This window comes from Alcaligenes sp. Me129, from assembly GCF_050487245.1.
GTDB classification, from domain to species: Bacteria; Pseudomonadota; Gammaproteobacteria; order Burkholderiales; family Burkholderiaceae_B; genus Alcaligenes; species Alcaligenes phenolicus.
In genome coordinates, this window is sequence record NZ_JBKQGX010000009.1 from 52253 (window position 1) to 109923 (window position 57671).

Annotated in this window: 50 protein-coding genes and 3 tRNA genes (2 of these 53 running past the window's edge); 43 read left to right on the plus strand and 10 right to left on the minus strand. The window is 55.0% G+C overall.

Translation table 11 applies throughout. The annotated features are described in order from the left end of the window. The 8 genes from ACLPGZ_RS11350 to ACLPGZ_RS11385 form a co-directional block, all read left to right on the plus strand. Window positions 1-12: the end of a hypothetical protein gene (locus ACLPGZ_RS11350; protein ID WP_429641320.1), read on the plus strand. Its footprint begins 237 nt before the window's first position; the window shows 12 of its 249 coding nt (coding positions 238-249); its start codon lies beyond the left edge, outside the window; the stop codon is at window positions 10-12. A gap of 303 nt (window positions 13-315) precedes the next feature. After that, entirely contained in the window at window positions 316-1071 is a 756-nt protein-coding gene (locus ACLPGZ_RS11355) for a hypothetical protein (protein WP_429641322.1), read from the plus strand. Next, entirely contained in the window at window positions 1055-1564 is a 510-nt protein-coding gene (locus tag ACLPGZ_RS11360; protein ID WP_341669067.1) for a PIN domain-containing protein, read from the plus strand. Before ACLPGZ_RS11355 ends, ACLPGZ_RS11360 begins: the two co-directional genes overlap by 17 nt. A 559-nt stretch (window positions 1565-2123) precedes the next feature. After that, window positions 2124-3344, plus strand: coding sequence for a tyrosine-type recombinase/integrase (locus tag ACLPGZ_RS11365; protein ID WP_429641325.1), 1221 nt, complete (start codon window positions 2124-2126; stop codon window positions 3342-3344). Between the two features lie 307 nt (window positions 3345-3651). Then, window positions 3652-3885 carry a helix-turn-helix domain-containing protein gene (locus tag ACLPGZ_RS11370; RefSeq protein WP_429641327.1) on the plus strand — a complete coding sequence of 78 codons (234 nt, stop codon included), beginning with the start codon at window positions 3652-3654 and terminating at the stop codon, window positions 3883-3885. Next, a complete protein-coding gene (locus ACLPGZ_RS11375; protein ID WP_429641329.1) occupies window positions 3882-4454 on the plus strand; it encodes a hypothetical protein in 573 nt (190 codons plus the stop codon). Before ACLPGZ_RS11370 ends, ACLPGZ_RS11375 begins: the two co-directional genes overlap by 4 nt. Then, window positions 4441-6753: a phage/plasmid primase, P4 family gene (locus ACLPGZ_RS11380; RefSeq protein WP_429641331.1), complete on the plus strand. Its 2313-nt coding sequence runs from the start codon at window positions 4441-4443 to the stop codon at window positions 6751-6753. The genes ACLPGZ_RS11375 and ACLPGZ_RS11380 overlap by 14 nt, the downstream gene beginning before the upstream one ends. Before the next feature lie 666 nt (window positions 6754-7419). Beyond that, window positions 7420-7659 carry a hypothetical protein gene (locus ACLPGZ_RS11385; protein ID WP_429641333.1) on the plus strand — a complete coding sequence of 80 codons (240 nt, stop codon included), beginning with the start codon at window positions 7420-7422 and terminating at the stop codon, window positions 7657-7659. A 168-nt stretch (window positions 7660-7827) separates the two neighbouring features. Here ACLPGZ_RS11385 and ACLPGZ_RS11390 read toward each other — a convergent pair whose 3' ends face one another. Then, on the minus strand, window positions 7828-8619 hold the full coding sequence (locus ACLPGZ_RS11390) for a hypothetical protein (RefSeq protein ID WP_429641335.1): 792 nt from the start codon (window positions 8617-8619) through the stop codon (window positions 7828-7830). Window positions 8620-8855: 236 nt separating this feature from the next. Further along, complete coding sequence (locus tag ACLPGZ_RS11395; protein ID WP_429641337.1) at window positions 8856-9185, minus strand: hypothetical protein; 330 nt, start codon at window positions 9183-9185, stop codon at window positions 8856-8858. Between the two features lie 5 nt (window positions 9186-9190). On the opposite strand from ACLPGZ_RS11395, the gene ACLPGZ_RS11400 reads away from it, so the two are divergent. The 3 genes from ACLPGZ_RS11400 to yaaA all read left to right on the plus strand — a co-directional run bounded on the left by ACLPGZ_RS11400 (window position 9191) and on the right by yaaA (window position 11956). Then, window positions 9191-9655, plus strand: coding sequence for a helix-turn-helix domain-containing protein (locus ACLPGZ_RS11400; protein ID WP_429641339.1), 465 nt, complete (start codon window positions 9191-9193; stop codon window positions 9653-9655). 653 nt (window positions 9656-10308) lie between these two features. Beyond that, window positions 10309-11091: a 3-hydroxybutyrate dehydrogenase gene (locus ACLPGZ_RS11405; RefSeq protein WP_060186460.1), complete on the plus strand. Its 783-nt coding sequence runs from the start codon at window positions 10309-10311 to the stop codon at window positions 11089-11091. A 79-nt stretch (window positions 11092-11170) separates the two neighbouring features. Continuing rightward, window positions 11171-11956, plus strand: coding sequence for a peroxide stress protein YaaA (gene yaaA / locus ACLPGZ_RS11410; RefSeq protein WP_009456706.1), 786 nt, complete (start codon window positions 11171-11173; stop codon window positions 11954-11956). A 280-nt stretch (window positions 11957-12236) separates the two neighbouring features. Here yaaA and ACLPGZ_RS11415 read toward each other — a convergent pair whose 3' ends face one another. Next, entirely contained in the window at window positions 12237-14522 is a 2286-nt protein-coding gene (locus ACLPGZ_RS11415; RefSeq protein WP_239054514.1) for an FUSC family protein, read from the minus strand. A 440-nt stretch (window positions 14523-14962) separates the two neighbouring features. On the opposite strand from ACLPGZ_RS11415, the gene ilvB reads away from it, so the two are divergent. The 7 genes from ilvB to ACLPGZ_RS11450 all read left to right on the plus strand — a co-directional run bounded on the left by ilvB (window position 14963) and on the right by ACLPGZ_RS11450 (window position 24349). Continuing rightward, window positions 14963-16684, plus strand: a complete 1722-nt coding sequence (gene ilvB / locus ACLPGZ_RS11420) for a biosynthetic-type acetolactate synthase large subunit (RefSeq protein WP_035272452.1) — start codon at window positions 14963-14965, stop codon at window positions 16682-16684. A 10-nt stretch (window positions 16685-16694) separates the two neighbouring features. After that, the gene (gene ilvN / locus ACLPGZ_RS11425) at window positions 16695-17186 is read left to right on the plus strand and encodes an acetolactate synthase small subunit (protein ID WP_003801075.1); all 492 of its coding nucleotides are present in this window, start codon (window positions 16695-16697) and stop codon (window positions 17184-17186) included. Between the two features lie 215 nt (window positions 17187-17401). Further along, the gene (ilvC, locus tag ACLPGZ_RS11430) at window positions 17402-18418 is read left to right on the plus strand and encodes a ketol-acid reductoisomerase (RefSeq protein WP_009456705.1); all 1017 of its coding nucleotides are present in this window, start codon (window positions 17402-17404) and stop codon (window positions 18416-18418) included. A 406-nt stretch (window positions 18419-18824) separates the two neighbouring features. Then, window positions 18825-19592 carry a CDP-diacylglycerol--serine O-phosphatidyltransferase gene (gene pssA, locus ACLPGZ_RS11435; protein ID WP_035272453.1) on the plus strand — a complete coding sequence of 256 codons (768 nt, stop codon included), beginning with the start codon at window positions 18825-18827 and terminating at the stop codon, window positions 19590-19592. A gap of 166 nt (window positions 19593-19758) precedes the next feature. Further along, window positions 19759-20028: a 30S ribosomal protein S15 gene (gene rpsO / locus ACLPGZ_RS11440; protein ID WP_003801068.1), complete on the plus strand. Its 270-nt coding sequence runs from the start codon at window positions 19759-19761 to the stop codon at window positions 20026-20028. An 89-nt stretch (window positions 20029-20117) separates the two neighbouring features. Beyond that, window positions 20118-22256 carry a polyribonucleotide nucleotidyltransferase gene (pnp, locus tag ACLPGZ_RS11445; RefSeq protein WP_035272454.1) on the plus strand — a complete coding sequence of 713 codons (2139 nt, stop codon included), beginning with the start codon at window positions 20118-20120 and terminating at the stop codon, window positions 22254-22256. 377 nt (window positions 22257-22633) lie between these two features. After that, window positions 22634-24349 (plus strand): amidohydrolase, encoded by a 1716-nt coding sequence (locus tag ACLPGZ_RS11450; protein WP_239054513.1) that lies wholly within the window; start codon window positions 22634-22636, stop codon window positions 24347-24349. A gap of 226 nt (window positions 24350-24575) precedes the next feature. Here ACLPGZ_RS11450 and ACLPGZ_RS11455 read toward each other — a convergent pair. Together ACLPGZ_RS11455 and ACLPGZ_RS11460 are read right to left on the minus strand one after the other, a co-directional pair. Further along, a tRNA-Leu gene (locus ACLPGZ_RS11455) sits at window positions 24576-24661 on the minus strand. Between the two features lie 12 nt (window positions 24662-24673). Then, window positions 24674-24763, minus strand: a tRNA-Ser gene (locus ACLPGZ_RS11460). A 233-nt stretch (window positions 24764-24996) separates the two neighbouring features. On the opposite strand from ACLPGZ_RS11460, the gene ACLPGZ_RS11465 reads away from it, so the two are divergent. The 20 genes from ACLPGZ_RS11465 (at window position 24997) to ACLPGZ_RS11560 (ending at window position 45201) form a co-directional block, all read left to right on the plus strand. Further along, window positions 24997-25971 carry an NAD(P)H-quinone oxidoreductase gene (locus ACLPGZ_RS11465; RefSeq protein WP_035272457.1) on the plus strand — a complete coding sequence of 325 codons (975 nt, stop codon included), beginning with the start codon at window positions 24997-24999 and terminating at the stop codon, window positions 25969-25971. Between the two features lie 158 nt (window positions 25972-26129). After that, window positions 26130-26870: a triose-phosphate isomerase gene (tpiA, locus tag ACLPGZ_RS11470; RefSeq protein ID WP_060186464.1), complete on the plus strand. Its 741-nt coding sequence runs from the start codon at window positions 26130-26132 to the stop codon at window positions 26868-26870. Window positions 26871-26888: 18 nt separating this feature from the next. Next, window positions 26889-27296 (plus strand): preprotein translocase subunit SecG, encoded by a 408-nt coding sequence (gene secG, locus ACLPGZ_RS11475; protein ID WP_239054512.1) that lies wholly within the window; start codon window positions 26889-26891, stop codon window positions 27294-27296. Between the two features lie 225 nt (window positions 27297-27521). After that, window positions 27522-27606, plus strand: a tRNA-Leu gene (locus tag ACLPGZ_RS11480). 621 nt (window positions 27607-28227) lie between these two features. Continuing rightward, entirely contained in the window at window positions 28228-29460 is a 1233-nt protein-coding gene (locus ACLPGZ_RS11485; protein ID WP_239054511.1) for a porin, read from the plus strand. A gap of 521 nt (window positions 29461-29981) precedes the next feature. Next, window positions 29982-30341 (plus strand): NADH-quinone oxidoreductase subunit A, encoded by a 360-nt coding sequence (locus ACLPGZ_RS11490; RefSeq protein WP_003801061.1) that lies wholly within the window; start codon window positions 29982-29984, stop codon window positions 30339-30341. A 146-nt stretch (window positions 30342-30487) separates the two neighbouring features. After that, window positions 30488-30964: a NuoB/complex I 20 kDa subunit family protein gene (locus tag ACLPGZ_RS11495; protein ID WP_003801059.1), complete on the plus strand. Its 477-nt coding sequence runs from the start codon at window positions 30488-30490 to the stop codon at window positions 30962-30964. Window positions 30965-30990: 26 nt separating this feature from the next. Continuing rightward, entirely contained in the window at window positions 30991-31602 is a 612-nt protein-coding gene (locus ACLPGZ_RS11500; protein ID WP_042482529.1) for an NADH-quinone oxidoreductase subunit C, read from the plus strand. Between the two features lie 5 nt (window positions 31603-31607). Continuing rightward, the gene (locus tag ACLPGZ_RS11505; protein ID WP_003801056.1) at window positions 31608-32861 is read left to right on the plus strand and encodes an NADH-quinone oxidoreductase subunit D; all 1254 of its coding nucleotides are present in this window, start codon (window positions 31608-31610) and stop codon (window positions 32859-32861) included. Between the two features lie 29 nt (window positions 32862-32890). Further along, on the plus strand, window positions 32891-33385 hold the full coding sequence (nuoE, locus tag ACLPGZ_RS11510; RefSeq protein ID WP_026483139.1) for an NADH-quinone oxidoreductase subunit NuoE: 495 nt from the start codon (window positions 32891-32893) through the stop codon (window positions 33383-33385). After that, entirely contained in the window at window positions 33382-34749 is a 1368-nt protein-coding gene (nuoF, locus tag ACLPGZ_RS11515) for an NADH-quinone oxidoreductase subunit NuoF (protein WP_009456684.1), read from the plus strand. Before nuoE ends, nuoF begins: the two co-directional genes overlap by 4 nt. Before the next feature lie 14 nt (window positions 34750-34763). Continuing rightward, entirely contained in the window at window positions 34764-37094 is a 2331-nt protein-coding gene (nuoG, locus tag ACLPGZ_RS11520) for an NADH-quinone oxidoreductase subunit NuoG (protein ID WP_239054510.1), read from the plus strand. 1 nt (window position 37095) lies between these two features. After that, window positions 37096-38169, plus strand: a complete 1074-nt coding sequence (gene nuoH, locus ACLPGZ_RS11525) for an NADH-quinone oxidoreductase subunit NuoH (RefSeq protein WP_009456680.1) — start codon at window positions 37096-37098, stop codon at window positions 38167-38169. Window positions 38170-38186: 17 nt separating this feature from the next. Beyond that, the gene (gene nuoI / locus ACLPGZ_RS11530) at window positions 38187-38675 is read left to right on the plus strand and encodes an NADH-quinone oxidoreductase subunit NuoI (RefSeq protein ID WP_003801051.1); all 489 of its coding nucleotides are present in this window, start codon (window positions 38187-38189) and stop codon (window positions 38673-38675) included. A gap of 18 nt (window positions 38676-38693) precedes the next feature. Beyond that, entirely contained in the window at window positions 38694-39335 is a 642-nt protein-coding gene (locus ACLPGZ_RS11535) for an NADH-quinone oxidoreductase subunit J (RefSeq protein WP_009456678.1), read from the plus strand. A gap of 2 nt (window positions 39336-39337) precedes the next feature. Next, on the plus strand, window positions 39338-39646 hold the full coding sequence (gene nuoK, locus ACLPGZ_RS11540) for an NADH-quinone oxidoreductase subunit NuoK (protein WP_026483136.1): 309 nt from the start codon (window positions 39338-39340) through the stop codon (window positions 39644-39646). Window positions 39647-39661: 15 nt separating this feature from the next. Further along, window positions 39662-41665 (plus strand): NADH-quinone oxidoreductase subunit L, encoded by a 2004-nt coding sequence (gene nuoL, locus ACLPGZ_RS11545; protein WP_086061087.1) that lies wholly within the window; start codon window positions 39662-39664, stop codon window positions 41663-41665. A gap of 12 nt (window positions 41666-41677) precedes the next feature. After that, complete coding sequence (locus ACLPGZ_RS11550) at window positions 41678-43165, plus strand: NADH-quinone oxidoreductase subunit M (protein WP_026483134.1); 1488 nt, start codon at window positions 41678-41680, stop codon at window positions 43163-43165. Window positions 43166-43176: 11 nt separating this feature from the next. Then, a complete protein-coding gene (gene nuoN / locus ACLPGZ_RS11555) occupies window positions 43177-44655 on the plus strand; it encodes an NADH-quinone oxidoreductase subunit NuoN (protein WP_083053262.1) in 1479 nt (492 codons plus the stop codon). Between the two features lie 12 nt (window positions 44656-44667). After that, a complete protein-coding gene (locus ACLPGZ_RS11560) occupies window positions 44668-45201 on the plus strand; it encodes a DUF2818 family protein (protein ID WP_009456672.1) in 534 nt (177 codons plus the stop codon). A 132-nt stretch (window positions 45202-45333) separates the two neighbouring features. Here ACLPGZ_RS11560 and ACLPGZ_RS11565 read toward each other — a convergent pair whose 3' ends face one another. Continuing rightward, window positions 45334-46449: an NAD(P)H-dependent flavin oxidoreductase gene (locus tag ACLPGZ_RS11565; RefSeq protein WP_137431430.1), complete on the minus strand. Its 1116-nt coding sequence runs from the start codon at window positions 46447-46449 to the stop codon at window positions 45334-45336. A 171-nt stretch (window positions 46450-46620) separates the two neighbouring features. Between ACLPGZ_RS11565 and serB the strand changes: the two genes are divergently transcribed. After that, the gene (gene serB / locus ACLPGZ_RS11570) at window positions 46621-47472 is read left to right on the plus strand and encodes a phosphoserine phosphatase SerB (RefSeq protein WP_009456669.1); all 852 of its coding nucleotides are present in this window, start codon (window positions 46621-46623) and stop codon (window positions 47470-47472) included. 199 nt (window positions 47473-47671) lie between these two features. Here the strand turns inward: serB and mfd are convergent, their stop codons facing one another. Continuing rightward, entirely contained in the window at window positions 47672-51151 is a 3480-nt protein-coding gene (gene mfd / locus ACLPGZ_RS11575) for a transcription-repair coupling factor (protein ID WP_021446887.1), read from the minus strand. A gap of 29 nt (window positions 51152-51180) precedes the next feature. On the opposite strand from mfd, the gene ispD reads away from it, so the two are divergent. Both ispD and ispF read left to right on the plus strand, forming a co-directional pair. After that, window positions 51181-51882, plus strand: a complete 702-nt coding sequence (gene ispD / locus ACLPGZ_RS11580) for a 2-C-methyl-D-erythritol 4-phosphate cytidylyltransferase (RefSeq protein WP_239054508.1) — start codon at window positions 51181-51183, stop codon at window positions 51880-51882. Beyond that, the gene (gene ispF, locus ACLPGZ_RS11585) at window positions 51879-52364 is read left to right on the plus strand and encodes a 2-C-methyl-D-erythritol 2,4-cyclodiphosphate synthase (protein WP_021446886.1); all 486 of its coding nucleotides are present in this window, start codon (window positions 51879-51881) and stop codon (window positions 52362-52364) included. Before ispD ends, ispF begins: the two co-directional genes overlap by 4 nt. Window positions 52365-52426: 62 nt before the next feature. On the opposite strand, the gene ACLPGZ_RS11590 is transcribed toward ispF, so the two are convergent. Together ACLPGZ_RS11590 and ompR are read right to left on the minus strand one after the other, a co-directional pair. After that, window positions 52427-53752: a sensor histidine kinase gene (locus ACLPGZ_RS11590; RefSeq protein WP_088450541.1), complete on the minus strand. Its 1326-nt coding sequence runs from the start codon at window positions 53750-53752 to the stop codon at window positions 52427-52429. Window positions 53753-53871: 119 nt separating this feature from the next. Further along, window positions 53872-54606 carry an osmolarity response regulator transcription factor OmpR gene (ompR, locus tag ACLPGZ_RS11595; protein WP_003801024.1) on the minus strand — a complete coding sequence of 245 codons (735 nt, stop codon included), beginning with the start codon at window positions 54604-54606 and terminating at the stop codon, window positions 53872-53874. Window positions 54607-54883: 277 nt separating this feature from the next. On the opposite strand from ompR, the gene tsaB reads away from it, so the two are divergent. Together tsaB and ACLPGZ_RS11605 are read left to right on the plus strand one after the other, a co-directional pair. Next, complete coding sequence (gene tsaB, locus ACLPGZ_RS11600; protein WP_137431428.1) at window positions 54884-56116, plus strand: tRNA (adenosine(37)-N6)-threonylcarbamoyltransferase complex dimerization subunit type 1 TsaB; 1233 nt, start codon at window positions 54884-54886, stop codon at window positions 56114-56116. Then, the gene (locus ACLPGZ_RS11605) at window positions 56113-57036 is read left to right on the plus strand and encodes a uracil-DNA glycosylase (RefSeq protein WP_035272473.1); all 924 of its coding nucleotides are present in this window, start codon (window positions 56113-56115) and stop codon (window positions 57034-57036) included. The genes tsaB and ACLPGZ_RS11605 overlap by 4 nt, the downstream gene beginning before the upstream one ends. A 124-nt stretch (window positions 57037-57160) precedes the next feature. On the opposite strand, the gene lplT is transcribed toward ACLPGZ_RS11605, so the two are convergent. After that, a protein-coding gene (gene lplT, locus ACLPGZ_RS11610) for a lysophospholipid transporter LplT (protein WP_060186478.1) crosses the window boundary here: on the minus strand, window positions 57161-57671 show its 3' end. 800 nt of this gene lie beyond the right edge of the window; only the last 511 of its 1311 coding nucleotides appear in the window; the start codon falls outside the window, past its right edge — the gene reads right to left on this strand; the stop codon is at window positions 57161-57163.

Sequence of the window (57671 nt, forward strand, 5' to 3'; positions counted from 1 at the left end):
AACGGGCGGTAGCTACTGCGCCGCCGCTCAGAGGCCGTTCCAGTGGCGCTCTGATGCTGAGATAGATACTACGCCAGTCCGGGTGCTGCGCTATGTGGAAACGGAGGCTGAGACTTGGGAGCGACTGTGCCGCATGGAGCGCCCTACCCGGAAGGAGTTCAAGCAGGAGTACTTTGCTTCGCCAGATGGGCGCAGGCTGCGTGCCCCGGATCTGGGAAGGGCGGTGGGAGAGTACATACAACAGCCATCCCCAAAATTGTAGAAGTCGCATACACTGCACTTACTGCGTTTTCTAAATATTATTAAGCACTGACCATGGCCGCCCGACAAAACTGGGATTTCGCTTTGCATATCAAAGGGGTTTCTTTGAAAACCCTGGATATGTCTCGTCTCGCGGAATACATGAAAGAGTTTGCGGCCCTGATGGGAGAAGGGGCATCGCCAAAGTTCGCTGGAATTGTTCAGGGCAGCGTAGTTATGCGCGCCCGCGATTGCAATGAGCATATGGGATTAACTCGACAGCGATTGTTGTCAGCGGTTAATGACGAGGCCCCGGGTCATTCTGCCTACCAGAAGATCGAAAACCTCATGCGAAAGGATGGAGCAAGAGGCGACATTATTGATAGTCAAAAAAGCGTCATCCTTAGCTTTGATTCCAGGAAGGCTGCGAACGATGATGTACGTGAAATAATCATCCACGACAACGGTGAGATTGACGGAACAGTTGTTGGTATTGCTGGGGCCGATGACACAGCGCATGTAAGATTGCAAGTTTACGGTGGGAAGGTAGAGACCGTTACTGTCCGTGACATGGCATTAGCGAGAGAGCTTGCGACTCGGTTTCGGCTGGGGCCTGTTCGTGTTTATGTTCATGGGACTTGGAAACGCACAAAAGAAGGGGTATGGGAGCCCAATAGGATTTATGCCGATCGTATTGAGGATTTGGATTCTGATAGCGTTCATGATGTTTTTCGCGAGCTTGCAACCATTCCAGGTAACGGCTGGAGTGACGTCAAGGACGCCGATGAACTATGGAAAAAAATAAGAGGCTTGGATGATAGTAGCCCTTGATGCGAACTGCTTGGTTGCTTGGTCGTCTCGAAATAACCCAGATAATGTAGCCCGTCTCGACGAGCTGCTTAAAACGGTGTCGGATGCTCGCGGGAAGATCATTATCCCCGTTCCTTGTTTGGCCGAGTATTTAGTGCATCTTGGTGACGCAACAGAGGCTTGGTTTGCTGCGCTAGAAAGAAAGAGCAGCGTTGTGCTTGCCCCGTTTGACAAACGCGCTGCATATGAGTGCGCTCTCATCGATAGGAACGCGATATCGAACGGCAGCAAGAGGGCCGGTCGCTTAGATGCTTGGCAGAAAATTAAAATTGACCGGCAGGTTATTGCTATTGCAAAAAACCACTCGGCCAAAGAAATAATCTCCGAAGACAAAGAGGTTCGTGCTGAGGCCATCTCTATAGGACTGAGAGCCCGTGCGTTAGACGAATTAACTCTTCCCGATTCGGCTAGGCAGAATTTAATACCGCTCGAGCCTATGGGTGATCAGCCTTAACTTACGCAGAATCCCGGACAAGCCACCTACGATGTGGCTTTTTTCGGACAAAAGTCCGCATCCGTAAGTAGACCATGACAGGCATTATCCCCCCAGATTGTGCCTGCCATGACAGTTTCCTCAGAACAGTACCGTGTTTGGGCAGACCGAGTGAATGGACTCCAAGACTGGGCGAAGATGGTTCTGAATGCCAACCTAAGATAAGCTCCAGGCACAAAAAAGCCCGTACTATTGCGGGCTATATATATCGTGGTGTGACTTTTTTGTGACCATAAGAGGCACAAGACCAAGGTAATTCATATCAAAGAAAAATCGGATAGCGACGGAGGGTATTGATAAATAAGGGTTTTGTTTGCTTTGGTTTATATGCGGCAAGACTCGAAATCAGGCGTACGTGCAAGCGTACCGTGGGTTCGAATCCCACCCTGTCCGCCACCCCTCCCTTCTTTTCCGCCAAACTCACCTCACACGCCCCTATATATCCTAGACATTACGAGTCAGGAGCGGCACAATTTCCACCAATTTAACGCACTAAAGCGCATTTAGAGTGGTGGAAAAAATGGTGGAAAAACTCACAGCCCTGCAAGTGCAGTCTCTCGCTAAGCGCGGTGTGCCTGGTGCGTTCGCCGTGGGCGGTGCAACGGGGTTGTATTTGCGAGTGTCCACGACAGGCACTGCTTCTTGGACATTGCGCACGGTGATTGCAGGTAAGCGCGTGGAGCGCGGGCTGGGCGGCTATCCTGCTGTGACTCTGGCCCAGGCTCGCGAAAAGGCTATGGAACTGCGTAATGATGCTCGTCAAGGGGTTGATCCCAAGGCTCTCCGTGATGAAGCAATACGAGCTCGCAAACACGCTCTTGAAGCGCAGGCTCATGAACGCACGTTCAAGCAGGCAACCGAGGCTTGCATACGTGCTAATGAAAGCAGGTGGCGTAATTTAAAACACGCTAAGCAGTGGCGGGCGACACTCACGCAATATGCATATCCCCTTGTCGGCAATAGGCTGTGTAGTGTTATTGGACATGCAGACGTGGTGGCAGTTCTTGAGCCTATTTGGCAAATCAAGCAGGAAACAGCGATTCGTCTTAGAGGGCGTATCGCTGCTGTCCTAGATTACGCTGTGGCGCATGGCTGGCGCCCCGACACGTTACAGAATCCCGCGCGCCTGACCCCGAAGCTGAAAGCCGCGCTGCCTGCGTTGCCCAGGCGGCCTGGTATTGGGGGCCGTCGCGGACACCACGCCGCAATGCCGTGGCAGGATTTGCCCGCCTTTATGCTGGCCCTGTCTGAGCATAAGGGCATCACTGCCCAGGCCTTGGCTTTTACTATTCTGACGGCGGCAAGGTCGGGGGAAGTGCGGGGTATGCGTTGGTGCGAGATTGAGCAGCAGTTATGGACTGTGCCTGCCGATCGTATGAAGGCCGGCAGAACGCATCGTGTGCCATTGAGCCGTCAGGTCTGTGACATTCTTGATGTAGTGCGGCCTGTGGATTTCGACCCTGAAGCTTTGGTGTTTCCGTCGCCGCGTAAGGGGGGCGTGCTTTCGGACATGGCGTTCACGAAACTAACACCTGGCGTGACGGCGCATGGTTTTCGGTCATCTTTCCGCGATTGGTGTGCCGACACAGGACAGGACAGGGAACTGGCCGAGGCTGCCCTGGCGCACTCGGTGGGCGATGCTGTTGAGGCTGCATATCAACGCAGTGACATGCTTGAACGGCGTCGGGAGTTGATGCAGCAGTGGGGCGATTATGCTGCACCGTGGATGGGGCTCGCATGATTTGGCGATCGGCCGGGAAGCGTTATGAGGTGGCGGAACAGTTGGTTGACACTCTATGCGGCTTAGGATAGCCTAAAAAAAGCATAGTGCAATGCTATGCACTGAGAACCGCAAGGGGAGCGTAACCCCACTGCCCACGCTGTGGGTGCCTCCTGTAGAAAACTGTGGATTTTTCTCCCCCCGTCCATAGTGAAGAAAACAGACTAGGCGCAAGCAATCGCCGTCAAGCCGGTGAATCTGGGGGTAGTCTCGTGTTGCCCATACAACCTCAAAAGGGCAGTGCGATCCTACCGAGGACTTGCGCATTATGAATCCACAAATACTTACCGCCACTCTTGCTAGTAAAGTTGCCATTCTTGGTGATCGAACCCCATTGACGATATCCGAAGTGGCCAAGTTGCTTAACCGCAGCGAGGCTACCATTCACCGATTGATAGCAGCAGGCAAGCTCAAGAAAACAAAGATTAATCGATCAAGTTATGTGCAACTGTGCCATGTGAAGTCTCTGTTGTCTGGTGACACGACGGAGGTGCTGGCATGACACGCGCCTACCTTCGCAAAGCCCGTCTAGAGCGCGTTGGCTTTACCTCCCCCCTTGGGGGGGCGGTGGCAGCCGCCTATCGCGCCGTCGTACTGCGTCGGCTTGGCTACACCGTCGCTGACGTGCGCATCGCACGCCAGCTCTGCCGCAATTGGCATGCCATCTGCCATGTAGACCCAGATCAGGACCCGATCTGCCGTACTGATGACTTCTGCTCTGGTGAGGTGGAAGGGTGCGACGTCTTGGACGTGTACCAACGTGCCATCGAACTGGTGGGCTGCGGCATGGCCGAGCATCTTCGTTTCTACAGCGACGACGGTAGCGCACTGCGTATCGCGGACGGCCTTCAGTGCTTCGGCCTGTCTGGTGCGCCCTTTGTGTTCGAAGCGGCTGTGAAGATCGTAGAGCACATTGCCCACGAGTGTGAGGAAGAAATCCGCGTCGTGGCTGGCGCTGTGGTTAGCGGCGGCGACGCGCTGGGCGTGCTGCGCGAGACGGTACAGCCGCTCGACCCATTGGACCTGCTGGTTCAGGCCGTACAAAAGGGGATAGCTGATGACGATCGTTGAAATGGAAACGGCCACCGTGGGGGCGGTGGCCGCTGACTGCACTCCTTCGGGGGCGAACCCAAATTGTACCATCGCCTACAGCGTGGGTAGCGGCGTCAAGGATGTACAGCCAGTACAGCGGCAAGCCCCATCGTTCGCAACCTTCGCGGACGCCGTGCTGGCCCACGACGGGCGCGCTGCTGATCCAGTCACCGCCAGCGATAAAAGGACGCTGCCCTGGATCGCCTGCCCATTCAATGGCACCAGGAAAGCAGAGAACGCGCTGCCCTGGCCCGTTCTTGCGCTTGACGTGGATCAGTGCGCCAAGGATGCCGTTAAGCCCTTGGCGGCCTTCCTACGCGGTCTGGCGCCTATGTTTGGTTGGACCACGGCGTCACATGCACCGGAAGCCCCCAGATTCCGGGTCTGCCTGCACCTGTCTCGAGCCATCACGCCGGACGAGGGCAAGGCTGTCGCGGCGTGGATTGAGCGTCGATGGCAGGCCGACCATCCAGAATGGTCAGGGCAAGTACAGTTTGACCCGTCGCAGCAGCAGGCAGGACAGATTGCCTTCTTGCCCACTGAATCGGCGCAGCCGCTGCCGCTGAAGAACGCCGATGCTCCTCCGTTGGACGTGGACACAGTGCAGGCCGTCCCCGCATCTCCGGCCACGAGTGTGGGGGGGCAAGGGCTGGTGGATGGGGGTGTGGACCTAGCTGACTTCGTGGGCAGGCCAGAGACACCAGACGCCATCGCAGAGGTCAAGCGTGCGTTGTCGCGCATCGACCCTGACCTGCCTCGCAAGGATTGGCTACGGGTATTGATGGCCATCAAAGCCCACGTCTGGGTATGTGGCGAGGAACTGGCACGATCGTGGTCAGAACAGGGCAGCAAGTTCGATGCCTCGACGTGGGGGCGAGACTGGCATTCACTGCGAGTGGGGGGCGCTGTCACCCCTGCGACGCTGTACTGGTTGGCAGGCCATGACCCGGACGTGTGCGCCGAGGCTGGTACCGACATGGGCGCAGCGTGCCGCTTCGTGGCCTGGTTAGCAGGCCGCGTGCGCTACGAGGTCCCGGCCAAGACGTGGTTGACGTGGCGCGGCACGTACTGGCACCCTGGTCTTGCACCTGTCGAAGCCTTGCTGGCCGAGTTCACACAGCAGTGGATCGCCCAAGTAGCAGGGGCCAGGACTGACTTCGACCTCAAAGCCGCCCGTCGTTTGCTCAGACGCTCGGTGGCACGGGACGTCATCGATTCAACACGGGTCTTGTTGTACGACCTGTCCGCCGACGAGACGTGCATGGAAGCCGATCCCTGGGTTCTGGCCGTGCTAAACGGGCAGGTGAATCTGCGGACCGGCGCCCTCGAAGCAGGGAATCCGGGCGCAGGGCAGACACGGCGCGCGGGTGTGGCCTACCATCCCGGCGCGAAGGCCTACGAGTGGGAGCGATTCGTGCGGGATATCTTCACCGTGAGTGGCACTCCGCAGTCGCACCTTGAGCAGTACCTTCAGCGTTGGTGTGGCTACATCCTTACTGGATCGGTGCAGGAGGAAAAGATGCTGTGCGTGTTCGGCCCTGGCGCGAATGGCAAAAGCGTTCTGGCCAACGTGATTACCCACGTCATGGGATCGTACGCGCAGCAGGCCGACGTGTCACTGATCGCCCCGAAGGTGGCCAGCGTGACAAGCCCTGATCTGGCCGTCACTCGTGGCGCTCGGCTGGTCTCGGTGAATGAGTCGGACACGACGGCGACGCTGTCGGACCAGCGCGTGAAGGTCCTGGTCTCGACCGAGCGGATTAGCGCCCGTCCACTGAACGCACCGCCCTTCGAGTTTAACCCCACAGCGAAACTGTTCTTCCGCTCGAACCACCGCCCGAAAGTCCGCGACAACAGTCCGGGAATGTGGCGCCGCCTGGCGGTGCTTTCGCTGCTGCGAAGGTTTGACGATGAAGGGTTGGCAGACCATACACTGGAAAGCCGTCTCAAGCGCGAAGCGCCGGGCATCCTGGCATGGATGGTTCGTGGCTGCCTTGAGTGGCAGCGGCAGGGGCTGGCGGCGCCGGAGTCGGTTAAGGCAGAGAGCGATGCCTACCGCTCCGACCAGGACGTCATGCTTTCGTGGATGACTGACCGTATCGCCCGGTACGCGGGCGGTACGTCGAGGGCCGAAGTCTTCGCCAATTTCAAGGCCTACTCGGGGGATCGCTCTGTCACGCGCCAGGCATTCTACGAGGAGCTACGCGCTCGTGGTGTTCAGGAAACGCGCGGATCGAAGGGTGAGTGGCTGTTCAAAGTCACGTTGCACGGCTTCTGACCACCGGACACGCCCCCACCCACGAGTGGGGTGTGTCTTTTCAAACCGTATATTGGCTTATCAGAACAGCGTTTTTGAATCATCCCGGTGCGGGGGCGTCCGTAAACTGTCCTAAGGCCGTGCAGACGCTATGCAGGATGACGCAGATTTTAGGGGGTGTCTGACAAAACTGACAGAAAATTGCGTTTTTCTGAAAGGTTTCTCTATATATTATTTTTTTTATAAACCATAAAAGAGAAAGTTCTGTCAGTTTTGTCAGAAAGTATTTAAAATCAATAACCTATAGATTATTACAAAATCAGGGTTCTGTCAGTTTCTATCAGAGCAAAATGTATTAATTAATCGCCTCAATTTGTGCTAATCCATCAAATTGTACTTATGCAAAAACCACTCTTGAATTGGCTTTTGGAGGACGCCACCGCCCCTGGCCCATTTACGTCGTTGGATGGGGTTTATGACTGGCTCAAAGGCAAGTGCAGGAAGCGCCCCCCACTCGTGGCAGTGCGGGCCGCGCTGCGGACACGGTACGATGAAGTGCGGCGCTATGGGCAGGTCGGCTATCTGGCTTGCCTACGAGTGGATGCAGAGCCGTGGAGGCCTGTACGAAGCGCACCGCCACGGAGGCGGGGGCTTAATCCTGCGACGCTCGACCGGATCCGGTACAACGTGGAGTGGTGTACGCCGGAGCGTGTCGAGCAGTACCGCTGCCTACGACGCTGGCGGCGGGAACTGACGGGTGTTGCTCGGGCCGATCAGATCATGTACGGGGTGTACGACGCGCTGGGTCGAGGCATCGCCCTGGACGTCATTGACCGCAGCGTGCAGGCCTGCATCGCTCGGGACTATCCCCGAGTGATGAGTGATGTGCAGTTGGCGCGCAGGCTCGGCCGCCGTTATCGATGTTAGACATCAGGCGGTTATAGATGGAGATTTCGAGCTAGATGCGGGGAGTGATTGTGAGTTGGCAGGTAACGTGACTGAAATGACTTATTTTTCTTCTTGCTGTTCGGTCAGTCTCTGCATATGCTCTAGTTAGGGGGGGATGGATTTTCCTGGGGCTTAGCTCTTAATTTATTATTTTCCTTGAAAGTTGCATTTGTAACTATTTGATGCTTCTTTCTGGGTAAGGCGGGTTGTTGTTCCATCTGCCCAAAAAATGAATAATGAAGAGTTTTCAACTATTACCCCGCCACCCAGAAATATTTCTGAGCTTCCAGTGGGAAGAAAGATAACAAGATTCATTTTTGTTTTCTTTGGATCCATTGGGTGAGTGTAGTTTTTACTTGTGAGTACGATTTTTCCACTAGAGAGATTGATGCACAAGTTGGTGCTGTTGTTGGTGGACAGATAAGAAACGTTTGTTCTATTTGGTTCTGGATTGTTTTTTAGTGAAAAAACTAACATCATGGAAAAGTGGAGAATCGTACTGAATAATAAAATCCGTCCCCATTTTGATCCTGTTTTCTTTTTGGCTGCCAGTGTATATAAAGTATATATGGCCCAAACGACGAACAAGAGAATTAAGTAACCTCCGAGTCCTTCACTAAAAGTGGAAACAGAAATATGCTTAATTCTAATCCATGTAGAATTAATGCCATATCCATCATCAGCCAGAGCCAAGCCTATAAAACAATTTATTAATACCGTTGGAACTGTAATGAAGGTGGCCTCTTTGAAGGACAGGGTTTGTGTTTTTGACTTGAGAAAGATTTTGTATAGATAGCTAATAAGAAAAACACAAAGAAATATTAATAATATAAAACCACCCCCTTCCGTATCTTCTGTAAGCTCTCTTGTGCTCCATCGGGCTAATGCTTCTGTGGGGAAGATTAATATTAAGATTGGTATGATTTCTTTTGATTTCATAAATCTATTCGAGTCGCATAACCTAATGTATTGATATCGAGTTTCATTGCAGATGGAGGGATTACCGGTAGACTAACTTCCTTGCGATTTGTTGAGGTTGCGCAACCAGATAGGGTGATTACAACAAGCGTGGCGACTATGATTGCTGCAGAGCGTACTTTCAGAGAGCGGCACTACTTGCTTGTTAGACAGTGGGGCGCACTCTGCGTCTGTAATATTGGTATTCATTGATTGCTTTACCTCGTTGAGCAGACAAACCCACCGTAGCCATTAGGCTGACAATCGGTAGTACGGTTTTGGGGTATATGGATGCTTTGGTTTCGAATCTGCTGTTCAAGTAAATCATTCTGTCGTCGTTGCTGTTCCAGCAGTTGCCTTTGGTACTCCTGTTGCTCCCACCTTTGTTGCTCATACATTGCTGCATTTGGATCGTACTGACTTAGCCGATCCAAATAATTATCACGCTCAGCTTGTTGTCGCCCCCGCTGTAAAGCTCCGAAGTCAATCCCTTGCGCACTCGCTATTGTGGGTACGGTCAGAACCAAAGCTAAGATTAGGTGCTTCATATTGAGTGCTCCTGCTTCGTGAAGTGAATGTCACGATCAGTATACATGTCACGATTAGTGTGTGTACCGATTGGTTGACATTGATTGACACTCAACGGATGCATATCAGCCTCCGCAAACAATTTGGCGACCGAGTACGTGAACTACGCAAAGCCGCAGGCTTCACGCAAGAGGAGTTTGCTGACCTTTGTGGCTACGCACGTACCTACCTCAGTCGAATTGAGACTGGCGGTGCGAATGTGAGCCTTGATGCTATTGGGGTGCTCGCTGAGGCTTTGGGTATATTGCCTTCCGAATTACTATCGTCTACTCCAGTACAGGTGCAGGGGCAAGAAACCGTGCAGGCCAGGCAGCATCTTGTGCTTGCCAAGCCAGAAACGAATGCATTACGCCGTCGCATACTCGGTGAGCGTGCGCGGATTCGTTATGCAACGTTGCATGATCTCGAACCGGATCCAGACAAGTCGTAGCATTACTGATGTCGGACTGTCGTTTTACTTAGGGAACCTGTTTATGGGCAAGGGTACCGAGACAAAAAATTGATATTTGCCGGAATGTAGAATGGCGGGCCGAGTACTCCAGTAGGGGGGGTATTGTTGGGTGCGTTGGTCACGGTCGAGGTTAGCTGCCTATTCGTGGTCAGTGTTGCTTTTGTGAGATGAAGAAGACGCTTATCCATATGGTGGATAAATGGTTGAAAAGAATATATCGCTTGCTGGGAGCTAGCATGGGTGCTTGATTTATGGCAGACACCCTGTCCGCCACCTAGAATTTTGAAAGCCCTTGATTATTCAAGGGCTTTTTTATTTTCTGCTGGTTTGATCGTCCTGCTCCCTCAGCATGGTTTATTTGCTGTTTTGTCACATAAGAACGTTAAGGTAAAAGTGTCAGTCGCGGCCGATGTTCGGAAAACTCATCCGCAACATTGTGTATGGCCGACTTTTCCCCGCGCAGGCCGAAGTTCTAGGGGTAATGCGCTAGTACGTGGTCCGATGGTGTTTGGCCTTGTTTTGCAAGCCTTGATGATTGCGGACAAAACGAGCTCATTGCATTTCCCGGCAGTGCAGGCCGGCGAGTACACTTGGGGTTTCAGTTCCCTGTTGTCCATACTCACGAGGTATCTATGCTGAAAGGTAAAAAAGCGGTCGTAACAGGATCGACCAGTGGTATCGGTCTGGCCATGGCCACCGAGTTGGCGAAAGCCGGTGCAGATGTGGTGATCAATGGTTTTGGTCAGCCTGAAGATATCGAGCGCGAGCGCAGCACGCTGGAGTCCAAGTTTGGTGTCAAAGCCTATTATCTGAATGCTGATTTGAGCGACGCACAGGCCACGCGTGACTTTATTGCCAAGGCGGCAGAGGCCTTGGGCGGTTTGGATATTCTGGTCAATAACGCTGGTATTCAGTACACCGCGCCTATCGAAGAATTCCCGGTGGATAAATGGAACGCCATCATTGCCTTGAACCTGTCAGCCGTCTTCCACGGCACAGCGGCTGCCTTGCCCATCATGCAAAAGCAGGGTTGGGGGCGGATTATCAATATCGCCTCGGCACATGGTCTGGTGGCCTCGGTAAATAAATCGGCTTATGTGGCTGCCAAGCATGGTGTCGTGGGCCTGACCAAAGTGACCGCACTGGAAAATGCTGGCAAGGGTATTACCTGCAACGCAATCTGCCCGGGCTGGGTACGCACTCCCTTGGTGGAAAAGCAGATCGAAGCTATCAGCCAGCAAAAAGGGATTGATATTGAAGCTGCCGCACGCGAGCTGCTGGCTGAGAAACAACCTTCCCTGCAGTTTGTGACTCCTGAACAATTGGGCGGTGCTGCTGTGTTCCTGTCGTCTGCCGCCGCAGACCAAATGACGGGTACGACACTAAGTCTGGATGGTGGCTGGACGGCTCGCTAATTGCTGTCAAAGCGTGTTTTGTAGATGGCAGATAAAGGGCATGGCCCTTTATCTGTTTGGATAGAAAGGATATAGGCGCATGTTGTTATTGCTCTCGCCAGCGAAAAAGCTGGATTACGATTCCCCTGTACGCACGCAGCTGGAAACCCAGCCTCTGTTTGTGGAGCAGGCGCAAGGCTTGATTGATATTTTGCGCACTCAGTCCGAAGAGGATATTGCCGGCTTGATGAAGCTGAGCGACGACCTGGCGCGCTTGAATGTCCAGCGTTACCAGGAGTGGGAGCCCAAGTTTGACCGCTCCAATGCCCGTCAGGCCATTCTGGCTTTTAATGGTGATGTATATGAGGGCATGGCTGCAACGGATTTGTCGGACAAGGAGCTGAAGTGGGCGCAGGACCACATTGTGATTCTTAGCGGTTTGTACGGTGCTTTGCGTCCTTTGGATTTGATGCGTCCTTACCGTCTGGAAATGGGCACTCGCTTGAAGAATCCCGAAGGTGCCAATTTGTACGCTTACTGGGGCAGCCGGATTGCCAATTATTTGAACGAGCGTCAGGAAGGCGAAGCCAAGCCCGTTGTCTTGAACTTGGCCTCCGAAGAGTATTTCAAGGCGGTCGATCAAAAAGCCTTGCGTGCCCGTGTGGTTCAGTGCGTTTTCCAGGACGAGAAAAACGGTGTCTGGAAGATTATCAGTTTCTACGCCAAGAAAGCCCGTGGTTTGATGGCCCGCTTTGTCATCGACAAGCGTGTGCAAACAGTGGAAGGCTTGAAGGCGTTTGATCGCGAGGGGTATGTATTCCAGCCTGAGCTCTCCAGCGAGGACAAGCTGGTGTTCCGTCGCTCCGAGCAGGATGCCAAGGCTTGATAAGTAGTTAGCGTTGTTGCTTGCGCCGTAAGAACAGCTCTTTAGCTGATCTGCGGTCTTGCAGGTAAAAAAGGAAAGGCAAGGCCATGTATTTGCGCCTTGCCTTTTTATTTTTAGTCCTGCGAACTGAGGAGGGCTTGGCACCCTATGCTCTTTTGCTTTGTGCTTTGTGCTTTGTGCTTTGTGCTTTGTGCTTTGTGCTTTGTGCTTTGTGCTTTGAGTTCTTGTTTATTTGGTCCCGACAGCGTGCTCCACATGTATACGGGACATGGCATGGTCATCAGGCCCCTTGCTGTTTCAGTTCCTGCTTGCGCTCAGGCGGCAGTTGCGGGCCAGTGCTGTATTCCAGGCCTTTCATATCCTGACGTATCAGTTGGGCGGCCTTGACCATCTGACGGATAGGGTAGGCCAGCATGGCCAGCTCACCGTCGGTTTCGATGGAAGCAGGCGGGTCGGCATCCTGGTCGTTAATCAGCGCGCCAATGGCATCCAGGGAGTTCTGGATGCCTGGCGGAATCTGACTCAAATTAGCCAGAAGCGGGGCAGCGGCGCTGATCTGCGAGGCCAGCACGTGGTTCTGAATCAGCAGATTATTCAGCAGGGATACATTGGCTTGTCGGCTAACTGGTTCATCCATCATGCGATAAAAGGCCGAGGCAAAGTTGCTGAAGGCAATGTGTACGTTCTTGTTTGCCACTTGCCAGGCGGTGTCGGCTTCCATCAAGTCCAGATCCACCTGGTTTTTCTGGGCCTCTGTCATAGTGGGTTCGCCTTCCTGACCGCTTTTAAGGATCTGGTTATGCAGGCGGCTCAAGCGAGCGAATTCCAGCCCTGCACGCCAGAACTCTTTGTTGGCGGCCAAGGCTGCTCGGGCCAGGCCTGTCATGGCGCTGGATTCCCAGTTGGGGAGCAAGTAACTGGCGGCCATGGCAATACCGCAACCAATCAGCGTATCCACCAGACGTTCTCCAATAATGAAGGAGCCGCCCGTGGACAGGAATTGGAAGGACAAAATCACAAAGATTGTGTTGAACAGGGCCGATAGCAGGAAGTTCAGTTGAACCAGGCTGTTACCCAGCAGGTAGGCCAGCAACATGGCGATCAGATACAGCTCGCGGTTGTCCGTTAGCTTCAGGAGCAGGAAGGCCGCCCCGCAGCCCAGTACCGTGCCAAAAAGGCGCCAGCCATTGCGTTGGCGTGTGATGGCAAAGCCTGGCTTCATAATGACCAGAATCGTCAGGATGATCCAGTAACTGTGTGCTGTCAGGGCGCTGACCAGGCCCAGTTCGCTTTGGAAATGGGCGCTGAGTGCGCCAACTCCCAGGGCCACCATGGACGCAATGCTGACACGTGCCGCATAGCGGAAGTGCGAGGACTTCAGCTTCATATTGCTGCTGAGCATGCCCAAACGCAGTTCTTCACGCGAGAGCATGCGGCTTAGCGATTTATTCAGGTACTGATCGACTGGCAGGTTCTGGCTGGCACGATGCGACAGGCTTGCCATGCTGTCCACAATACGGTTCAGGTTACGCAGTCGGCGCAAGACCTGGACTAGCAGGGCGTAGGTTTCCGGGTCTGTTTGCGACATGCCCTGGCGTTTGTACTTCTCCAGCTCGTATTCCATGGCGCGGATTTCCGCTTTGACGCTGGAGCGACGGGTGGTGCGAGCGCTTCGTGAAACATTCATGGCAATGCGGCCAATATCCAACGAAAGCTTGTGCAAGCCATCACGCGCAAAAACCATGAAATCGCTGTCGGAAAGCTGACGGCGCAGGACGGTGTAGTCGGTATAGGTCGCGACCAGCGAGTCCAGAATGCTGACCATATTCAAGAAGATTGTCAGCAGTGCCTTGCGGTGGTGATCGCCTCGTCCATAACCGCGCGGCAATTCACGTAGCACCACATCGCGAGCGGCCTGGTGCTTTTCGGTCATATTGGATTGAAGATTGATCAGCCGTCTATAGCAGGCGTCCAGATCCGAGGTGGAGTCATAGAATTGCGAGCGCGCCTCCATGTATTCAGCCGTGGCAAACAGGGCGACGGCCAGCGTCTGACGCTCCTCCCGATACCAGAACAGCCGCCTGAACAAGGTGCTGAACAGGTAATAGGACAAGCCACCGGCAAAGGAATACAGCGTGTGCGCCAATACCTCGTGAGGCTGCATGGGAAAGCGCATCGTCAAGGTCATCAGCAGCAGGGCAGCAAAGCCGATCAGCCCGCCGCGACGACCAAAGACGGAGAACATGCTGTACAGAAAGCACAGAAACGGTACGCACAGGACCAGCAGCAGGGGAGAGCTGGAGGCCAGACCTGTCAGGCCAACGGTGACCGTGCCCAGCGCAATACCGCCCAGCATTTCATTGTTGCGATAGCGGCGTGGGCCGCCGGGTTGGTCAATGATGGCAACGCAGGTGGCACCCATGGACGCAATGACGCCAATGTCATAGTGACCAAAGAAGCGGCCCAAAATAATGACCGGCAACAGCACACCGATGGACTGGCGCAGTCCGCCGAAAAAATAGTGGCTATACAGGAATTGTTTTAATTGTGGGATGGGCGATGCCATAAAATACCCGGACAGCTCGTCATAGGTAGACAGTATATCGTTTTACGTATGCAAGCTTTAAGCCTGTTTTTTTGCACTTTACCAACAATCACAGTTGCTCGCTTTGTGCAGTCAAGGTAAAGTAACCAGGTGTTTTTGCTCCTTATCCGAGCAAATTGTAGCGAGGCACTGTTAACCGGGCCATCCGCCCGGTTTTTTGCGCCTAAAAACTTTGTTGCTGGCCGCGTCACAAGCGTGGGATGCCAGGACTTCCGTTTCAAGCTAACGCATACGTTTTTGTATGCACGCACTGGGTGTCGAAGAGTGCAGGCCGGACGGTAATGTGTCTGGGTGGTGTGGTCCTGTGGGCCATGAAGCGCCAGATCATGTTGCTGACATCGGTTCAAGCTCGGACCGTCGTGGTCAGTCGATATTGCAGAGCAAGACTGAAAGGAAAACTCATGTCTGAATTAAATGGCGCAGATATTGTTGTGCGCACGCTCGCGGACGAAGGCGTGGAACACGTTTTCGGTTATCCGGGTGGTGCCGTTCTCTATATCTACGACGCAATCTTCAAGCAGGACCGCTTCCAGCACATTCTTGTGCGTCATGAACAGGCTGCTGTTCATGCTGCGGATGCCTATTCCCGTTCGTCCCAAAAAGTTGGCGTGGCACTGGTAACCAGTGGCCCGGGCGTCACCAATGCCGTCACCGGTATTGCGACCGCTTACCTGGACTCCATTCCGATGGTCATCATCAGTGGGCAGGTCAGCACCCAGGCAATTGGTGAAGATGCTTTCCAGGAATGTGATGCCATCGGTATCACCCGTCCTTGCGTCAAGCACAACTTCCTGGTGCGCGATGTTCGTGATTTGGCCGATACCATTCGCAAGGCATTTTTTATTGCCACGACAGGCCGTCCTGGTCCTGTGCTGATTGATATCCCTAAAGATATTACGACCGCAACGTGCAAATACACGCCCAAGCGTGGCGAGGTCAAGATGCGTTCCTACGCACCTGTGACCAAAGGCCATCAAGGTCAGATCAAGAAAGCCGTCCAGATTCTCAATAGCGCCGAGCGCCCGCTGATTTATGTTGGTGGTGGTGTGGTGCTGGGTAATGCTGACAGTGAGCTCAATGAGCTGGTCAAGTTAAGCGGTGCTCCTTGCACGACTACCTTGATGGGTCTGGGTGCCTATCCAGGTACGGCGGATCAGTACATCGGCATGCCCGGCATGCACGGTACTTACGAAGCCAATATGACCATGCAGCATTGCGACGTTCTGATCGCAGTGGGTGCACGGTTTGATGATCGAGTGATTGGTAATACCCGCCACTTCGGTCAGAACCCACGCAAGATCATTCATATTGATATTGATCCTTCGGTAATTTCCAAGCGCGTGAAAGTTGATGTGCCTATCGTGGGCTGTGTCAAAGACGTGCTGACCGAGTTCAATGAGCTGTATGCGCAAAGCCGTCAGGAATCGCAGAACCAGCCCTCCCTGAATGATTGGTGGAAACAGATCAATGTCTGGCGTGGCAAGAACTCCTTGGCCTACGCCAAGTCGGACGAGCTGATCAAGCCGCAATACGTGGTGGAATCCCTGTGGGAAGTGACGGGCGGCAACGCTTTCGTGACGTCTGATGTGGGTCAGCACCAGATGTGGGCGGCTCAGTACTACAAATTCAATAAGCCTCGTCGCTGGATCAATTCCGGTGGCCTGGGCACGATGGGCGTGGGCTTGCCTTACGCAATGGGTGTGCAAATGGCCAACCCTGGCCAGGATGTTGCCGTCATCACTGGTGAGGGCTCCATTCAGATGAACATCCAGGAACTGTCTACGTGTAAACAGTACCGCTTGAGCCCCAAGGTTCTTTGCCTGAACAATCGTTATTTGGGCATGGTGCGCCAGTGGCAGCAAATCGACTACGGCTCGCGTTATTCCGAGTCTTACGTGGATGCACTGCCTGACTTTGTCAAACTGGTGGAAAGCTATGGTCACGTGGGTCTGGAGATCGACAAGCCAGCCGATGTGGTCCCCGCTATTCGCGAAGCCTTCACCACGCACAAAGACCGCCTGGTATTTCTGAACTTCATCACGGACCAAACCGAAAACGTGTTCCCGATGGTGAAAGCAGGCCGCGGCCTGACAGAAATGCTCTTGGGCCCGGACGATCTGTAAGGAGAGAATCATGAAACACGTCATTTCTATCCTTCTGGAAAACGAGCCCGGCGCACTGTCCCGTGTGGTCGGCCTGTTTTCGGCCCGTGGCTATAACATCGAGACCTTGACGGTTGCTCCAACCGAGGACGACACCCTGTCTCGCATGACTATCGTTACCCGAGGGGCGGACGACGTCATCGAGCAGATCACCAAGCACTTGAACCGTCTGGTTGACGTGGTCAAGGTGGTGGATCTGTCCGAAGGCCCTCACATCGAGCGTGAACTCATGCTGATCAAAGTGCGGGCGGTGGGCAAGGAACGTGAAGAGATGAAGCGCATGGCGGATATTTTCCGTGGTCGCATCATTGATGTTACGGACAAGACATACACCATCGAACTGACCGGTGTTCAAGACAAAATTGCTGCTTTCATCAATGCGCTGGATCGTACGGCCATTCTTGAAACAGTGCGCACCGGGGTCTCTGGTGTCAGCCGTGGCGAACGTGTCTTAAAGCTGTAAGCCAAGGCTTTTTCAGGACATAATTACCGCTTTTATTCAAGGAGCTGCTTTTCAAGGCGGCTCCTTATAAAGGGTAAACACGGCCTGACGCTGTGTAGACCGCGGTGGCCCTGTTCTGGAAGTAATGAGTCAAGGTCTTTTTTGTGCCGCTGCTGCATGAGCGGCCATTCTCGAATTGCTGTTTAAGCGAAATTATTAAATTTGGAGCACCTGAAATGAAAGTTTTCTACGACAAGGATTGTGATCTTTCCCTGATCAAAGGCAAGACTGTTGCCATCATCGGTTACGGCTCGCAAGGCCACGCCCACGCCCTGAACCTGCACGAGTCCGGCGTGAACGTGGTTGTTGGTCTGCGCAAAGGCGGCGCCTCCTGGAGCAAAGCCGAGAACGCTGGCCTGAAAGTTCAGGAAGTGGCTGAAGCCGTCAAGAGCGCTGATGTCGTCATGATCTTGTTGCCTGACGAAAACATTGCTGAGGTTTACCGCAACCAGGTTGCTGAAAACATCAAGCCCGGCGCCGCTCTGGCATTTGCTCACGGCTTTAACGTTCACTACGGCCAAGTTGTGCCACGTGACGATATCGACGTCATCATGATTGCTCCCAAGGCTCCTGGTCACACTGTGCGTGGCACCTACAGCCAAGGCGGCGGCGTTCCTCACCTGATCGCTGTTTACCAGGACAAGACCGGCGCTGCTCGCGACGTAGCTCTGTCTTACGCATCGGCTAACGGCGGTGGCCGTGCCGGTATCATCGAAACCAACTTCCGCGAAGAAACCGAAACCGACTTGTTCGGTGAACAGGCTGTTCTGTGCGGTGGTGCGGTTGAGCTGATCAAGGCTGGTTTCGACACGCTGGTTGAGGCTGGTTACGCTCCTGAAATGGCTTACTTCGAGTGCTTGCACGAACTGAAGTTGATCGTGGACCTGATCTACGAAGGCGGTATCGCCAACATGAACTACTCGATCTCCAACAACGCCGAATACGGCGAATACGAGACCGGTCCGAAGATTGTTACCGACGAAACCCGCAAAGCCATGCGTCAGTGCCTGGAAGACATCCAGACCGGCGTGTACGCCAAGAACTTCATCCTGGAAAACGCCGCCGGCGCTCCTACCCTGATCTCGCGTCGTCGTATCAACGCCGAATCGCAGATCGAGCAAGTGGGTAGCAAGCTGCGCTCCATGATGCCTTGGATCGCCGCTAACAAGCTGGTCGACAAGTCCAAGAACTAAGTTTGATATCGGGGCAACCTCATAAGCTGCCCTGGTCTTGAGCCTGAACCGGCTGACGTCTTGCGGCGTCAGCCGGTTTTTTATTGCTGCAAGAATTTGGCTTTCAGCGCCGCCTCTGCTTGGGCTGAGAAAAGGATGGAAGCGCCTTGTTCTCGTCTTATAGCCGTATCGGTGAGGGCGCGATAAAATGCAGTGCTTGGTTTGACCATCGTGCCCCTGTTGAGGTGGTGCGCAAGCGGGTTCGATAAAATCTACTGTTTATCCATGAACTCCCTGGCCGCAGGCCTCTTGGCCATTTCTGTTCGCTCTGGCTTATATATGCTGGAATTATTTGCACTCTGTAGCCTTGGGGACAATGCTACATTCGAGTGTTCAGTCCTTAGCAACAACTCTTAAAGCATAAATTATGCCCAATTTGCTCAATGATGAAACCCGTCGTCGGCGTAGCATCTATCTTCTGCCCAACGCATTTACGACCGCCAATCTGTTCGCGGGGTTTTATGCTGTTGTGCAGGCCATGAATGGCCGCTTTGAGGCGGCAGCCATCGCCATTTTCCTGGCGCTGGTGTTTGATGGTATGGACGGGCGGGTTGCTCGTTTGACCAATACTCAGTCCGCCTTTGGTGAGCAATACGACTCCATGGCAGACATGATTTCCTTTGGTGCGGCGCCCGCGCTGGTCATGTACGTCTGGGCCATGCAGGGCCTGGGACGCTGGGGCTGGTTGGCTTCCTTTATTTACGTAGCCGGTGGTGCGCTGCGCCTGGCCCGCTTCAATACCAATATTGAAGTGGTCGACAAGCGTTTTTTCCAGGGCTTGCCCAGCCCGGCGGCCGCTGCTCTGGTCGCTGGCTTTGTCTGGCTGGCGGTGGACAACAAGCTGTCCTTGCAAGTGAATGTGATTCCCTGGGTTGCCTTTGGTTTAACCATTTATGCCGGCCTGGCCATGGTCTCCAATGCGCCGTTCTACAGCGGTAAGTCCTTTGCGATCAGCCGTAGCGTGCCATTTTGGGTCATGCTGCTTTTTGTGCTGGTCTTCGTGTTTGTCTCTACAGATCCGCCAGTCTTCCTGTTTGGCCTGTTCTGCCTGTATGGCTTGTCGGGCTGGTTTGTGATGGCCTGGCGCTGGCGTCGAGCCCGTGCTTTGGCACGACTTCGGCGTGGAAACAACTAAAATCCCCGGCTTTGGCAGGCCAGCAGGCCGAAATGCTTAACGCCTTGTCCGGTTTTTCGTTATAATCGTTTGCTTGCACTTGGCCTGATGGGCCCGGTGCACTCAATCTCATTTTCAACACGTTAGGGCACCTCGGTCCTAACGCAAGTCTTAGAGGCTAAATAAAATGGCAGTTGCAGATATCAAAAAAGTCGATATCGTTTCCGAGTTTCAGCGTAAACAAGGCGATACAGGCTCCCCAGAAGTGCAAGTGGCTTTGCTGACCGCTCGCATCAACGAATTGACCGGCCACTTCAAGGCTCACAACAAAGATCACCACTCCCGTCGTGGTCTGTTGCGCATGGTTAGCCGTCGTCGCAAATTGCTGGATTACCTGAAAGGTCGTAATCCAGACGCTTACCGTGCTTTGATCGAAAAACTCGGTCTGCGTAAGTGATACCGGGGCTGGCTCCCCGCTAAACAACCGTGCATTCGGCGAACTGGTTTCGCTGTGTGCACGGTTTTTTTATTGTAAGGATTCTCCTAATGTTCAATAAAGTCACCAAGTCTTTCCAGTACGGCGAACATACCGTCGTTCTGGAAACCGGCGAAATCGCACGTCAGGCGTCAGGTGCCGTGCTGGTTTCGATTGAAGACACTGTTGTGTTGGCCACTGTTGTTGGCAAAAGCGAAGCGAAAGCAGGTCAGGATTTTTTCCCTCTGACCGTTGATTACGTCGAAAAAACCTACTCCGCTGGCAAGATTCCTGGTGGTTTCTTCAAGCGTGAAGGCCGCCAATCCGAGCGCGAGATCCTGATCTCCCGCCTGATCGACCGCCCACTGCGTCCCCTGTTCCCTGAAGGCTTCTACAACGAAGTTCAGGTCATCATTCACACGGTATCGGTCAACCCTGAAATTGATCCTGATATCGCTGCCATGATTGGCGCCTCGGCTGCCCTGGCTATTTCCGGCATTCCTTTCAACGGTCCTGTGGGTGCTGCCCGTGTGGGTTACGTTGATGGTCAGTACGTGCTGAACCCATCCGCTACTCAGCTGAAATCTTCGGCTCTGGATCTGGTTGTGGCTGGTACCGAGCAGGCTGTGCTGATGGTTGAGTCCGAAGCCAAGCAATTGTCCGAAGAAGTCATGCTGGGTGGTGTGGTGTTTGCTCACGAGCAAATGCAAGCAGCCATCAACTGCATTCACGAACTGGTTGAAGAAGCTGGCAAGCCCGAGTGGGATTGGCAGCCTGCTGCTGTTAACGAAAGCCTGTTGGCTGCGGTAACCGCTGCTGCTGAAGAAGGTCTGACACAGGCCTACCAGACTCGCGAAAAACAAGCTCGTACCGAGCAAGTGCGCGCTGTCTACGCTCAAGTTAAAGAAACGGTCAAGGCTCAAGCTGAAGCCGCCGGTCAGGATCAGCCTGATATGGTCGCCGTTGAAAACATGATGTTCGACCTGGAAAGCAAGATTGTGCGCTCGCGCATCTTGAGCGGCGAATCCCGTATTGACGGTCGCGATACCCGCACCGTTCGTCCTATCAGCATTCGTCTGGGTGTTCTGCCCCGTGCTCACGGTAGCGCCTTGTTCACACGTGGCGAAACTCAGGCCTTGGTGGTCACCACTCTGGGTACCAAGCAAGACGAGCAGATCATTGATTCGATTATGGGCGAGTACCGCGATCGCTTCATGATGCACTACAACATGCCTCCATTCGCCACTGGCGAAGCTGGCCGTTTCGGCGCTCCCAAGCGTCGTGAAATCGGTCACGGTCGTCTGGCCAAGCGTGCTTTGACTCCCTTGCTGCCAGCCGCTGAAGACTTCCAGTACTCCATCCGCGTGGTGTCCGAGATCACTGAATCCAACGGTTCCTCCTCCATGGCATCGGTGTGTGGTGGCTCCCTGTCCATGATGGACGCTGGCGTGCCTGTGCAAGATCACGTGGCCGGTGTGGCCATGGGTCTGATCAAGGAAGGCAACAAGTTTGCTGTGCTGACCGACATTCTGGGTGACGAAGATCACCTGGGCGATATGGACTTCAAGGTTGCCGGTACCGAGAAAGGTATTACTGCTTTGCAGATGGACATCAAGATCCAGGGCATCACCAAGGAAATCATGCAGGTTGCATTGGCTCAGGCTCACGAAGGCCGTATGCACATCCTGGGCAAGATGAAAGAGTCCATCGACGGTTCCCGTACCGAGATGTCCGAATTTGCGCCTCGCATGCTGACCGTGAAGATCAACCCCGAGAAGATTCGTGACGTGATTGGTAAGGGTGGTGCAACCATCCGCGCTCTGACCGAAGAAACCGGTACACAGATCGATATTTCGGATGACGGCACCATCACGATCGCCAGTGCTGATCTGGACAAGGCCCGCGAAGCCGAGCGTCGTATTAAGGAACTGACCGCTGAAGTGGAAGTGGGTCAGGAATACGAAGGCCCAGTGATGCGTTTGCTGGACTTTGGCGCGATTGTGCAAGTGCTGCCAGGCCGTGACGGCTTGCTGCATATCTCCGAGATTGCCAACTACCGTATCGCCAACATCAATGACGTGCTGAAAGTAGGTCAGGTTGTTAAGGTCAAGGTCATCGAAGCTGACGAGAAAGGTCGTCTGCGTCTGTCGATCAAGGCTATTGGCGGTATCGAAGCTCAAGGCGGCCCAGCTGCTCCTGCTGCTTCCTGATAGCGTTTGTAGTCTGCTTGAAGAAAAACCCGCTGCAAGGCGGGTTTTTTGCGTTTGGCATTGCCCGGGGTTGGAGGGGACTGGTTTGAATGCGCCTTGTTTAAACGTTGTACATTCTGGCTAAAGCCTTGGTCTTCGTGCTTTAGAGGGAATCTGTCGTGGGTTTTGGTAGCGCTTGTCTTGGGTTAGCAGGGCTTTATTAAGCGCTGTCTGGATGTCGAGATCATAAAATCCATAAACAGAGAGTGATGCGATGTCATGCTGATCCAAGTTTGAGTTGTCGCTTGGGTGGGTACTGGCCGAGCATGATCAAAAGCTGAGGCAGGAGACAGTCAATGATGGGGATAAACAGGCTATTCAGGTGCTTGTGTGCTGTGATGCTAGTTGGGTCTACGGGGAGCGTTGGCGCTAATGAAGTCGCTGATACGATCTTTCTGGACGCGAAGATCTATACCGCTAATGCCAATTCACCTGATGCCGAGGCGATGGCCGTGAGCCAGGGCCGAATTCTGGCCATAGGCAAGAGCGAACAGATCTTGCACTATCAGGGAGCGAAAACTCGCATGCTAAGCCTTGAGGGTCGACGCGTTATGCCTGGCCTGATTGATGCGCACTCCCACGCTATTTTTGCGGGCCTGGCTGCCTTGGCGCCAAATCTGGAGGATCAAGAGCTCAGTCCGCTTGAGCTCGCTCAGCAATTGCAAACCTGGCTGGTGGAAAAAGAGTCCGGACCGGATGTGCCTATGGTGGTGTTTGGGGTGAATCCTGCGGTGTGGTCTGCGCCCGAGTCATTGAGCGATTTGCTGGATGCTGGGGCTTGGCAGCACCAGGCTGTGTTGCTGATGGGGGCTGACTATCATACGGCCTGGGCGAATCAGGCAATGCGTGAAAAGGCGGGAATTGACGCTGCTTACGTGCAGTCATTGCCTGCGAAGTCTCAACACACCATCGGTGTGGCCAGTAATGGTCAGCCTGATGGGGTGTTGGTGGATGCTGGCCTGGATAAGGTAACGGTGATCTTGCCCAAACCAGCTGAAAAGCAGCTACTGGCAGCTGCAAAAATCGCTATTGAAACCAATAATCGCTATGGCATTACGGCCTGGATGGACCCGGCGGCCAACGCCGGGCCGGGGGAGGCTTTGTTTTCTCGACCTCTTGGCAGTGTTGGAGAGGGCATATTGCCGGCTTACCGGGTTTTATCAGAAGCGGGTTTATTAACTGCTCATGTTGCTGCCTTGCTGGTGGCCAGTCCGGAGAGTGATGCTGCGGATCTGGAGCAGCTTGATGGTGTCCGAAAGCGCTTTGCGCACATCCCTAACCTGAGTTTGCCGGGTATCAAGGTGTTTGCTGATGGGGTGTTGGAGTATCCGGCTCAAAGCGCAGCCTTGCTGGGCCGCTATGAAAACTCTGGCAAGCAGGGCGAGCTGTTGCTGGAGCAGCGCAAAATGACGCAGCTGGTTGATGCTATTGATCAGCGTGGCTGGCTGGTGCATATCCACGCTTTGGGCGACAGGGCTGTGCGTGTGTCTTTGGATGCTATTGAGTCGGCGCGCAAAAAGCGCAGCAGTGGTGTACCGCATTCAATTACGCATCTGCAGTTGGTAAGCTCGGCTGATTATCCCCGTTTTAAACAGCTTGATGTGATGGCTGTCATGCAGTTGCACTGGGCCGAGATTGATAACTATCTGCTTGATCTGGTCAAGCCTTATATTCCTGATTCGGAGTTTCAGGGTCAGTATCCAGCTCGGTCGCTGCAGCAGCATGGAGCGGTGATTGTGGGTGCCAGTGATTGGCCTATTTCTACGGCGAATCCGTGGGAAGCCATGCATCATGCAATGACACGCTCTGGGCCAGATGGCGGTTTGAATGCAGGCGAGCGTATGGATAAAGACAGTATGTTTAGGGCCTATACCATCAACGCGGCCAGGGCTATCCGAATGGAGAGGGAAATTGGCTCTCTGGAGGTGGGTAAGCAGGCAGACTTTATCGTGTTGGATCGCGATGTGCTGGAGGTAGATGTAGAGGCTTTGAAAGACACTCAGGTTCTGGCGACTTACTTTGCCGGTCGGCAGGTCTACGGCGCAGCTCCGTAGAAGGAGTCTGGCAGTGTTTTTCTGATTGACAGGGTTTGAACAGGCAGTGTGTATGCCGTATGCGGCTTATATAGCGGCAGATGGTTACTGCCCCATTCGATGGTTAGGTAAACAAAAAAGCCCACTATGCGTAGTGGGCTTTTTGTCGCCTGGTTTTTGCTGCAAAACCAACGCAGGTTTGGGCAAATTCAAGGCTTATGTATCAGCGCAGACCGCGTCAGGTCTATGGTGCATCCAGCCGGAATCGAACCGGCACGATCAAAGATCGAGGGATTTTAAGTCCCTTGCGTCTACCAATTCCGCCATGGATGCAGCGGGAGATGATGGCGGAAGCGGTGAGATTCGAACTCACGGATGGGTTACCCCATCGCCGGTTTTCAAGACCGGTCCATTCAACCGCTCTGGCACGCTTCCTGTCTGTTGGGCTTTTCTTCCTGACAAGTCACATGCGCAAAAAAGCACGGAGGCCAGGAAAGCCTTAAAGTGTAACGTATAAATTTGCCAGCGTCATCGAAATAATCTGTTTTCATGGCTGGAATAGGGCGTTGATGCCAGTGCCTGTGATAGATTGCATCAGGTAAGGCGGCTGCTTATGGTTTGTGCTTGCAGCCGCGCTGGAAAAATAGTCTAGATATCAGGGAGTAGGTATGCGAGCTGTTGAAATTACCGAGTTCGGAAAGCCGGAAGTGTTGCAAGTGGGCGAGCGCCCCATGCCACAAACAGGTCCTGGTGAAGTGCTGGTCAAGGTGCTGGCGGCGGGTGTGAACCGTCCGGACGTCTTGCAACGAGCAGGCGCTTACCCGCCGCCGGCTGGTGCGTCTGATATTCCCGGCCTGGAACTGGCCGGTGAAATCGTATCGGGCGATGTGCAGGGCAGTGAGTTCAAGATAGGGGATCAGGTCTGTGCGTTGGTCACTGGTGGTGGCTATGCCGAATATTGTGTGGTGCCAGTACAGCAGTGCCTGCCTATTCCTGCGGGTTTCAGCTTGCTGGAGGCGGCGGGGCTGCCAGAAACTTTCTTCACTGTCTGGAGCAATGTGTTCGACCGTGGTCAGTTGAGCAAGGGTGAAACCCTGCTGGTTCATGGTGGTGCAAGCGGAATTGGAACAACAGCTATCCAGTTGGCAGTGGCTCTGGGGCATACGGTATATGCCACGGCAGGCAGTGATGAGCGCGTGGAGGCCATTAATCGCTTGGGCGGGATCGGCATCAACTATAAAACCGAGGTTTACGAAGACGTCATCAAAAGCAAAACAGGCGGCCGTGGCGTTGATGTGATTCTGGATATGGTCTCTGGCGACTATATCAACCGGGATTTGACGTGTCTGGCTGATGACGGTCGTATCGTCATTATTGCTTTGCTGGGTGGGGTGAAGGCCACGATTAACTGTGGGGAGATCCTGCGTCGTCGCCTGACTATCACTGGCTCAACCTTGCGGTCCCGCTCTGTCGAGTTCAAGGCGCAACTGGCGCAGGCTCTGAAAGAGCGTGTCTGGCCTTTGCTGGAAGCAGGGCAGGTACGTCCCTTGATTCATGCCACTTTCCCCTTGGAAAAGGCGAGCGAAGCGCATGCCATGATGGAGGCGGGTGAGCAGGTGGGCAAGATCATTCTTGTTCCATAAAAGCAGCAAGGGTGGCGCAGCCACCCTTTTTCTTGCTGTTCTGAAACGAATTTTCTGTCAAATATGCGCGAAACGGATTAGCACGCGCTACAATAGCCGGTTAGCTGCGCCTTGATTGTGGGCGTTGGTGTAACTTTTTGACTGGCATCAAGGGAGCAATGAGCGTACATTCTTCGCGTAAACGACTGGTTGCGGGTAATTGGAAATTAAATGGCTCGCTTGATGGCAACAGCCGTCTGCTGCAAGAACTGCTCGTTCAGCCTGGTGCGCAGGCAGATTGTGATGTGCTTGTATGCGTTCCTTATGTGTATTTGCCTCAGGTGGCAGGTATCTTGAAAGATTCGACCATAGCGGTCGGCGCTCAAGATGTCAGTGTCCACGCCAAGGGTGCATACACGGGGGAAATCTCGGCGGCAATGCTGGCTGATATCGGCTGTCGCTGGGTGATTGTCGGGCATTCCGAGCGCCGTCAGTATCACCAGGAAAGTAGCGCTCAGGTTGCCGCCAAAGTTGTTGCGGCACTGGATGCGGGCTTGACGCCCATTGTCTGTATTGGCGAGCAGTTGGCCGATCGTGAGGCGGGGCAGGAAACCTGTGTGGTGCAAGATCAGCTTGAACCCATCAAAGCTCTTGGGGCTGAAGTGGTATCCAAACTGGTCCTGGCGTATGAGCCGGTTTGGGCTATTGGTACGGGCCTGACTGCAACGCCGGAGCAAGCGCAGCAAATGCATCAACAGATTCGCGCCTATATGGAGTCGGATCAGTTGCGTATTTTGTACGGTGGCAGCGTGAAGGCAGATAATGCCGCCGAGCTGTTTGCCATGCCGGATATTGATGGTGCCTTGGTGGGTGGTGCATCTTTGGATGCGCAAGAATTTTTACGTATTGTGGCCGCTTAAAGGGTCTGGAGTCTTTAAATGCAAGATTGGATGTCTTCCGTTCTGATGGCGGTGCAGGTTATCTCCTCGCTGTTGATTATTGGTCTGGTTCTGCTGCAGCAAGGCAAGGGCGCTGATATGGGCTCGGCCTTTGGTGGTGGTTCGGCAGGTAGTGTGTTTGGTGCGGCGGGCGCGGCGAACTTTTTGTCGCGCATGACCAAATGGGCGGCAATCGTCTTTTTTGTGTCTACCGGTGGTTTGGCCTGGGTTGCTCACCATCCTGCGCAGAAAGTGGATACAGGCGTGATGCAAGGTTACGAGTCTTCCGTTCCTGGTGCAGCCACATCGGGCGCCGCTTCGGTTCCTGCTCCGGCGGCCTCCGTGCCTGCGGCTGTTCCTTCGGCAGCTCCTGAGCAAAACGCTCCAGCGGTTCCCGCAGCTGAGTAAGCTCGGTCTGTTTGTGGGCTTGTTGTTGCTCTATATATAAGAGGCAACAAAGATCACAGGCGGGATCGGAAACTGCGATATCGAAGCCCGCCGTAATGGCGGGCTTTGTTCATTTAGCGGTGTTTGTGTGGAATATGCCTGCGTACGTGCTTTTTTAGGCGTTTTGGGCTGTTTTGTACTGACAGCTTTAGTTTTGTCATGCTAATATCGCTGTCTTGATTGCTTGCCGACGTGGTGGAATTGGTAGACACGCTATCTTGAGGGGGTAGTGGCGTAAGCTGTACGAGTTCGAGTCTCGTCGTCGGCACCAAACAAAAAAGCTGGGAAGTTCTGCGACTGCAGAGCCTGGAAATAAAACCTGATCCTGAAAAAGGACAGGTTTTTTTTTCGCCATTTTTTGGTGTTTTGTTTTTTCTGGAAGTTGCTTGCGCTGTGATTTCTTAGGCTGGTTCTTGTTTGTTGGATAAGCGCTTGAATCGGGTCAGTGCATGCTGAATTCTTCATCCGCTTTGATTCTCATAATATGAGAATTCATCAATCAAACCATATGTTCGTCTCCGGCTCCTGATGGGTTCAGAGCGGCGATCTGGTCTTTTTTTGCCTTGATTTCATTTTTTGCCTTGCTTGCAGAAAACCAGTATTGGCGACCGATTGCTCGGAAGACTTAAAGCAAGTTCTTAAGAAGATTGTAGGTTTAGGCTGCTAATTGTCGTGCTTGGCGAAAGCGGCTTGCAAAGCCGCTGTAAGTGGGTTTTTGTTGTGTATAGCCAACAAGCTGTGCACAAAGATTCACGTTTCCGAACGGTTTCGTAGTCAAGCGACGGGAATTTTGATGCAATAGCGTTAACTTCCCATCGCGGAGTTAGAAAGAGCAGCAGCACTGTTGTAGTTGGGCTGCTCTGATTTACTCAAATCTACGGAGATTTCTTACATGAAAAAGACTCTGCTCGCTGCTGCTCTGATGGCCGGCTTCGCTGGCGTCGCACACGCAGAAACGTCTGTCACCCTGTACGGTATTCTGGACGCTGGTATTGGTTACCAAAAAGTTAAAGGCACCGAAGGCTACGCAAGCAACGGTGTTGGCGCAGAAATCAACTCCAAGCGTACTGGCCTGATCAACGGCATTCAGTCCGGCAACCGTTGGGGCCTGAAGGGTTCCGAAGATCTGGGCGATGGCCTGCGCGCTGTGTTCGTTCTGGAAAGCGGCTTTGATCTGGGCACCGGTAACTCGGCTCAAGGTGGTCGTCTGTTCGGTCGTCAAGCTACTTTGGGTCTGGCTGGCGACAGCTGGGGTCAACTGGACTTCGGTCGTCAAACCAACATCGCTTCCAAATACCTGAGCGCTGTTGCTGATCCTTTCGGCGGTGGCTTTGACCAAGCTAACATCGGTGGCGCATTCACATCCGCCAACACCGTTCGTTACGACAACATGGTCATGTACCAAACCCCTAACTTCTCCGGCTTCCAGTTCGGCGTTGGTTACTCGTTCAATGCTGACGGTAAACAGTCGTGGGATAAAGATCTGCCAATGTATGTCAAGGATCCAGTGACTGGCAATCCTGTGCTGACTAGCGACACTATCAACTCGAAAGACTTCAACAAGCAAGCTATTACCACCGGTCTGCGTTACGCTAACGGTCCTATCGGTGTGGCTCTGACTTACGATCAAATGCGCGTCCGTGGTGTGAATCCATTTAAAGACGGCAGCGGTAAGATCATTGGTGGTACTTTTGACAACGCTCAAGATACAACCATCAAGTCCTGGAACATCGGCGGTAGCTACGATTTCGAAGTGATCAAGGCTTACTTGGCATTCGGTCAAACTCGCAACGGTCTGTTCGAAGGTCAAACCTTTGGTGAGTTGAACCAGCAAACACTGCTGGGTAAGGGCCTGAAAGTTAACTCCTACCTGGTTGGTCTGTCCGCACCTGTTGGCGCCGGCTCCATCATGGGTTCTTGGACAATGGCTGACCCACGTTCGGCTCCAGACAGCTACGGCGCTGGCTCCGAGTTCAAGAAACAGCACACTTTCAGCCTGGGTTACAGCCACCCACTGAGCAAGCGCACGAACGTGTACGCAATTGGCTCCTACGCCAAGAACGTGTACTTCATGCCTGACGCTAAGTCGACTCTGATCGGCGTTGGTCTGCGTCACCAGTTCTAATCGTTTCGCGTAGCATGTCTACGCGTTGCGAAAAGCAGGCCTTCGGGCTTGCTTGAGCTGATGAAGTATAAAAAGCCATCCTTCGGGATGGCTTTTTTATTTGGCTATTTATCTCTGTCTGGTTGGTCGTCTGTTGTCGGTGTTTGCTTGTATATCTGTTCCTGTCATGGCCGCTTATATGCGCAATCATATAATCCTGCTCTGTAGCTTGGGCTGAGCTTGCGACCACTTGGTTTTGTTTGTCTTGCTTACAAAATAAGCACGAAAAATCGTTTTCTTGGTGTCTCAGGCTGACATTTTCCTTACAAAAGCGGGTAAGATAATTAATTGATGCCTGAAATCACAACCCTTAATAAAGTAAATAATCAATAGTTGAAGGGTTTTTGGTCAGGTAGCTGACAGTTTTTGCGGCATGGGTGCAACACCCGTGCATAGATGTAATGGTTTGGGGTTATCCCCCAAAACTGTGCTCTCAAAATGCTACAATCCAAGAGTTTATTTACTGCGATTGGATGCTTTGCATGAACCTGCAAGAGTACTTTCCCGTTTTGCTATTTATCATCGTCGCCACTGGGATTGGCCTGGCTCTACTTTTAGTCGGTCGAGTGCTTGGTCCAAACCGGCCCGATGCTGAAAAGCTCTCTCCTTACGAATGCGGTTTTGAAGCATTCGGCGATTCGCGCATGAAGGTGGACATTCGTTACTACCTGATCGCGATTCTGTTCATCATGTTCGATCTGGAAATCGCTTTTCTGTTTCCCTGGGCCATGGCCAATGGAACAGTAGGCCTGGTCGGTTTCTGGACCGTTATGGCGTTCCTGGCCGTTTTGACGGTCGGTTTTATCTACGAATGGAAAAAAGGCGCTCTGGACTGGGAATAACCCATCCATGGAGAACCCTGCTTGGGGTTTTCGCGTCTGCTGCTGGGCATAAGGGGCACGAGGATGCGTCTTGATGACAGCGGGTTTGGTCAGCAACAGGATAGGCCGGGGCTTCCCAGGGTCTGATCCGGCAAAAGGCAACTACTATGGCTATCGACGGCATTCTCAAAGAAGGTTTTGTGACGACCAGTGCAGACAAGTTTCTGAACTGGGCAAAAACAGGGTCCATGTGGCCCATGACATTTGGTCTGGCCTGTTGTGCAGTGGAAATGATGCACGCTGGTGCGGCTCGCTATGACCTGGACCAATTCGGCATTATTTTCCGTCCCAGCCCACGTCAATCTGACTTGATGATTGTGGCGGGCACCCTGTGCAACAAGATGGCACCTGCCTTGCGCAAGGTATACGACCAGATGGCCGAGCCACGCTGGGTTGTATCCATGGGCTCCTGTGCCAATGGTGGCGGCTACTACCACTACTCCTACTCGGTTGTGCGCGGCTGTGACCGCATCGTGCCGGTAGACGTGTACGTGCCGGGCTGTCCTCCAACCGCTGAAGCTCTGGTTTACGGCTTGCTGCAAATGCAGAACAAGATCCGTTTGACCAATACCATCGCACGCTGAACGGTTAGAACAGGCTAAACAAGACTATGACACGGCTAGAAACTTTAAAAACCAACTTGCTCTCTATCCTTGGCGAGCAGGCTGCGTTGACGCAAGCGCGCAATGAACTCACTTTGGAAGTGCCGGTGGATGCATGGCTCGATACCTGCACACTGCTGCGCGACCACGCTGATCTGCGCTTTGAGACCTGTATCGACTTGTGCGGGATTGATTATTCCGCCTGGAAAGCGCCTACCTATCAGGCCGCATCGGCTCAGTTTCCCCATCGCTTTGCCGTTGTGCTGCACCTGATGTCCTTGAAGCACAACTGGCGCCTGCGTGTGCGCTGCTTTGTGCCCAACGACGATTTCCCCGCTTTGCCAACCCTGTTCGAGGTCTGGCCTTCGGTGAACTGGTTCGAGCGCGAAGCGTTTGACCTGTACGGCATTATTTTCGAGAACCACCCTGATCTGCGTCGCATCCTGACCGACTACGGTTTCATCGGTCATCCGTTCCGCAAAGACTTCCCCATCTCCGGCTACGTCGAAATGCGCTATGACACCGAGCAGAAGCGGGTCATTTACCAGCCCGTCACCATCGAGCCGCGTGAAATCACGCCACGAGTGGTGCGCGAGGACGATTACGGAATTGGGCGATAAGCATCATGGCAGAAATTCAAAACTACACCCTGAACTTTGGTCCTCAGCACCCAGCCGCACACGGTGTGTTGCGTTTGGTGCTTGAGCTGGACGGCGAAGTCATTCAGCGTGCTGACCCCCATATTGGTTTGTTGCATCGCGCCACCGAAAAGCTGGCCGAGCACCGCACTTTCCTGCAAACCCTGCCATACATGGATCGTCTGGACTATGTGTCCATGATGGTCAACGAGCACGCTTACTGTATGGCCGTGGAGCGTCTGGTCGGTGTTGAGGTGCCGTTGCGTGCTCAATACATCCGCGTCATGTTTGACGAGATCACCCGCATCCTGAACCACCTGATGTCGGTCGGTTCGCATGCGCTGGACGTGGGTGCCATGGCCGTGTTCCTGTACGCCTTCCGTGAACGTGAAGACCTGATGGACTGCTACGAAGCGGTCTCCGGCGCCCGTTTGCACGCGGCCTACTACCGTCCTGGTGGCGTTTACCGCGATCTGCCCGGCACCATGCCTCAGTACAAGGCCAACAAATACCGCTCCGACAAAGAACTGAAAGCGATGAACGAAGCGCGTTCGGGTTCTTTGCTGGATTTCATCGAAGACTTCACCAACCGTTTCCCCGCTTGTGTTGACGAGTACGAAACTCTGCTGACCGATAACCGTATCTGGAAGCAGCGTCTGGTGGGCGTGGGCGTGGTGGATCCTGATCGCGCCAAGGCGCTGGGCTTTACCGGCCCCATGCTGCGTGGTTCGGGCGTGGAGTGGGATCTGCGCAAGATGCAGCCCTACGAAGTCTATGATCGCGTCGAATTTGATATTCCTGTGGGTCGCAACGGTGACTCTTACGACCGTTACCTGGTTCGTATCGCAGAAATGCGCGAGAGCAACCGCATCATCCGTCAGTGTGTACAGTGGCTGCGTAACAACCCCGGTCCTGTCATCACGGATAACCACAAAGTGGCGCCGCCATCGCGCGAACGCATGAAAACCGGGATGGAGGACTTGATCCACCATTTCAAACTGTTCTCCGAAGGTATGCACGTGCCTACTGGCGAAGTGTATGCCGGTGTGGAGCATCCCAAGGGCGAGTTTGGCATTTATCTGGTATCTGACGGCGGTAACAAGCCTTACCGCATGAAGATCCGTGCTCCGGGCTTCGTCCACTTGCAGGCCCTCGATGAAATGAGCCGCGGTCACATGATTGCCGACGCGGTCACGATCATCGGCACGCAGGACATTGTGTTTGGCGAGATCGACCGCTAAGGTCGCGCCTGGAAAAACGGAACCGAATTATGTTGCTTTCCGAAAAAGCCTACCAACAGATAGATAAGGAACTGAGCAAGTTCCCGGCAGATCAACGTCGCTCTGCCATCATGGCCTCCCTGGCCATTGCCCAGCAGGAAAAAGGCTGGGTATCGCCAGAAATTATCGAGGATGTGGCCCAATACATTGGCGTGGAGCCTATCGCTGTGCAGGAGGTTGCGACCTTCTACAACATGTTCCACACCAAGCCCGTTGGCCGCGTCACTATTTCCGTTTGCACCAACTTGCCCTGTGCGCTGCGTGATGGCGTCAAGGCTGGCGAGTACCTGAAAGAGAAACTGGGTATCGAATACGGTGAAACCACGGCGGACGGCCAGTTCTCCCTGATCATGGGAGAGTGCATGGGTTCATGTGGTGATTCGCCCGTCATGCTGCTGAACAATCAGCACATGTGCGTGCGTATGGAAGCCGAGCGCATTGATGCCATGCTCGAAGAATTGAAGACACACGGAGAATCGGCATGATTGCACCGGACATTCTGCGCAAGTTCGCACAGGGATTGGAACCTAACCCTGGTGGCGACCTGTCGCGCAGCATGATTTTTCATGATCGTCATATTCAGCCACAGATTCTGGCTGGTTTGAACGGCGATAACTGGGGCCTGGAAGAGTACGTCAAGCGTGGTGGCTATGAAGCTCTGCGTAAAGTACTGACTACCGGCATGAAGCCCGAAGACGTGATTGCTGAAGTCAAGACTTCGGCCTTGCGCGGTCGTGGTGGTGCAGGTTTTCCATCGGGTTTGAAGTGGAGCTTCATGCCCCGCAGCTTGCCCGGTCAAAAGTACCTGGTATGTAACTCCGACGAGGGCGAACCCGGCACTTTCAAAGACCGCGATATCCTGCGTTTCAACCCGCACATCGTGATCGAGGGCATGGCCATTGCAGCCTACGCCATGGGTATTACCGTGGGCTACAACTACATCCACGGTGAAGTGTTCGAAATCTATCAGCGTTTTGAAGAAGCGCTGGAACAGGCCCGTGCGGCTGGCTTCCTGGGTGACAAGATCCTGGGTTCGGATTTCAGCTTCCAGCTGCATGCGTTCCACGGTTACGGTGCCTATATTTGCGGTGAAGAAACTGCGCTGCTGGAGTCCCTGGAAGGCAAGAAGGGCCAGCCTCGCTTCAAACCACCATTCCCGGCCAGTTTTGGGCTGTACGGCAAGCCGACAACCATCAACAACACTGAAACCTTCGCGGCTGTACCCTGGATTTTGCGCAACAGCGGTCAGGAATACCTGGAAGTGGGTATCCCCAATGCGGGCGGTACCAAGATCTTCTCCATTACTGGCGACGTAGAGCGTCCCGGTAACTACGAAGTGCCTCTGGGTACACCGTTTGCCACCTTGCTGGAATTGGCAGGCGGCATGCGCGACGGTCGCAAACTGAAAGCTGTGATCCCTGGTGGTTCCAGCTCGCCCGTTTTGCCCGCCGACATCATCATGGCGACCAACCTGGACTATGACTCCATTGCCAAGGCTGGTTCCATGCTGGGTTCGGGCGCTGTCATCGTGATGGACGAGACTCGTTGCATGGTCAAGTCCCTGCTGCGCCTGTCCTATTTTTACTATCACGAAAGCTGCGGCCAGTGCACGCCGTGCCGGGAAGGCACAGGCTGGTTGTGGCGCATGGTGCATCGTATCGAGAACGGTCAAGGTCGCCCAGAAGATCTGGACATGCTCGATGACATCGCACAGAACATCATGGGTCGCACCATTTGCGCCCTGGGTGATGCTGCTGCCATGCCGGTGCGCAGTTTCGTTAAGCATTTCCGCGACGAGTTCGCACACCACATCGAGCATAAAGGCTGTGTGGTGCCTCAATATTTGTAGGCCAGGACAACGTAATGGTAGAACTCACCATCGATGGCATTAAAGTTGACGCCCCGGAAGGCAGCATGGTCATTCAGGCTGCCCATGACGCCGGGGTCTACGTGCCGCACTTCTGTTATCACAAAAAACTGAGTATTGCCGCCAACTGCCGCATGTGTTTGGTGGACGTGGAAAAAGCGCCCAAGCCTTTGCCTGCTTGCGCCACTCCCGTCACCAACGGCATGGTTGTGCGTACTCGTTCGGAAAAAGCCATTGCCGCTCAAAAAAGCGTCATGGAATTCCTGCTGATCAACCACCCCCTGGATTGCCCCGTGTGCGACCAGGGCGGTGAGTGTCAGCTGCAGGATCTGGCCGTGGGTTACGGTGGCTCCGAGTCGCGCTACAAGGAAGAAAAGCGCGTTGTGGCCGCCAAATCCATGGGCCCACTGATCTCGACCGAAGCCATGCAGCGTTGCATTCATTGCACCCGCTGTGTGCGTACTGGCGAAGAAATCGCCGGCGTTCAAGAGGTTGGTATGCTCAACCGCGGCGAGCACGCTGAAATCACCACCTTTGTGGGTCGCGCAGTCGAGTCTGAATTGTCGGGCAACATGATTGACGTTTGCCCCGTGGGTGCCTTGCTGTCCAAACCCTTCCGCTTCAATGCCCGTACCTGGGAATTGGCCCGTCGTCGCAGCGTTAGCCCGCACGACAGCGTGGGTGCCAACCTGGTGCTGCAAGCCAAGATGGACAAGGTGCTGCGTGTTGTTCCTTTCGAGAACGACGAAGTCAACGAGTGCTGGATCAGCGACCGTGACCGTTTCTCCTACGAAGGCCTGTACACCGAAGATCGTCTGACTCGCCCCATGGTGCGCGGTGATGACGGCCAGTGGCGCGAAGCCTCCTGGAACGACGCCATGCAAACCATCGTTTCCGGCATGAACGCCGTGCGCGAGAAGTTTGGTGCAGATCAGCTGGGCTGTATTGGTTCGGCTACCTCCACGACTGAAGAACTGGCTTTGCTGGCTCGTCTGGGTCGTGCTCTGGGTACCGAAAACGTGGACTTCCGTCTGCGTCAGACCGATGCCCGTCTCGATGGTGCTCTGGCCGGTGTGCCTTGGTTGGGTATGCCTCTGACCGCCTTGAACGAGCTCGATCGCGTTCTGGTCGTGGGCTCCTTCCTGCGTAAAGATCACCCCTTGATGGCCCAGCGTCTGCGTCAGGCTGTCAAACGTGGCGCTCAAGTTTCCTTTATTGATTCGGCTGCCGATAATCCATTGTTCAATGCGATTGCTGGCCGCATGACGGTTGCTCCCAGCCAGTTGGCCAACTCTCTGGCTCAAGTGCTGGTTGCCGTTGCCAAAGCCAAAGACAGCGCAGTTCCTGCGGGTCTGGAAGGCGTGCAAGTTTCTGCTGAAGCTCAGCAGATTGCTGACAGCCTGGTTTCCGGCGAACGCGTCGCTATCTTGCTGGGCAATATGGCTGTCAACTCGGATCAGGCTAGCGTAATTGCTGCCAACGCCAATGCGATTGCACAGGCTAGCGGTGCCAAGCTGGGCTTCCTGACTGCCGGTGGTAACACCGTGGGTGGTTATTTGGCTAACGCCGTACCGGGCAAGGGCGGTTTGACTGCCGAGCAAATGCTGGCTCAAACCCTGCGTGCTTACCTGGTTCTGAATGTTGAGCCAGCACTGGACAGCGATCTGGGCGAACGAGCAGTAGAAACACTGAAGTCCGCCACCTTCTCGGTTGCGCTGACTTCCTATCGTTCCGCTGCCGAGCAGTGGGCCGATGTGATGCTGCCCGTGTCTCCTTTCACTGAAACCTCCGGCACCTTCGTGAACGCCGAAGGCCGTGTACAAAGCTTCAAGGGTGCTGCTGCTCCTGTGGGCGATACACGTCCGGCCTGGAAGGTTCTGCGCGTGCTGGGCAATCTGTTCCAGCTAGATGGTTTTGACGATGAAACCTCCGAATCGGTTCGTGACTCTGTCATGGCTGCCGGTGTGGAATCGCGTCTGTCCAACCAGATCAATCTGGCTGCCAGCGTTCTGCCTGCAGCGAGCGGGCTGGAGCGTGTGGCTGATGTACCTATCTACCGCAGCGATGCGCTGGTACGCCGTTCGGCTCCCTTGCAGGAAACACCCGCTTCGGCAGCCCCTACGGCTCGCATGGCCGCTGCCACGCTGGCCCAACTGGGTCTGGCTGACGGCGATCTGGTAAAGGTTCGTTCTTCGCAAGGCGAAGTCAGCCTGCCAGCTCAGCTGGATGACACCGTGGCATTGAACTCGGTGCGTGTTGCCACCGCTTTTTCTGAAACAGCCGCTTTGGGTAGCGCATTCGGTCAATTGACAGTGGAGCGTGCATAACATGGAATTTCTCTCTGCCATCAATAGCTACGGCACGGACCTGCTGGGTCCGACCGCATGGTATGTGGTGTGGACGCTGCTGAAGGTTGTTGCCATCGCTGTGCCCGTCATTCTGTGTGTTGCCTACCTGACTTACTGGGAACGCAAGATGATCGGCTTCATGCACGTTCGTCTGGGACCAACCCGTGTTGGTTACCGTGGCTTGCTGCAGCCTTTCGCTGACGTTTTCAAACTGCTGACCAAAGAGCTGATCGTTCCAGCCAAGTCCAACAAGGTCCTGTACCTGTTGGCTCCGGTTGTGACGCTGATGCCTGCTCTGGCTGCCTGGGCTGTGATTCCTTTCAGCCCCGATGTGGTTCTGTCCGACGTTAACGCCGGTCTGCTGTACATTCTGGCGATTACTTCGCTGGGTGTGTACGGTGTGATCGTGGCCGGTTGGGCTTCCAACTCCAAGTACGCCTTGCTGGGTGGTCTGCGCGCAGCCGCTCAGGTGCTGTCCTACGAACTGGCCATCGGTTTCGTGCTGATTACCGTGTTGCTGGTTTCCGGCACGCTGAATCTGTCGGGCATCGTGGTCGGTCAGACTCAGGGTTACTTTGCGGACAAGGGCTTGAACTTCCTGTCCTGGAACTGGCTGCCACTGCTGCCACTGTTTGTGATCTACGTGATTTCCGCCGTTGCTGAAACCAACCGTCACCCGTTTGACGTGGTGGAAGGCGAATCGGAAATTGTGGCTGGTCCCATGGTGGAGTACTCCGGTACCGGTTTCGCTCTGTTCTTCCTGGGCGAATACGCCAACATGATTTTCCTGTCGGCTCTGGCGTCCATCATGTTCTTGGGTGGCTGGACTCCCATTGTCGAGTTCGCTCCATTTACCTGGATTCCGGGGTGGCTGTGGCTGGGTCTGAAGACCTTTGTCGTGGTCTCCATGTTCATCTGGTTCCGTGCAACGTTCCCACGTTACCGCTATGACCAGATCATGCGTTTGGGCTGGAAAGTATTTATCCCGCTGACCGGTGTTTGGCTGGTTATTGTGGCGATCTGGATGCAGACGCCCTGGAACATCTGGCATTAAGGCTAAGGGGCAAGATTATGGAAGCAATCAAAGATTTCTTTGGCAGCCTGATGCTGTCCGAGATGCTCAAAGGCATGCGCCTGACGGGGAAGTATTTCTTCAAGCGCAAGGTAACCCTGCGTTATCCCGTTGAAACCACGCCCGCTTCGCCACGTTTTCGCGGTCTGCACGCTTTGCGTCGCTACGAAAACGGCGAAGAGCGTTGCATCGCGTGCAAACTGTGCGAGGCCGTATGTCCCGCCATGGCCATCTCGATCGAATCGGCAGAGCGCGAGGACGGTACCCGTCGTACTACGCGTTATGACATCGATCTGGCCAAGTGTATTTTCTGTGGTTTCTGTGAAGAAAGTTGCCCGGTCGATTCGATCGTGGAAACGCACATTCACGAGTACCACGGTGAAAAACGCGGCGATTTGTACTACACCAAGGACATGCTGCTGGCTATTGGTGACCGTTACGAAGACGAGATCGCTCGTCGTCGTGCCGCAGATGCACCTTATCGCTAAGGCCGGAGCTCTACACTCATGTTATTTACTACTGTTCTGTTTTATGTGCTGGCGCTGGTGATGGTGGTGGCCGCGTATCGCGTGATCGCTGCCAAGAATCCGGTTACAGCCGTATTGCATTTGATTCTGGTGTTCTTCACGGCCGCCATGATGTGGATCACGATGGGCGCCGAGTTCCTGGGCCTCTTGCTGGTGGTGGTCTATGTGGGCGCCGTGATGGTGATGTTCCTGTTCGTCATCATGATGCTGGACGTTCGTCAGGAATCCGCTGCCAAGAAATTCAAGGCTCACGTGCCTATGGGGCTGTTGATCGGCGCCATCATGGTTCTGGAAATGGGCTTTGTGCTGACCAAACTGTGGTTCACAACGGCACCTGCTGCCGCGGTGGCTGCGGACTACAACAACACCCGTGTTATTGGCGAGTTGATGTACTCCCAGTACGTGCTGGCGGTGTTGCTCGGTGGCATTGTGCTGCTGGTTGGCATGATCTCGGCCATTGCACTGACTCTGCGTAAACGTGAAGGTGTCAAACGCACCGTTTCCAGCGAACAAGTCAAGGTTCGTTCGCAAGACCGTCTGCGCATGGTTTCCATTCCTTCTCAAACCGAAAAGCCGTCGGCGTCCAGTTCGGCTGACGCTGTCGTGCCAGGAGACAAATGATGATGACGCTGACGCTTGCGCACTATTTGGTCCTGGGCGCTGTGCTGTTCACGATCGGCCTGTTCGGCTTTTTCCTGAACCGTCGCAACCTGATTATCTTGCTCATGTCTGTTGAGCTGATTCTTTTGTCGGCCAACATGAACTTTGTGGCCTTCTCCACCTGGATGGGCAACGAGGCAGGTCAGGTGTTTGTCTTTTTCGTCCTGACGGTCGCTGCGGCCGAGGCGGCCATTGGTCTTGCAATTCTGGTTCTGTTGTTCCGTAACCTTAATTCGATCAATGTCCAGGATCTCGACCAGCTCAAGGGTTGATGGGATAGCACACTAATGAACTCCATAAATCTTTACTTAACAATTGCGCTTGCTCCCCTGGTGGGTTCGGCGCTAGCCGGTTTGTTCGGTACCGGCTTTCTGGGTCGATTTATCGGCAAGACAGGCGCTCACCTGATTACGATCGCGGGCGTGCTGATTTCCTTTATCGGCTCGGTCATGGTCATGTTGCAGGTTCTGGAAGGCCAGACCTTCAACGGTCCGGTCTACACCTGGATCACCATTGGCAGCATTCAGTGGGATATCGGCTTTCTGATCGACAAGCTGACTGCCCTGATGATGGTGGTGGTGACGTCCGTGTCGCTGATGGTGCATATCTACACCATTGGCTACATGAAGGATGATCCGGGCTACCAGCGCTTTTTCTCCTACATCTCGCTGTTTACCTTCTCGATGCTGATGCTGGTCATGTCCAACAACATGCTGCAGCTGTTCTTCGGTTGGGAAGCGGTGGGTCTGGTGTCTTACCTGCTGATCGGTTTCTGGTACGAGCGCAAGACTGCCATTTTTGCCAACATGAAGGCCTTCCTGGTCAACCGTGTGGGTGACTTCGGTTTTGCTCTGGGTATTGGCTTGCTCTACGCCTACACCGGCTCCATGAACTACAGCGACGTGTTCGCCAAGGTTCAGGAACTGAGCACCATGACATTCCCCGGTACTGACTGGCAATTGCTGACCGTTGCTGCTCTGGCCCTGTTTGTGGGTGCCATGGGTAAATCGGCTCAGGTGCCGTTGCACAGCTGGCTGCCTGACTCCATGGAAGGTCCTACTCCTATCTCGGCGCTGATTCACGCCGCGACCATGGTGACGGCCGGTATCTTCATGGTGGCTCGTTTCTCGCCTGTGTTTGAACAGTCGACAACCGCGCTGTCCTTCATCATCGTGATCGGTGCAACGGGTGCCTTGTTCCTGGGCTTGCTGGGTATTATCCAGAACGACGTCAAACGCGTTGTGGCTTACTCCACCTTGTCCCAGCTGGGTTACATGACGGTAGCTCTGGGTGCTTCGGCTTACTCGGCTGCTGTGTTCCACCTGATGACACACGCTTTCTTCAAAGCCTTGCTGTTCCTGGGCGCTGGTTCGGTGATTATCGGTATGCACCACGATCAGGACATCCGCAATATGGGTGGTCTGCGCAAGTACATGCCTATTACCTGGCTGACTTTCCTGATTGGTACGCTGGCTCTGGTGGGTACGCCGTTCTTCTCGGGTTTCTACTCGAAAGAGCACATCATCGAAGCCGCAGGCGAAGCCGGTATCTGGGGTTCGACCTACGCTTACTACGCCACACTGATCGGTGTGTTCGTCACCTCGCTGTACTCCTTCCGTCTGTACTTCCTGGTATTCCACGGCAAAGAGCGCTTCCGTGACGTCAAGCACGACGAGTCGCATGGTCACGACGACCATCACGCTCACGGTGGCGATCCTCACGAGTCGCCTTGGGTGGTTACGCTGCCTCTGGTTCTGCTGGCCATTCCGTCGATCTTCGCCGGTATCTGGTTCGTTGATCCATTGCTGTTCGGTGGCTACTTTGAAGGCATTGTGACGGTTCTGCCTGAACACCCTGCAATGGCAACGCTGGCCGAGCACTGGACCGACTGGATGGCTTACGCCGTACACGGTTTTGGCACACTGCCATTCTGGCTGGTTGTGGCTGGTGCTGTGGTGGCCTGGTACATGTACCTGGTTAATCCTGCTTTGCCTGCCGCTATCAAAAAGAACTGCTCTTTTATCTACCGTATCCTGGAGAACAAGTACTACGTTGACTGGTTCAACGAGCAAGTGCTGTCTCGTGGCGTTCGCTGCCTGGGTACGGGCCTCTGGAAAGGTGCTGACCGCGGTCTGATTGACGGCCTGGTGGTCAACGGTAGTGCACGCGTAGTGGGCTGGGTGGCTGCAATCAGCCGTCATATCCAGTCCGGCTATGTCTATCACTACGCCTTTGCCATGATCCTCGGGATCCTGGCGCTCTTATCCTTTTTTGTACTGACGGTTCGGTAAATGGCTAGCGATATGGCGTCTTCTACTCTTCCTTGGTTAACGCTGGCGATTTTCGTACCTATCGTCGCTGGCCTGTTGGTGCTGGCTCTGGGGCGTGATGATCGTCCCACCTTCACCCGCTGGCTGGCTCTGCTGGGTTCGATTGCCGGTCTTGTTGTCACTATTCCTCTGTACACGGGCTTCAATCCCGGTACGGCCGACATGCAGTTTGTCGAGCTGGCCCCCTGGATTGATGCCTTCAAGGTGAATTACCACCTTGGCGTGGACGGTATTTCCATGTGGTTTGTTCTGCTGACTGCTTTCATCACGGTGATCGTGGTGCTGGCGGGCTGGCAGGTAATCAAGAACCGCGTGGCGCAATACATGGGTGCCTTCCTGATCCTGTCGGGTCTGATGGTTGGCGTGTTTGCCGCTCTGGATGGCTTGCTGTTCTACGTGTTCTTTGAAGCCACGCTGATCCCGATGTATTTGATCATCGGTATCTGGGGTGGTCCGAACCGCGTGTATGCATCGGTCAAGTTCTTCTTGTACACCTTGCTCGGCTCGCTGTTGACCCTGATCGCATTCATCTATTTGTGGAATGTGTCCGGCGGTACTTTCGATATCCTGACCTGGCATAAAGTGCCGCTGGATTACACCACTCAGGTGCTGATCTTTGCTGCTCTGTTCATGGCTTTTGCTGTGAAGGTGCCTATGTGGCCTGTCCACACCTGGTTGCCGGATGCCCACGTGGAAGCACCTACTGGTGGTTCCGTGGTGCTGGCTGCCATCATGTTGAAACTGGGTGCTTACGGTTTCCTGCGCTTTTCCCTGCCCATCGCTCCTGATGCTTCGCAAGGTCTGGCCGGAATCATCATTGCCCTGTCTCTGGTCGCGGTGATCTACATTGGTCTGGTCGCCATCGTTCAGGACGATATGAAAAAGCTGGTGGCTTACTCCTCTGTGGCTCACATGGGTTTTGTCACGCTGGGCTTTTTCGTGTTCAACACCACGGGTATGGAAGGCGCGATCATGCAAATGATCTCGCACGGTTTCGTGTCCGGTGCCATGTTCCTGTGTATCGGTGTTCTGTACGACCGTCTGCACAGCCGCCAAATCGCCGATTACGGTGGTGTGGTCAAGGTGATGCCTCGTTTCGTCACCTTCTTTGTGCTGTTCTCTATGGCCAACAGCGGTTTGCCAGGCACCAGCGGCTTTATCGGTGAGTTTACCGTCATCATGGGCGCGGTGGAGTACAACTTCTGGATCGGTCTGTTGACTGCAACAGCGCTGATTACAGGCGCGTCTTACTCACTGTGGATGCTCAAGCGCGTGGCCTTTGGCCCCGTGGGTAACGACAATGTTGCCGGCATGAGCGACCTGAGTGGCCGTGAGTTCTTCGTTCTTGGCGTAATGGCGATTGCGGTGCTGGGCATGGGTGTGTATCCCAAGCCATTTACCGAGGTCATGCACGTTTCGGTTGAAGCGTTGCTGCAACACGTCTCCATCTCGAAACTGTAGGCCGAATCACTATGGATACTACCTTTAACTTTTCTCTGGCTTTGCCCGAGATCCTGCTCCTGGTTCTGGCTTCGTGTGTGCTGATTTTTGATGCGTTCAGCAAACACAAACAGCGCCACTCGACGTTTGTTCTGAGCCTGTTGACGCTTGCCGTGGTTGCGGCCAGCGTAGCCTGGCAGTGGTCCAAGGGCGTGAGCGGTGTCTCGTTTGGTGGCCTGTTCGTTGCAGACGAGTTGGCGCACTTTCTGAAGCTGCTTTCGTGTGTGGCCGTGGCTGCTACCCTGATCTACGGTCGTGAGTACGCCGAACAGCGCGACATGATGGAACGCGGTGGCGAACTCTACACCCTGACTCTGATGGCTCTGCTGGGCCAGATGATCATGATTTCGGCCAACAGCATGTTGACCGCTTATCTGGGTGTGGAGCTGATGTCCTTTGCGCTGTACGCACTGGTTGCGCTTCGTCGTGAACACCGTCAGTCCATTGAAGCGGCGTTGAAGTACTTCGTTCTGGGTGCGTTGGCATCGGGTATCTTGCTGTACGGTATGTCCATGATTTTTGGCGCTACCGGCCATCTGGAATTCCCACGTATCGCTGAAGTCATCGCTAACGGTCAAGCCGAGCGTCTGGCTCTGGTCTTCGGTGTGGTGTTTGTTGTGGCAGGTCTGGCCTTCAAATTGACGGCTGCTCCTTTCCATATGTGGACACCGGACGTCTATCAAGGCGCTCCTACTACCGTTACCCTGATCATCGGTGCTGCTCCTAAACTGGCTGCTTTTGCCGTAACCATGCGCTTCCTGGTTGAAGCCCTGCACGGTATTGCCGTGGACTGGCAGCCCATGTTGCTGATCATGGCCGTGCTGTCGCTGGCTCTGGGTAACCTGACTGCGATCATGCAAAAGAATCTCAAGCGTATGCTTGCGTATTCGACCATCTCGCACATGGGTTTCATTTTCCTGGGCTTGCTGGCTGGCGTGTTCAATGGCGAGACTCACTCTCAAGCCTACGGTGCTTCGCTGTTCTATGTGGTGATCTACGTTCTGACTACCCTGAGCACTTTCGGTCTGATCCTGATTCTGAGCCGTCGTGGTTTTGAATGCGAAAACATCAGCGACCTGAAAGGCCTGAACCGCCGTAACCCTGGTCTGGCTTTGATCTGGCTGCTATCCATGTTCTCCCTGGCTGGTATTCCTCCGCTGTCCGGCTTTGCTGCCAAGCTGAGTGTTCTGCAAGCTGTGGTGGGTGCGGGCTATGTCTGGCTGGCTGTGTTTGCCGTGATCATGTCCTTGATTGGTGCTTTCTACTACCTGCGTGTCGTGAAGGTTGTTTACTTCGACGAACCTGAAGGTGAAGAGCATCCTGTGGCAACGGGCTTGCTGACCAAGCTGGTCATGCTGGTAAACGGCGTTCTGATTATCGGCCTGGGCGTGTTGCCTGGTGGCTTGATGGACACCTGCATCCGCGTGATTCAGTCTTCCCTGCAGTTTTAAGTAGGTAGCACTATGGACCAAAGCCTTTCCATCTGGGTCTTGATTGTTCTTTCCGTGATTACGGCTAATCTGCCGTTTCTCGTGGAAAAGCCCTTGCTGGTTTTGCCTTGGTCCATGCCGGGCGAGCGCTCAGGCCTCTCGCCCTGGCTGCAGCTGATCGTTGGCCTTGTGTACCTGGCCGTGCTGGCTGCTTTGGGTTTGGGAATCTACACGGTGATTGCCTCCAGCTCCGGCCTGAGCTCCTTGCCAGTCATGTTGGGCAAGTTGTTTTTGGGTCTGGCTTTGGTGGGAGCCATGTTTTATTTCCCGGCCTGGCGCTCTCGCCATCAGAAAGTTTCCAAAGGCTTTTTTTCTCGCCTTCTGGAAGTCTGTGCGTTTTACGGGATTATGGGTGCGTTCGGCTTTGCTTTTGAAGCCAGCATCGGTAACCCGTTCAAGCAGACTTGGGTGTTCTACACCATTACCTTTGCTTTATTCTTGGTGATGGCGTACCCCGGCTTTGTGTATCGCTATTTGATGCGCCACCCCAAGGGCAAGTTTGAATAGTGCTGAATGCATGAAAAAAACCTCGCAAGATTGCGAGGTTTTTTTTGTCCTGAATGTCTGTGTCATGCCGTCAGCGGCGGGCTTTGACCCATGTGAGGGGCTGCATACCGCGTGTGCAGCCCCCAGAATCGATCAAGGTTTGTCCAGGGGGGCATGGGTAGCGCCAGCCACGCCCAGACGCTTGCAGACGCCCTGAGCTTCTTGAGCGAGAACCAGCGTCAGTTGTTCGGCAGGCAGGGCACGACCCAAGGCAGCGCTTTGTCCGCTCCACAGAGAACTGAATTCGGTACGGCCTTGTTTTTCGGCTTCGATACGCAGCGGGCTGAGAGCCGAACCCGCATGGGGAAATACCGGAGCGCTGGCACTTAAAGGACCGATTTCATCCATCAGACGAGTGCGGATACTGCGGGCAGGGCGGCCGGAGAACAGATTGGTCAAGGCTGTGCCGTCCGAGCGACTATTGGACAGGGCTTCGCGATGCAGTGGAGTGATCTTGGATTCAGGGCAGAACAGGTAGGCCGTGCCAATTTGAGCGGCGCTGGCGCCCAAGGCCAGGGCGGCAGCAATACCGCGTCCATCGGCAATACCACCGGCTGCAATCACGGGAATAGTGACGGCATCGGCAATCTGGGGAACCAAAGACATGGTGCCCACTTGTGTATGCACTTTATCGTCCAGGAATATGCCTCGGTGGCCACCGGCTTCCAGACCCTGGGCGATGATGATGTCGGCGCCGTGCTCTTGCAGCCAGACCGCCTCAGCCGTCGTGGTAGCGCTGGACATGACCAGGGCACCGGCTTTTTTCACACGCTGGACCAGCTCGGGGGAGGGCAAGCCGAAGTGGAAGCTGACGACTTCGGGTTTCAGGTCTTCGACCAATTCTGCATGCTGACTGGAGAAGGGCGCGCGTGCCGCTTTGGGCAATTCCTGATTGGGGTCCTGGCCGTATTCCTGGTAGTAAGGCATCAGGCGCAGACGCCACTCTTGCAGAGCCTCTGGCTCCAGGCGCAGGTCTTCATGACAAAAGAAGTTCAGATTGATAGGGGCCGATACGGCTTGCCGGAACAAGCCTACTTGTTCCCGAATCTGCTCCGGACTGAGCATGGCGCAGGCCAAAGAGCCCAGACCGCCAGCACGAGCAACGGCAATGGCCAGTTCGCTGTCTTGGGCGCCGGCCATAGGGGCTTGAACGATGGGATGTTCGATGTGGAGCAGATCCAGCAAGGTATTGTTGGGCCAGATGTACATGGAGGGCGTCCTCGGTCATTTCGCGATAGCTTTTATCGTAGCAGGATGAGTTCAGGCTGAAAACTGACATTGTCGCCTGTTGGCAGGGCCGTGCCCGGGCTGCAGCAGGCTACAATAATCGTCTTTTGGCACAGTGGCTGTGCTGTATTTTCTTGCTTTGTGGACGATCTGATGTCTCATCTCATTCTTCAAGGGCCGCGCCTGGATAGCGCCATCATCGAAAAAATTGCGGCAGTGGTGCAGGCCGATGGAGTCCAGGAGCTGGGTCCTACCGCCGTGCGCCTGCTGGGTGCAGATGCTACGCAACGCGCTGAGGTGCAGGCCCTGTGCAAGACCGGCGCGATGGATTTTGCTTTTCTGGAGCAGATTGATCGCCTGAAAGAAATGCGTGTGCTGGCAATGGACATGGATTCCACGCTGATCAATATCGAGTGTATTGATGAGATCGCTGATATGGCTGGCCGCAAGGAGCAGGTTGCCACAATTACTGAAGCGGCCATGCGCGGCGAAATCAAGGACTTCACCGAGAGTCTGAATCGCCGTGTCGCATTTCTGGAAGGTGTGCCGGTCAGCGATCTGACTCGCGTCTATGAAGAGCGCTTGCAGCCTAACCTGGGTGCGGATCGTTTGATTGCGACGGCCCATGCCCACGGGGTGAAAACTTTGCTGGTGTCGGGGGGCTTCACCTTCTTCACCGAGCGCATGAAAGACCGTTTCAGTCTGAGCTACGCCCACTCCAATACCTTGGAAGTGGTGGACGGCAAGCTGACCGGTAAAGTGTTGGGCGCAATTGTAGATGGTCAGGCTAAAGCCCGTTTCCTGCAGGAACTGGCGGCTGAGCTGGGTGCAGGTCCAGAGCAGTGTATTGCGATTGGAGATGGGGCCAATGACTTGCCCATGATGTCCAAGGCCAAGTACTCGGTGGCTTATCGTGCCAAGCCGGTGGTGCAGGAGCAAGCCAGCTTTGCCTTGAATCACTCTCCGTTGGATGCCGTGTTGAACTGGTTCCGCCTGGACGTTTGATGTCGGCGGATCGTCAGCGTAGTCTGGCGAAAGAATGAAGGTGGGCGCCCCAAACTCAAGGCTTACCAAGAGTTGGTCTGTATATAGGCCTTCAAGCTCACCAGCGTAAACGCACAAGGCAGGAGTTTGGCTGTCAAAAATAAAAGAGCGCTGTCCTTGGGCAGCGCTCTTTTTTATATCCTAGCCTTGTTGTTAAGGCTTACTTCTCTTTGCGCAAGCTGTTCAAGACATTACGCACGGCTTGAATACGGTTCTTGATTTCCTCGCCTTTGGTAATTTCAACCTTGAGCTTGTCCGGCCCAGCCAGGCGTACCTGCTTGTTCTTTTGCACCAGTTCAATAATGCTGACCGCGTCCACATTGGGCTTGGAGGAAAACTGAATCGTCGCTTGAGCTTCGCTGGCATCGATTTTCACAATACCCAGAGGCTCGGCCTTGATACGCAAGCGATGCACGGCTAGCAGGTTCTCGCCGGCTTCTGGCAGCAGGCCGTAGCGGTCGATCAGCTCCTCATGGATGTGGATTAGGTCGTCTTCGGTACGGGCGTGTGACAGGGCTTTGTAGTGGCCCAGACGGGCATTCACATCCGGACAGTAGTTGGCTGGTAGCAGCGCAGAAGTATGCAGATTCACTTCGCACTGCAAGGCAAAGGGCGAGTCTAGGTCAGGTTCTTCACCCGCTTTCAGGGCTTTGACGGCCGTGTTGAGCATATCCGCATACATGGAATAGCCCACTTCCTGAATGTCGCCGGATTGGGATTCGCCCAGCACTTCACCGGCACCCCGAATTTCCAGATCGTGCATGGCCAGGAAAAAGCCTGCACCCAGCTCTTCCATGGCTTGAATGGCTTCCAGCCGCTTTTTCGCATTGCTGGTGATGGCATCCTCGCCAGGGGTCAGCAGATAGGCATAAGCCTGGTGGTGGGATCGACCCACTCGTCCGCGCAGCTGGTGCAGTTGAGCCAGACCCAGGCGATCCGCACGGTGGATGACGATGGTATTGGCCGTGGGTACATCAATGCCGGTTTCAATAATCGTGGTACACAGCAGTACGTTGTAGCGTTTCTGGTAGAAGCCCTTCATGACGGCTTCCAGTTCGCGTTCCGGCATTTGGCCGTGGGCCACTGCAATACTGGCTTCTGGCACCAGTTCTTCCAGACGGGCACGGCGGTTGTGAATGGTCTCGACTTCGTTATGCAGGAAGTAGACCTGACCACCGCGTTTCAATTCGCGCAGCAGCGCTTCGCGTATGGTGCTGCCATCTTCACGACGCACGAAGGTCTTGATCGCCAGACGTTTTTGCGGTGCCGTTGCAATGACGGAAAAGTCCCGTATGCCTTCCAGGGACATGCCCAAGGTGCGTGGAATAGGTGTCGCGGTCAGGGTCAGGATATCGACTTCGGCACGCAGCTGTTTCAAGGCCTCTTTCTGGCGCACACCAAAGCGGTGTTCCTCGTCGATGATGACCAGACCCAGTTGTTTGAAACGCACATCCGAGGACAGGATTTTGTGCGTACCAATCACAATATCTACGCTGCCATCGCGCAGGCCCGCAATCGCGGCCTGTGTTTCCTTGGTCGAACGGAAGCGGGACAGTTCGGCAACACGGATAGGCCAGTCGGCAAAACGGTCCGAGAAGGTCTGCGCATGTTGCTCGGCCAGCAGAGTGGTTGGGCACAACAGGGCAACCTGTTTGCCATTGGCCACGGCCAGAAAGGCGGCACGCAGGGCGACTTCGGTTTTACCAAAGCCCACATCCCCGCAGACCAGACGGTCCATAGGCTGGCCGGACGTCATGTCGTTCACGACGGCTTCAATGGCAGCAGCCTGGTCCGGTGTTTCCTCAAAGCCAAACCCTTCGGAGAAGGCTTGATAGTCATTGAGCGGCAGCTTGAACTTGAAGCCTTCACGAGCGGCGCGCTGAGCGTACAGGGCCAGCAATTCCGCAGCGCTGTCACGTGCTTGTTTCGCTGCGCGGCGGCGGGCCTTATCCCATTGGCCGGAGCCGAGCTGGTGTAAAGGTGCATGCTCGGGATCAGCACCGCTGTAACGGGCAATCACGTGCAACTGGGCTACGGGCACATACAAAGTGCTGCCTTTGGCGTATTCCAGGTGCAGGAACTCGACCGGGCCTTCGCCCAGGTCCATTTCTTTCAGGCCGCAGTAGCGTCCAATCCCGTGCTCGGCGTGAACGACGGGGTCGCCTTCACGCAGTTCGGACAGATCCCGCACCATGGCTTCCACATCGCTGCTGCGCTCGTTGCGGCGACGGCTGCTTTGGGTGCGAGTCTGGGTGGGGTAAAGGTCGTTTTCAGTCAGCAGGCTCAGGCTGTCATGCACCAAGGCAAAGCCACGCGACAAAGGTGCGACGACCAGGGCAAAAGCCGCGTCTGACTCCAGGAAATCGGCCAGACTCTGACAGTCTGTTGCGGGTGACAGATCATGTTCACGCAGCATCTGCAGCAGCGTTTCCCGACGACCTGCCGAATCCGCACACAGCACGGTCCGGTTTTTCGGGTCCAGCACTTCTTGCCGCAGTTGAGCCAATGGATCCTTGTCGCGTCGGTTCACCGCGACCACAGGCAAAGGCTCGAAATCGGGATGAGCGATAGGCTGGTTGTCAGCCTGTGCGCTCAGGCTCAGGCGGCTGAAAGGCTTGATGCCATTGAAAAACTGCTCGTCTGACAAAAACAGGCTTTCTGGCGGCAGAATCGGGCGTTCACGGTCGTTCTTTAGGAAGGAAAAACGGCTATGAGTATCGCTCTGGAAGCGGCCAATCGCGTTTTGTGCATCCCCGTGAGTAATGACCAGGCTGCCTTGGGGCACATAGTCCATCAAGGTGGCCGTTTCTTCAAAGAACAGCGGCAGATAGTATTCAATACCGGCAAAGGCAATGCCGTTGCCTACATCTTTATAGGGCAGGGCACGTGAAGGATCGCCCTCAAAGAACTCGCGGAAACGCGCCCGGAATTGCGTGCGCGCCTCTTCATCCATGGGGAATTCACGGCCGGGTAGCAGCTGGATTTCCTTGACCGGATACAGGCTGCGCTGGGTGTCGATATCAAAGCTGCGTATGCTTTCAATTTCGTTGTCGAACAGGTCCAGACGGTAAGGCAGCACTGAACCCATAGGGAACAGGTCAATCAGGCCACCGCGAATGCTGAATTCGCCTGGAGCGCTGACCTGTGTCATATGGGTGTAGTTGGCCAACATCAACTGGGCGCGCAGTTGCGCCTCATCCAGCTCGTCGCCCTGGCGGAATGAGAAGGTGTAGGCGGCCAGAAAGGAGGGCGGTGCCAGACGATACAAGGCGGTGGTGACGGGGACCGTCAGTACATCGACCTCGTGCATGGTCAGGGCATGCAAGGTGCGCAAACGCTCGGAGATCAGATCCTGGTGCGGAGAGAAGCTGTCGTACGGCAGTGTTTCCCAGTCCGGCAGTTGGCGCACGCGCAGAGCGGGGCCAAACAACAGGATCTCCTCGGCCAGCCTTTGGGCCGTCAAGGGATCGGCGCAGAGCACCAGAATAGGCGCTTTATGTTGGCGGGCCAGGTCGGCAATCAGGCAGGCATCACCCGAGCCGGGGGGCATGGGCTGCGAGTAGCGTTGACCGGGGCGTAAGGCAGCCAGCACATCTTGGGTGCTGGGCAGGGACAGGGAGTGCTGTTTTTCGGTTTCCATCAGGATTGTCATTATAAAATCACCCACCTATGAAGACTACCTTGATTGCAATTGTTCCAGCCGCCGGTATTGGCTCGCGCGCCCTGGATTCTGCCACGAAGGCGCAAGGCTTGCCCAAGCAATACCGTTTGCTGGGTGGGCAGCCCATGTTGCGCCGCTCGGTACAGGCTTTGCTGGCTGATGAGCGCATCAGCCAGGTGCGGGTGGCCGTGGCCCCCGGTGATACCTGGGCCGCCGCCGCACTGGAAGGTTTGCCGCGCACGATTTGTCTGCCTTGTGGTGGGGAAACGCGGGCAGAAACAGTGCTCAATACCTTGCAGAGCCTGGATAAGGACGAACAAGCCTGGGCTCTGGTTCACGATGCTGCTCGTCCCGGTTTGCCCAGGAAGGCTTTGGCGCGGCTGATTGATGCCTGCTTGCAGGCGCAACGCGGTGGCTTGCTGGCTTTACCCGTGCCTGATACCGTCAAGCGCGCAACGCCTGCCGAGCCAGCCGCGGTGCAGGAAACAGTGGACAGAGATGGACTGTGGTTAGCGCAGACTCCCCAGCTGTTTCCTGCCCATACTCTGCGTGAGGCTCTGCTAGCGGCTAAAGAACAGGGTTTTGCGGTGACGGATGAGGCCAGCGCCATGGAGTTGGCGGGCAGCCAACCCTTATTGATATTGGGTTCGGCGCGGAATTTTAAAGTCACCTGGCCTGAAGATTTTGAATTGATGGAGAAATGGTTATGAGCATGCCGATTCGCGTAGGACAAGGTTTTGATGTGCATGTGCTGTGCGAAGGCCGACCTTTGATTTTGGGCGGCGTCACCATTCCGCATACGCATGGCCTGATGGGGCATTCGGATGCTGATGCCTTGCTGCATGCGATTACCGATGCGATTCTGGGGGCGGCAGGCCTGGGAGATATTGGTCGTCACTTTCCGGACACGGACCCAAAATACAAGGGGGCCGATAGTCGAGTGCTGCTGCGCCATGCTTATGAGCAGGTACGTGCGGCTGGCTGGTTGGTAGGCAATGTGGATGCCACGATTCATGCGCAAAAACCCAAGATTGCACCACATGCTCCGGCGATGGTGGCCAATATCGAGGCCGATCTGCAATTGGAACCCGGCAGTGTGAACATCAAGGGAAAAACAAACGAGGCGATCGGCTTTGTGGGGCGCCAGGAAGGGATTGCGGTGACCTCAGTTGCCTTGTTGTACCGTGCTTGATTGACTGCGGGGCTGAGTCCGGCCTTGGGCAAGGGCTGTCCCCTGCCCAAGGCTCATGGTACTCAGGAGGCTTTGGTGTCTTTATCGCCCTGGGTTCCAGGCGCATTACGACTGGCGCGGATGCGGGGCAATTGAATGCGCGCGGTCAAGCCCTCGGACGGAGCACTGACCAGCTCGAAGTGGCCGCCAACTTGTCCCAGCAAGCGCTCCACAATAGCCAGTCCCAAGCCTGCGCCACTGACGCCTGTGCGTGCAGAGACGCCGCGCGAGAAGGGGCGCAGCAGGCGCTGGATATCGCCTTTTTCAATACCGGCTCCCTGATCCTTGACGGCAATCACCAGAATATTGCCATGTTGATGCGCCGACAGCTCAATGCGTGCCCGATCATCCTCAGGACTGCGTCCATAGCGACGGGCATTTTCGATCAGGTTGGAGACGATACGCTTCAAGTCGTGGGCGCTGATGCGGGCATACAGATTGGGTTCGACGGAGGCTGTCAAAATCCCACCCAGCGATTCGGTATGCGTGCGTTCGCGTTCGTAGACATCATTGAGCACGGCGGAAACATCAATGCCATGTTCAGGAACGGCAGCAGCGGGGCGGGCGTATTCCATCAGTTGACCAATACTGTGGTCAATCTGTGCCAGGTCCTCGTCAATGGCGGCGCGGGTTTCGTCCGATACCTGACTTAATTCAATTTCCAGACGCATGCGCGCCAGCGGTGTGCGCAAGTCGTGCGAAATGCCGGCCAGCATGATTTCCCTGTCGGCCTCCGTCTGGCGAATGTCGCGCGCCATGCGGTTAAAGGCAATATTCATGTCGCGGATTTCAACCGGACCTTTTTCAGGCAGGGTACTGGGGGTTTCGCCACGGGCCAGTTGCTGAGCCACTTTGGCCAACTGAGCCAAAGGCCGGTTCACGAAACGCACACTGACAGCGGCACCAATCAAGGCCAGCAGCAAGGCGGTAGCGCCCCAGCCCAGCCATTCCACGCCGGCAGTCAGACTTAATTGTTCGCGATCAAAGACCAGCCAATACTGATCTTCATTGATATCAAAGGAAACCCAGATGCCCGGCACGCTGTTGACCGACCACATGATCAAAGTCTGGCTGCCCAGTGCGCCACGCACTTCGGTAGAGACGTGCTGCCAGTAGTTGGAGCGTGGCAAGGGTTCCAGTTCGTCCGTGTTCTCGCGTGGTTGCACGCGCAGACTTTCCTTGGTGGCCAGATCCAGCAACAGGGCAGGGCGTACCGCCGGGGGCGCGTACACCAGGGCCGAGCGGGTGATGCTGACAATGGACGCCACGCGCTGCGCCATTTGGGCTGCGCGTGGGCCTTCTTCCATACTGAAGAATACTTGCAGCCAGGCACCCAGGCTGACGAGCATCAACGCTGCGAGCAATAAAAAAGACCGGCTGAATAAACCCAGCCGGATACTTGAGTTTTTTGTTGCTCGGCGTTGGGCGGCCACGGCGGGCCGCCCTTCTTGCTGACCGGAAGACAAGGTCAGTTACCGCCGTCTGGAACAAAAACGTAGCCCAGACCCCAGACCGTTTGAATGAACACGGGCTTGGAGGCATTGGGTTCGATCAGCTTGCGCAGACGCGAAATCTGCACGTCCAGGCTGCGGTCAAAAGCTTCGTATTCGCGGCCACGCGCCAGTTCCATCAGTTTGTCGCGCGACAAGGGGATCTTGGGATGACGGGCAAACACCTTCAGCACGGAGAACTCGCCCGTTGTGATGGGGACGACTTCGTTGTTGCGTGTCAGTGTTCGTGTGGACAGGTTCAGCACATAGGGGCCGAACTCGATCGATTCATTTTCCTGACTAGGTGCGCCGGGGTGTTCCTCGGTACCACGGCGTCGCAAGATAGCGTTGACACGGGCTAGCAGTTCGCGGGGGTTGAAAGGTTTGATGAGGTAGTCATCGGCACCCATCTCCAGGCCCACGATACGGTCGATTTCTTCGGCCTTGGCAGTGAGCATGATGATGGGGGTGTTGTCGTGTCCGCCGCGCAGCCGACGACAGATGGACAGGCCATCCTCGCCTGGCAGCATCAGATCCAGTACCAGCAGATCGAAATGCTCGCGTTGCCAGAGTTTGGCCATTTCTTTACCGTCTTCGGCGACGAAAACGTTGAACCCTTGTTCAGACAAGTAGCGGCGCAATAAATCGCGCAGCCGGGGATCGTCGTCAACGACAAGGATTTTGCGGGTGAGGGGGGGGGTCGGCGTATTCATAGCGAAAATGTAACAGGCATCAGAAACCGCGTATAGGGGGGTGTAGAAAAATATTACACATTAAGCGTTTTGTACTATTTATGCGCCTTGCAGCGGATTTGGACTGGCTTCACAGAAGATTATATGGTGGCAAACAGTTTGACAGCCCGGCTTGAGTCAGGTCAAAAAAAGAGCGGCCAGAGGGCAAATACACCCGAAATTCCATGATGGACTGCTTTGTCCTTGTCCGATCCCAGGGAGCTGCCTATTTTGAGTCTGCTTAAACTAAAATAGCGCGATGGATGCACATATTCTTGCCCTGGAGACTTCCTCCAATCTCTGTGAACTGACCTTGTTGTCTCGCACCCAAGCGGGTATTTCGCTGGTGGAGCTGAGCCACGAGGGGACTGGCGATCATGCCGAACGCCTTTTGCCCATGGCCGAGCAACTGCTGGAGCAGGCCGGTCTGGACAGGCACGCTCTGACGGCGATTGCTTTCGGCCAAGGCCCTGGCGGTTTTACCGGCCTGCGCGTGGCCTGTGGTGTAGCTCAAGGTATGGCTTTTGCCTTGGACTTGCCGGTGCTGCCGGTCTCGTCCTTATTGGCGGCTGCTGCTTGCGGTACGCCTGTAGAGGGCACAGCCTATGTGGTGGCACAGGATGCGCGCATGCAAGAGGTCTACGCGGCTGTGTACTGCTGGACAGCTGAGAAGTCCTGGTCTGTGCTGCAAAGCCCGGTCTTGCTGGATGCCGCGCAGGTCACTACCTGGATCGCCCGTTTGCAGGCTGAGGGTTTGATCGCAGAGCAGCAGCCTATTCAAGTCGTCGGTGACGCATTGGAGCAGTTTCCTGATCTGGCCCCAGCTGTGCTCGCACAGGGTTGGGAAGTGGGCCAGACATGGCGTGCAACAGGTGCCAGCGTGGCGCATTTGGCTCTGCATGATCTGGATGAAGGACGGGGGATCTCCCCGGATCTGGCCATGCCGCTGTATGTGCGCGAGAAAGTCGCCTACACCATCCAGGAGCGTGAGCAGGGCCTGGGCGGAAACCCTGCGGCTCTGGATCAACCTCTGCAAATTGAAGCCATGCAGGCCGGGCATGTGTCCGCTGTGCTGGATATTGAGCGTCGTGTGGAAAGCCATCCCTGGACGGCAGGCAACTTCACGGATGCCCTGGGCAATAGCGCGTACTGCTCCCGAATCATTCACAAACAAGGCCTGGTGCAAGGCTATGCCATCTGGCTGCAAGCCCCCGATATGATCGAACTCTTGCTGATTGGGGTGGCCCCCGAACAGCAGCGGCGCGGTCTGGCTTGGCAATTGCTGGATGACGGCCTGCAGTGGGCTCGTCAGCATCAATTGGAGCGCGTGGTTCTGGAAGTGCGGGCCTCGAATGCGCCAGCTATTGGTCTGTATCAGAAGTACGGTTTCAAGGCGGATGGTCTGCGTAAAAACTACTATCCGCTGGGCGATGGACAGCGTGAAGACGCGGTCTTGATGAGTCTGAACCTGGCCAGCAGGGCTGGGGCATGATCGATTTTCAGCCTATCTCTCCTTTGCAGCGCACCTGGCTTTTGGAGTTGGGGCTGGAGCGTGCTTTTCTGGCGCGTCTGCCGCAGGCACAGCCGCTTGGGCAATCCGCAGCCATAGCAGCGGCCCCTGCGCAAGAGGCTGCAGCGGCCCCGCAGACGGCTCAGTTTGCAGGCCGAAATCTGGATGATGCAGGCAGCCCTGCGCCTGCTTCGGCTCCCGCAGCGGCTACTGATGCCATGTCGGCGCGTGATCAGGCGCTGGCGGTCTTGCGTAAATCCGGCGCTCGACCTGTTGCAGCGGCTCCTGTGGAGGAAGTGGTGCAGCGGCCTGCTGTACTGATTCAGCCCGAAAAAGCCCAGGATATGGCCAGCTTGCTGGAGCAGGTACAGGCTTGTCAGGAATGCGGTTTGCATACGGGCCGCGCTCAAGTGGTATTTGGTTCAGAACTCTTGTCTGAACCGGACTGGATGATTATTGGTGAAGCGCCGGGCACCAGTGATGATCGCAGCGCCCAGCCTTTTGACGGCAAAGCCGGGCTGCTTTTGCAAGCCATGCTCAATAGCGCGATTCCTGATGCTTCGGTCTATAAAACGCATCTGGTGAAATGCCGCCCCTTGGGCAACCGTCCACCTACCCAAGAGGAGCTGGCCGCGTGTCGGGCCTTTCTGGATGCGCAGATTCGCTTGGTACAGCCACGTCGCTTGCTGGCCGTTGGCCATTTGGCGGCGGTGGCATTAAGTGGTCGTGATGAAGATCTGGAGGCTTTGCGGGGCCAGGCCCTGACGTATACCGATGCCCAGGGTCGTAGCCTGCCTTTGGTGGTGACTTACCATCCTGCCTCGCTGTTGCTGCGCCCGCAGCACAAAGCCAATGCCTGGCGGGATTTGTCCTTGCTGCGCGAGTTGCAGGGCCAGTCCTGATCTCAGTTCTTGCAGGTGGCTTTTAGCGCTGAGTTGCCTCGTCAAACGTCATTATGGAAAAACACCCCAAAGATTGGATTCAAGTCCAACTTTTGGGGTGTAGTGCCTTTTTCGGGGCTGTCCCTTACTTGGCCGTCAAGGCCTGCCCATGACCTTCCTGGCCTATGCAGGCTTCCAGCTCGGGGTGCGCGCGCAGATTGGCGTTTTTCCAGATGATGAATACCGTCATCAAGGACGCTACCATCAGGCCAAAGAACACAATGATGTAGTTGATGGGCAAACGCAGCCATAACAGCAGGCTGTACAGCGCCAGCATGAACAGAATGTTCAGCTGTTCATTGAAGTTCTGCACGGCAATGGAATGACCGGCCGACAACATGACGTGCCCGCGATGTTGGAGCAGGGCGTTCATGGGAACGACGAAAAAGCCGGACAAGCCGCCAATGCCCATGAGCAGGGTGTAGACCGCCCATTTCTCGTGTACCAAGGGCATGAGCAGAACCACAAAGCCCATTGCCACGCCCACTGGCAGAACGGCCAGTGATTTCTTCAGGGGAACGCGGGCTGCAAAAACGGCGCCAAAGACCGTACCCAATGCGGCTACGCCCATCAGCACCGAGGCCTGGTCCAGACGG

Coding starts and splice junctions, on each gene's coding strand:
- ACLPGZ_RS11355 (WP_429641322.1), top strand. CDS start 316: ATGGCCGCCCGACAAAACTGGGATTTCGCTTTGCATATCAAAGGGGTT.
- ACLPGZ_RS11360 (WP_341669067.1), top strand. CDS start 1,055: ATGATAGTAGCCCTTGATGCGAACTGCTTGGTTGCTTGGTCGTCTCGA.
- ACLPGZ_RS11365 (WP_429641325.1), top strand. CDS start 2,124: ATGGTGGAAAAACTCACAGCCCTGCAAGTGCAGTCTCTCGCTAAGCGC.
- ACLPGZ_RS11370 (WP_429641327.1), top strand. CDS start 3,652: ATGAATCCACAAATACTTACCGCCACTCTTGCTAGTAAAGTTGCCATT.
- ACLPGZ_RS11375 (WP_429641329.1), top strand. CDS start 3,882: ATGACACGCGCCTACCTTCGCAAAGCCCGTCTAGAGCGCGTTGGCTTT.
- ACLPGZ_RS11380 (WP_429641331.1), top strand. CDS start 4,441: ATGACGATCGTTGAAATGGAAACGGCCACCGTGGGGGCGGTGGCCGCT.
- ACLPGZ_RS11390 (WP_429641335.1), bottom strand. CDS start 8,619: ATGAAATCAAAAGAAATCATACCAATCTTAATATTAATCTTCCCCACA.
- ACLPGZ_RS11395 (WP_429641337.1), bottom strand. CDS start 9,185: ATGAAGCACCTAATCTTAGCTTTGGTTCTGACCGTACCCACAATAGCG.
- ACLPGZ_RS11405 (WP_060186460.1), top strand. CDS start 10,309: ATGCTGAAAGGTAAAAAAGCGGTCGTAACAGGATCGACCAGTGGTATC.
- yaaA (WP_009456706.1), top strand. CDS start 11,171: ATGTTGTTATTGCTCTCGCCAGCGAAAAAGCTGGATTACGATTCCCCT.
- ACLPGZ_RS11415 (WP_239054514.1), bottom strand. CDS start 14,522: ATGGCATCGCCCATCCCACAATTAAAACAATTCCTGTATAGCCACTAT.
- ilvB (WP_035272452.1), top strand. CDS start 14,963: ATGTCTGAATTAAATGGCGCAGATATTGTTGTGCGCACGCTCGCGGAC.
- ilvN (WP_003801075.1), top strand. CDS start 16,695: ATGAAACACGTCATTTCTATCCTTCTGGAAAACGAGCCCGGCGCACTG.
- ilvC (WP_009456705.1), top strand. CDS start 17,402: ATGAAAGTTTTCTACGACAAGGATTGTGATCTTTCCCTGATCAAAGGC.
- pssA (WP_035272453.1), top strand. CDS start 18,825: ATGCCCAATTTGCTCAATGATGAAACCCGTCGTCGGCGTAGCATCTAT.
- rpsO (WP_003801068.1), top strand. CDS start 19,759: ATGGCAGTTGCAGATATCAAAAAAGTCGATATCGTTTCCGAGTTTCAG.
- pnp (WP_035272454.1), top strand. CDS start 20,118: ATGTTCAATAAAGTCACCAAGTCTTTCCAGTACGGCGAACATACCGTC.
- ACLPGZ_RS11450 (WP_239054513.1), top strand. CDS start 22,634: ATGCTAGTTGGGTCTACGGGGAGCGTTGGCGCTAATGAAGTCGCTGAT.
- ACLPGZ_RS11465 (WP_035272457.1), top strand. CDS start 24,997: ATGCGAGCTGTTGAAATTACCGAGTTCGGAAAGCCGGAAGTGTTGCAA.
- tpiA (WP_060186464.1), top strand. CDS start 26,130: ATGAGCGTACATTCTTCGCGTAAACGACTGGTTGCGGGTAATTGGAAA.
- secG (WP_239054512.1), top strand. CDS start 26,889: ATGCAAGATTGGATGTCTTCCGTTCTGATGGCGGTGCAGGTTATCTCC.
- ACLPGZ_RS11485 (WP_239054511.1), top strand. CDS start 28,228: ATGAAAAAGACTCTGCTCGCTGCTGCTCTGATGGCCGGCTTCGCTGGC.
- ACLPGZ_RS11490 (WP_003801061.1), top strand. CDS start 29,982: ATGAACCTGCAAGAGTACTTTCCCGTTTTGCTATTTATCATCGTCGCC.
- ACLPGZ_RS11495 (WP_003801059.1), top strand. CDS start 30,488: ATGGCTATCGACGGCATTCTCAAAGAAGGTTTTGTGACGACCAGTGCA.
- ACLPGZ_RS11500 (WP_042482529.1), top strand. CDS start 30,991: ATGACACGGCTAGAAACTTTAAAAACCAACTTGCTCTCTATCCTTGGC.
- ACLPGZ_RS11505 (WP_003801056.1), top strand. CDS start 31,608: ATGGCAGAAATTCAAAACTACACCCTGAACTTTGGTCCTCAGCACCCA.
- nuoE (WP_026483139.1), top strand. CDS start 32,891: ATGTTGCTTTCCGAAAAAGCCTACCAACAGATAGATAAGGAACTGAGC.
- nuoF (WP_009456684.1), top strand. CDS start 33,382: ATGATTGCACCGGACATTCTGCGCAAGTTCGCACAGGGATTGGAACCT.
- nuoG (WP_239054510.1), top strand. CDS start 34,764: ATGGTAGAACTCACCATCGATGGCATTAAAGTTGACGCCCCGGAAGGC.
- nuoH (WP_009456680.1), top strand. CDS start 37,096: ATGGAATTTCTCTCTGCCATCAATAGCTACGGCACGGACCTGCTGGGT.
- nuoI (WP_003801051.1), top strand. CDS start 38,187: ATGGAAGCAATCAAAGATTTCTTTGGCAGCCTGATGCTGTCCGAGATG.
- ACLPGZ_RS11535 (WP_009456678.1), top strand. CDS start 38,694: ATGTTATTTACTACTGTTCTGTTTTATGTGCTGGCGCTGGTGATGGTG.
- nuoK (WP_026483136.1), top strand. CDS start 39,338: ATGACGCTGACGCTTGCGCACTATTTGGTCCTGGGCGCTGTGCTGTTC.
- nuoL (WP_086061087.1), top strand. CDS start 39,662: ATGAACTCCATAAATCTTTACTTAACAATTGCGCTTGCTCCCCTGGTG.
- ACLPGZ_RS11550 (WP_026483134.1), top strand. CDS start 41,678: ATGGCGTCTTCTACTCTTCCTTGGTTAACGCTGGCGATTTTCGTACCT.
- nuoN (WP_083053262.1), top strand. CDS start 43,177: ATGGATACTACCTTTAACTTTTCTCTGGCTTTGCCCGAGATCCTGCTC.
- ACLPGZ_RS11560 (WP_009456672.1), top strand. CDS start 44,668: ATGGACCAAAGCCTTTCCATCTGGGTCTTGATTGTTCTTTCCGTGATT.
- ACLPGZ_RS11565 (WP_137431430.1), bottom strand. CDS start 46,449: ATGTACATCTGGCCCAACAATACCTTGCTGGATCTGCTCCACATCGAA.
- serB (WP_009456669.1), top strand. CDS start 46,621: ATGTCTCATCTCATTCTTCAAGGGCCGCGCCTGGATAGCGCCATCATC.
- mfd (WP_021446887.1), bottom strand. CDS start 51,151: ATGGAAACCGAAAAACAGCACTCCCTGTCCCTGCCCAGCACCCAAGAT.
- ispD (WP_239054508.1), top strand. CDS start 51,181: ATGAAGACTACCTTGATTGCAATTGTTCCAGCCGCCGGTATTGGCTCG.
- ispF (WP_021446886.1), top strand. CDS start 51,879: ATGAGCATGCCGATTCGCGTAGGACAAGGTTTTGATGTGCATGTGCTG.
- ACLPGZ_RS11590 (WP_088450541.1), bottom strand. CDS start 53,752: ATGCTCGTCAGCCTGGGTGCCTGGCTGCAAGTATTCTTCAGTATGGAA.
- ompR (WP_003801024.1), bottom strand. CDS start 54,606: ATGAATACGCCGACCCCCCCCCTCACCCGCAAAATCCTTGTCGTTGAC.
- tsaB (WP_137431428.1), top strand. CDS start 54,884: ATGGATGCACATATTCTTGCCCTGGAGACTTCCTCCAATCTCTGTGAA.
- ACLPGZ_RS11605 (WP_035272473.1), top strand. CDS start 56,113: ATGATCGATTTTCAGCCTATCTCTCCTTTGCAGCGCACCTGGCTTTTG.